Genomic DNA, 42,661 nt, shown 5'->3' with positions numbered 1-42,661 from the left:
AGAGCCCCCCGACCTAAGGTCGGGGGGCTCTCTTGCGTCCACACTCGGTCACCCCGGTGAAGAGACCGGGGTACCCGTCCCACGACAACGGACGTCGAACGTGCCTCGCTGGCACCTTCCTCCGACGCCGGCGGACCCGTCCCCGCCACGACGTCGCCGTGCGCGTTCCCGCGTGTACACCCTCACCGTGGTAGCCGGAGTCCCCCGCGGGGGGGCAGTGAACGAGGGTGCCCGCGTCCCATAGGTCACTGCGGCTCGTGGGCCTCGTCGACGAGGTGGCGCCGGACGCGGCCAAGGGACGCCCCGGATGAAGAGGCCCGGGACCATCCGGCGTTAGGCCGTCGTGCGTACAGGGCTGAGGAGCCCTCATGTCCGTCGGGCCGTTTCTCGTGCTCCGTCATCGGCCGCTGCCAGCCGCTGGGGCACGTCCCCCACCTGGTGCATGGACGGAGCGCCGCACGGCGGACACGGGGCGCGTCCGCGACGGCACCGAGACCTGGTGTGCGTGCTACCTGGGGACCCGTCATCAAGGCTGCGGTGCACGGACATCGTCGCGCCGAAACACCCGTGGCAGGACGGCGCCCGTGGGTGGCCGGCGTGCCTCTCTGTAGGCTGAGGCCGACATGGGTCCGCCGTCGGAACGGGCGGGCCCGACAACATGACAGAGGAGGTCCCTGGAGTGAGTGACGAGAGCGGATCCCGGTGGTCCAGACCACGCCGATCCCAGGAACCGGAGGCCTCGACGTCCGCCCCCCGCGACCGCGAGGAAGGACCACCCTCCCGCGCGTCCTCGGACGGTCCTCGTGGGGCGTCCCCCGGTCGGGACGCCGGCAACGCGCGTAGGGGCGACAGGCGGAGCGACGCTCCCCGGACGGACCGGAATCGCCGCGACAGCGGCGACCGTGGCGAGAGGCGCCGCCGCGACGGTGATGGGGGACATGCCGCGTCGGACCACCGAGGCACCGGTGAAGGTCGGCGGAACGACGAGGGTGACAGGCGCCCCGGATACGGCAGCGACCGCGCCCCCCGTGGCTCGGGCACTGGCGACGACCGCTCCTTCTCCCGCGACGACCGCTCGTCCTACCGCGGACGTGACGATTTCCGCCGGCCGGCGTCGGACGGCGGCCAGGGTCGCGGCGGTGAACGCCGCCAGTGGAACTCCGACCGGGGGCGTGACGACCGCTCCGGTGGGCCGCACCGTGACGCCGGCGATCGGCGCCAGGGGGCATCCCGGGGTGACCGCTCCGAGGGACGGCGCTGGGAGGGCCGGGACGACCGCGGTCGACCCGATGGTCGTGATCGCGGCACCGACAGGCGCGGGTACGACGACAGGGGCGGCCGATCGCCCCGGGATGAGCGAGGGGCGCAGGCGTACCCCCGCCGCGACGACCGCGGACCGGGTTCCTCCGGGCACCGCGACGATCGCGCGCCGCGGTCCTACGGTCGCTCCGACGACCGGCGTGACGACCGTGCACCGCGGTCCTACGATTCCCGTGACGACCGTGGCCGGGGCACGTACGACCGCCGCGAGAGCGGCGGCCACGGTTCCCACGGCCGGCGCGACGAACGCGGCCCGGGCGCATACGACCGTCGCGACGACGGTGGCTCGGGTTCCTTCGGCCGTCGGGACGACCGCGGCCAGAGCGGGTACGACCGCCGGGACGACCGTCGGAACGACCGTGGACCGAGGTCCTACGGTCAACGCGACGACCGGCGGGACGACCGTGGGTCGCGGTCCTACGGTCAGCGGGACGACCGGCGTGACGACCGGCGCGGTGGCCGTCGCGAGGACTCCCACCGCGGGGTGCGTGACGACCGTCGCGGATACGGTGACCGGCCCGAGGGTCGGGGGCCGGGACCGCGTCGCATCGACCGTCGGAACGAGGCTCCTCGCGTCGAACTGGAGATCCCCGAGGACATCACCGGCCTCGAGGTCGACCGTGCCGTCAAGGCCGAGCTCCGCACGCTGAGCAAGGACAACGCCAAGGGCGTCGGACAGCACCTCATCATGGTCGCCCGGCTCCTCGACGAGGACATCGACCTCGCCCGGGCGCATGCCGACGCCGCGGTCCGCCGCGCCGGACGCGTCCCCTCGGTCCGCGAGGCACGCGGCATGGTCGCCTACCACGAGGGCGACTGGCACCTCGCGCTCCAGGAGTTCCGCACGGCGCGGCGACTCTCCGGGTCCCAGCACCTGCTGCCCTACATGATCGACTGCGAGCGGGCCCTCGGTCGCACCGAGAAGGCCCTCGAACTCGCCACATCCGAGGAGGTCGAGACCCTCCCCGCGGCAGAGCGGATCGAGGTCGCCATCGTCACCTCGGGCATCCGCCGCGATCTCGGACAGCTCGAGGCCGCCGTCGCCGGTCTCGAGAGACGCCACCTCGTCCCCGGTCGCCCCGAGCCCTGGGCACCGCGTCTGTACTACGCCTACGCCGAAGCGCTCCTCGAACTCGGACGCACCGAGGAGGCCCGCCGCTGGTTCCAGGCCGCGGCCGAGGCCGACGTCGACCTCCAGACCGACGCCTGGGAACGCCTCGACGAACTCGACGGCACCGTCCTCGTCGATCTCATGGACGACCCCGAGGACGACGAGACGGCGAGCCACCCCGACGACGCCGTCGGCGACGAGCGGGATGCTGCCCCGCACGCCCACGGCGTCGCTCGCGGTGACGAGGACGGCCCTCGCGGCGACGTTCCTCGCGGTGAGGCCGACTCCACCCGCACGGAGAACGACGCTCCGGCGGACGAGGCCGACACCGTTCGTGCGGGGGAGGGCGCTTCCCCCGTCGAGGCCGGCACCGCCCACGCCGAGGCGCCGTCCGACGACGGACGCACCGAGGGCGAGGCGGGAACCCTCCGCACGACATCGGTCGACGAGGCCGCCGCGTCGGAGGACGCGGACCGCACGTCCGGCGTCGCCGACTCGGAGGTCGCCGGCAGCCGCGAAACCGCGGGCACTGCAGGTTCGGTCGACACCGACGCTCCGGCCACGGACGCTCCGGCCACGGACGCTCCGGCCATCGGCGAGCCTGCCGAGGCCGGTGCGGAGGCCGGTGCGGAGGCCGATGAGGACGGGCCCCGCACGGAGGAGGACGGTCGATGACCTCGCTCGTCGAGCGGTACCGCGGGATCGTGTGCGACCTCGACGGGGTCGTCTACAGCGGGCACGACGCGTTGCCGCACGCCGTGGATGCGCTCAACGCGGCACGCGCCGGAGGGCGGGGGCTCGTCTTCGCGACGAACAACGCCTCCCGCCCCCCGGAGGAGGTTCACCGCCACCTCTCCGAGCTCGGCGTCGACCTGCGGGCCGAGGACGTCGTCACGAGTTCGATGGCCGGTGCGCAGCGTCTCGCCGAGGTGCTCGACGAGGGAGCGGTGGTGCTCGCCGTCGGTGGGCCGGGCGTCCCACTCTCCCTCGAACGTGCCGGGCTCCGGCCCGTCACCAGCGCCGACCTGGCGGCGGGAGAGTCGCCGGCCCCGGCCGCCGTCCTCCAGGGCTACGGCCGTGACGTCGCCTGGACCGACCTCGCCGAGGCCGCCCATGCGGTCGCCGGCGGAGCCCGGTGGGTCGCGACGAACACCGACCTCACCATCCCGACGGCGCGAGGCATCGCGCCCGGCAACGGCACGCTCGTCGGGGCGGTCGGGCACGCGGTGGGTGTCGACCCCGAGGTCGTCGGCAAGCCCCACCCGCCGCTCTACCTCCTCTGTGCCGAGCTCCTCGGCTGCGAGGCGGGGGAGACCCTCGCCATCGGCGACCGACTCGACACCGACATCAAGGGCGCCACCGCGACGGGGATGGACAGCCTGTTCGTCCTCACCGGCGTGCACGGCGCCCACGACGTCGTCCTCGCCCCCGCCGACGCGCGCCCCACGCACGTCGCCCGGGACCTCCGGGACCTCCACGAGGACCCCACCCCCGCCCACGTGACCCACGACGACGCGGCCGGTGAGACCGTCGCGACCTGCGGGGATGCGCGCGTGCGGATCGGGACGTCGATCGACCTCGACGGCGCCGGGTCCGCCACCGAGCGACTCCGCGCCGTCGCCGCCGCCGGCCACGCCCACCTCGATGCCGGACGCGAGCTCCCCGCCTGGCCCGACGTCGACGCCTGGATCCACGAGGGGGAGACATGAGCGACCCGACACCCCGCCCCGCACCGGCCCCTGGGCCGCGCCCCGCGGCGCCGGTGCCTGCACCGCCCGGCACCGCAGGTGGGCGCGAGTTGCAGGACTCCCTCGGGCGTCTCACCGGGACCGACCCCGGTGACCTCGACGCGGTCGTCGCCGCCGCGGAGGAGACCCATCAGCACCTCCGCAACCGGCTCGGCCACGCGGGTGGCCGGTGAACATGCGTCTCGACGTCCACCTCGTCGAGGCGGGCCTCGCCCGGTCCCGCGGGCAGGCCCGTGATCTCGTCGCGAGCGGCGCGGTGACCGTCGACGGTCGGGTGGCACGGCGCCCGGCGGCGCCCGTCACCGCCGACAGCGTCGTCGAGGTCGCCTCCGACGACGCCCGACGTTGGGTCGGTCGCGCGGCGCTCAAGCTCGTCGGCGCGCTCGAGGCGTTCCCCGAGTTCGCGGCGACCATCCCCGGGGCGCGCTGCGTCGACGTCGGTGCCTCCACCGGCGGCTTCACCCAGGTGCTCCTCGAGAACGGGGCGTCGCACGTCGTGGCCATCGACGTCGGGCACCATCAGCTCGCCGCGCCCGTGCGCGACGACCCGCGCGTCGAGGACCGTTCCGGGCTCAACGTCCGCGAGGTGACGACCGACGACGTCGCGCCGTGCGACGTCCTCGTCGCCGATCTCAGCTTCATCTCCCTCACCCTCGTCGCCGACGTCCTCCGGGCACTCCTCACCGGGCGTGGGCAGGCCGTCCTCCTCGTCAAACCCCAGTTCGAGGTCGGTCGGCACAGGCTCGGCAAGGCGGGGGTCGTCCGGTCGGCCTCCGACCGCCGCGAGGCCCTCGTCCACGTCGTCGAGACGCTCCGCGCCGCGGGGTTGGCGCCCTCGGGTCTCGCCCCGAGTCCCACTCCCGGTACGACGGGCAACCGTGAGTACCTACTCTGGATCGGTGGGCGCACCACGCTCGACCCCCGCGAGGTCCTCACCCGCGCGGACGTACTCATCGACGAGGAGGTCTAGGTGACCAGGCGCATCCTCCTGTTCGCCCGTCCCGGCCGGTCCGACCTGCTCCACACCGTCGGGCTCGTCGCCGACAGGCTTCGTGAGGCCGACATCCGACCCGTCCTCATGCCCACCGATCCCACGATCACCGAGTGGACCACCGGACAGGACGCTTCGGCGCCCGACCCGGCCGACGTGAGCATCCCCGACGAGCTCGTCGGACGGGTCGACCTCGCCGACCCCGCGGACCCCTCGGCCGGATGCGAACTCGTCTGCGTCCTCGGCGGCGACGGCACGATCCTCCGCGCCGCGGAGGCCGCTCGTGCCGGTGACATCCCGCTCCTCGGCGTGAACTTCGGCCACGTGGGGTTCCTCGCCGAGGCCGAGCAGAAGGATCTCTCCGCCACCGTCGACCGCATCGCCGCCCGCGACTACCACGTCGAGGACCGCATGACCCTCGACGTGAGCGTCTACTCCGGCAGCGAACGCCTCGCGACGAGCTGGGCCCTCAACGAGGTCACCGTCGAGAAGGCCGAACGCGAACGCATGCTCGAACTCACGCTCGAGGTCGACGGCCGACCCATCTCGACGTGGGGGTGCGACGGCGTCATCGTCTCCACCCCGAGCGGGTCGACAGCGTACGCGTTCTCCGCGGGCGGCCCCATCGTGTGGCCCGACGTGCAGGCGATGCTCCTCGTTCCGATCTCCGCGCACGCGTTGTTCGCGCGGCCGCTCGTCGTCGGTCCGCAGACGAAGGTCGCCGTCGAGCTCGTCCCCGCGAACATGGGCCGCGGCGTCATGTGGTGCGACGGCGCCCGACCTCTCGACCTGCCAGACGGGGCCCGCATCGAGGTCTCCCACGGCACCCGCCCGGTGCGCCTCGCCCGCTTCGGCGACGAACCGTTCGCCGACCGTCTCGTGCACAAGTTCCACCTCCCCGTCGACGGGTGGCGTGGCGAGGGACGCAAGCAGGCGGGCGACGCGAACTGACGCGCGAGCGCCGGGGAACCGGCGGGGTGCGCCCGTCTCGCCTTCCGGTGACGTGCCGGCGTGACGGCGCGGTCGAGGGACGTCGCGGCCGACCCGCCCCTCGATCCGTGGGACGTGGCAGCCTGAGGGGGTGAGCACCGAGTCCGCCGCCCGTCTGCGCCGCATCCGCACCCTCGCCGGAGCCGCGCCCGATCTCGACCTCGACGCGCTGCCCGAGCGGCCCGAGGACCTCTTCGGCGCCTGGCTCGCTGAGGCCCTGGCCGCCGAGGTCCCCGAACCGATCGCGGTGACGCTCGCGACCGTCGACGCCGACGGCGTCCCCGACGCACGCACCCTGCTCCTCAAGGACGTCGACGCCCGCGGGTGGGCGTTCTCGAGCACCGCATCCTCCCGCAAGGCCGAGCAGCTCGAGGCGTACCCGGCGGCGGCGATGAACGTCTACTGGATCCCCGTGGCCCGGGCGATCCGCGTCCGTGGCCCCGTCGAGGCCGCGAGCGAGGAGGAGTGCGAGGCCGATCTCGCCGGCCGCAGCCCCGCCGCCCGTGCGCTCGTCGCGCCCGGGGACTGGCGGGTCTGGCGGATCGTGCCCGACCGCGTCGAGTTCTGGCAGGGATCCGAGGACCGCGACCACCTCCGCCTCGTCTACACGCGTGTCGGCGGGGGTATCGAGGACGCACGGTGGTCGATCGACGTCTCCCGCGCGGCGGGTTGAGGACCCCGCGTCCGCCCGAGGCCGCGCGCGAGCACACCCGCGATCACGCCCGTCATCACATCTGCACCCATGCCTGTGTCACCGCTCGCGATCACGCCCACGCTCACCGACGCCGCGTGCCCGCATCCGTGAAGGTGCTCTGGGGACGGCGGACACGCGTTGTCGGCGCAGGCTCGTAGGCTGCGGACATGCTCACTCGACTGCGTCTTCGGCGTCTCGGCGTCATCGACGACGCCGTGCTCGACCTCACGCCCGGCCTCAACGTCCTCACCGGCGAGACCGGCGCGGGAAAGACGATGGTCGTCTCCGGGCTCGGGCTTCTCCTCGGCTCGCGGGCCGACGCCTCGCTCGTGCGTTCCGGGGCCAAGGACGCCGTCGTCGAGGGAGCGCTCGAACTCCCGCCGGGGCACCCCGCGCTCGTGCGCGCCGCCGACGCGGGAGCCGAGGACGACGACGGAGAGCTCGTCCTCGTCCGCACCGTCGCCGCGCAGGGGCGGTCCCGCGCCCACGTCGGGGGACGCACCGCGCCCGTCGGGGTCCTCGGCGAACTCGGGGAGATGCTCGTCGTCGTCCACGGTCAGTCGGACCAGTGGCGGCTGCGCAGTCCCGAGGAGCATCGCGTCATGCTCGACGACTCCGACCCGGCCATCGCGCCCCTCAAACAGGCCTACGCCGAGGCGTACGCCGCCTACCACGACGCCCGCGCCGAGCTCGTCCGCCTCCGAGAGCTCGACGACCGCCGCACGAGCGAGGCCGATGCGCTCCGGGCGGGACTCGCCGACCTCGAACGCCTCGACCCTCAGCCGGGGGAGGACGTCGCGCTCGCCGCCGAGTCCCAGCGCCTCTCGCACGTCGACGGCCTCCGCACCGCCGCGGGTGTCGCGCAGACGGCCCTCGTCGGGGACGAGACGTCGCCCGACCTCGTCGGCTCCGTCACCGACCTCCTCGCGCAGGCACGCTCCGCCCTCACCGGCGTCGGCGCCCACGACGAGGAGCTCTCCTCCCTCGGCGACCGGATCGGCGAGATCGCCACGCTCACCTCCGAGTGCGCGAGCGACCTCGGCGCCTATCTCGCCGGCCTCGACGTCGACCCCGGACGCCTCGAGGAGGTCGAGAACCGCCGCGCCGAGCTCACCCGCCTCACCCGCGCCTACGGCGACTCCGTCGACGCCGCCCTCGCGTGGGGGCAGCGCGCCGCGGCCCGACTCGACGAACTCGAGAGCGCCCACGAACGCGCCGACGGCCTCGAGGACGAGGTCCGCGACCGTCTCGACGCGCTGCGCGCCGCGGCCGCCGCGCTCACCGAGGTCCGCACCGCCGCGGCGGGGCGCCTCGCCGAGGCCGTCACCGGCGAGCTCGCCCACCTCGCCATGGGCAAGGCCATCGTCGAGTGCGTCGTCGAACCCCGCACGACCGGAACGGTCCCGGGCGACGACACCCACTCGCCGCTCGGCACGACCGGCGCCGACGACGTCGACATCCGCATGGCCTCCGGCCCCGGCCTGCCGTTGCGCACTGTCGCGAAGGCCGCCTCCGGCGGTGAGCTCTCCCGCGTCATGCTCGCCCTCGAGGTCGTCATCTCCGGCGCGGGCGGATCAGCCGTGCCGACGTTCGTCTTCGACGAGGTCGACGCCGGCATCGGCGGCCGCGCCGCGATCGCGGTCGGCGCCCGTCTCGCGGCCCTCGCCCGGCACGCACAGGTCATCGTCGTCACCCACCTCGCCCAGGTCGCCGCGCACGCCGACAACCACCTCGTCGTCCGCAAGACCGACGACGGCCACGTCACCGAGAGCGACGTCGTCGCCGTCACCGGCGAGGACCGGGAGCGCGAGATCGCCCGGATGATGGCGGGCGTCGACGACACCGAGGCCGCCCTCGACCACGCCCGGGAACTGCTGGCGCAGGCACGTCCCGACGCGGGGTAGCATCGAAGCCCGTGGCCGATACGAAACACATCTTCGTGACCGGAGGCGTCGCCTCCTCCCTCGGTAAGGGCCTGACGGCCTCCAGCCTCGGATTCCTGCTCCGCGCACGTGGTCTGCGCGTGACGATGCAGAAGCTCGACCCCTATCTCAACGTCGATCCCGGCACCATGAACCCGTTCCAGCACGGGGAGGTCTTCGTCACCGACGACGGCGCCGAGACCGACCTCGACATCGGGCACTACGAACGGTTCCTCGACGTGCCGCTCTCCGCCCAGGCAAACGTCACCACCGGGCAGATCTACAGCCGCGTCATCGCCAAGGAGCGCCGCGGCGAGTACCTCGGCGACACGGTGCAGGTCATCCCGCACATCACGAACGAGATCAAGGAGCGGATGCGGGAGCAGGCCGCCGGGGACGACTCCGGTACCGCGCCCGACGTCATCATCACCGAGATCGGCGGCACCGTCGGCGACATCGAGTCGCTCCCGTTCCTCGAGGCGGCGCGCCAGGTGCGTCACGACCTCGGCCGGGACGCCGTCTTCTTCCTCCACGTCTCGCTCGTGCCCTACCTCGCCCCGAGCGGCGAACTCAAGACCAAGCCGACCCAGCACTCCGTCGCCGCCCTCCGGCAGGTCGGCATCCAGCCCGACGCGATCGTCCTGCGGGCCGACCGCGAGATCCCCGAGCCCCTCAAGCGCAAGATCGCGCTCGCGTGCGACGTCGACCTCGAGGGGACGATCGCGTGCGTCGACGCGCCGAGCATCTACGACATCCCCAAGGTCGTTCACGGTGAGGGTCTCGACGCGTACGTCGTGCGTCGCCTCGGGCTGTCGTTCCGCGACGTCGACTGGAGCGGATGGGACGAGCTCCTTCAGCGGGTCCACGCCCCCGCCCACGAGGTCGAGATCGCCCTCGTCGGCAAGTACGTCGACCTGCCCGACGCCTACCTGTCCGTCACCGAGGCGCTCCGCGCGGGCGGGTTCGCGGAGGACGCCCGGGTGCGTCTGCGGTGGGTCGCCTCCGACGAGTGCCGCACGCCGGAGGGGGCGGAGAAGGCCCTCGGTGGCGTCGACGGCGTCCTCGTGCCCGGCGGGTTCGGCGTCCGCGGCATCGAGGGCAAGCTCGGCGCCCTCACGTGGGCGCGCACGAATCGTGTTCCCACCCTGGGCATCTGCCTCGGCCTGCAGTGCATCGTCATCGAGTACGCCCGCGAGGTCGCGGGCATCGAGGGCGCGTCCTCCTCGGAGTTCGACCCCGACACCCCCGCGCCCGTCATCGCGACGATGGCCGAGCAGCGGTCGTTCGTCGAGGGCGCGGGCGACCTCGGCGGCACGATGCGCCTCGGCGCCTACCCGGCACACCTCACCGCGGGCTCCGTCGTCGCCGACACCTACGGCGCGACCGAGGTGAGCGAACGCCACCGCCACCGCTACGAGGTCAACAACGACTACCGCGCCCGCCTCGAGGAGGCCGGCCTGCGGTTCAGCGGCACCTCGCCCGACGGCACCCTCGTGGAGTTCGTCGAGCTGCCCGCCGAGGTGCACCCGTTCTACGTCGCGACCCAGGCGCACCCGGAGTTCCGCTCCCGCCCCCACCGGGCGCACCCGCTCTTCGCCGGGCTCGTCCGCGCCGCCCTCGAGCGCCGCGCCGGAACCCCCGCCGAGGGCACGACGCCCTCGTCGGCGGGTAGCGTCGGCGCTCCGACCGGCGACGCGACGTCGCCGGCGGGCACCGACCGCACGACCCCCGACATCCCGGAGGTGGAGGCATGAGCCTCGACGCACCGATCATGCGAGGCGTGGACCTCGACGACGACCGCACGGCCAAGCCGGTCACCGCCACCGAGACGGTGTACGAGGGGATGATCTGGGACGTCCGCCGCGACACCGTCGACCTCGGGTCCGAGACGGTGCAGCGGGAGTTCATCGAGCACACCGGAGCCGTCTCCGTCGTCGCGCTGCAGGAGTCCCCGGGCACGCCGCGCGCGATGCAGGTCGCCCTCATCCGTCAGTACCGGCACCCCATCGGTGCGACCGAGTGGGAGATCCCGGCCGGGCTGCTCGACAAGGAGGGCGAACCGCCGCTGGAGGCCGCGCAGCGGGAGCTCGCCGAGGAGGTCGACCTCACCGCCCGCACATGGCACGTGCTCGCCGACTTCCACCCCTCGCCGGGGGCGATGTCGGAGGCGATCCGCGTCTACCTCGCCCGCGACCTCGAGGACGTCCCCGCGGAGGACCGGTTCGAGCGTGAGGCCGAGGAGGCCGGGATGAGCACCGCCTGGGTCGACCTCGACGAGGCGTTCGCCGCCGTGCTCGCCGGACGGGTCGGCAACGCGAGCGCCGTCATCGGGATCCTCGCCGCCCACGGCGCCAAGGAGGCCGACTGGGTCACCCTCCGCTCCGCGGACGCACCCTGGCCCGCGCACCCCGCCCACCGCTGAGACCGACCGGCATGACCCCGGCGTGAGGACCCTGCGTCACCAGCAGCGTCCGCCCCACTGCCGAGGCACGGCGCGGGAACCCCGTCCAGCACGGGCGATCTCGCGCCGCCCCCGAACAGCCCCGTCCGGTTCCGTTCCCACACCACGGCCCGGTGACGTCGACGACGTCACCGGGCCGTGGTGTGGGAACGGGTCAGTGGGCGCGGACGACTGCGCCGATGCGCTCGACGATCTCGGTGAGGACGGGCAGAGGCGTCGCGAAGTTGAGTCGCACGCACCCCTCACCGCCCCGGCCGAGGGCAGTCCCGGGCGTGAGGACGAGGCCGGCCTCCTCGCGGAGCATCGCCGCCGGGTCCTGCCCGAGCTGGGGGAGATGCAGCAGCGTGAGGTAGGTGCCCTCCGGCGGGACGTATCCCGCCTCCGGCAGGTGCTCGGCCGTGAGTTCGGTGAGCGCGTGCCGGTTGCGGTCGAGGTAGGCGAGGATCTCGTCGAGCCACGGCTCGCCCTCGTCGTAGGCCGCGATCGCGCCCGTGTACCCCAGGCGGGACGCGCCCTCCTCGACGGGCCAGCACCGCTCCGCCCACCGCTCGCGGTGCTCGGGGGAGGTGACGACGGCCTGCGCGCACTTGAGGCCCGGCAGGTTGAACCCCTTCGACGCCGACGTCGCGGTGATCGAGTGGGCCGCGGTGCGGTGGTCGAGCGTCGCGTACGGCGTGTGGCGGAACTCGCGGTAGACGACGGGGGCGTGGATCTCGTCGGAGAAGACGATCGCGCCCGCGTCCTCGACGACGTCGGCAACCTCGAGCATCTCGGTGGCGGTGAGCACCTGACCGAGCGGGTTGACCGGGTTGCACAGGACGAGCACGGCACCGCCGTCGGCGAACGCCGCGGCGAGACCGTCGAGGTCGAACCGCCACCGGGGGTGCTCGGCGTCCTCGTCGCGGAGCATGGGCACCTGGACGATCTCGCGGTCGTGGAACGCCGGCAACGTGAGGAACGGCATGTACGCGGGCGTGGGGAGGACGACCTTGTCGCCGGGGGAGGTGAACTCGTCGAGCACCGCCCCGAAGACCGAAAGGACGTCGGGCGCCGGACGCACCCACTCGGGGTCGACGTCCCAGCCGTAGCGGCGGCGGGCGAACTGGCTGTAGGCGCGAGCGAGCTCGGACCGGTCGCGCGGTGTCGTGTAACCGAACTGGCCGGAGGCGACGTGCGCGGTGAGGGCCTCGGTGACGGGCGGCGCGATGCCGAAGTCCATCTCCGCGATCCACGCGCCGAGCGTCTCGGGGTGGCGGCTCCACTTCGCGCCGCCGCCGGCGCGGAGCTGCTCGACGGTGATCGCGTCCAGACGTGCGGTGAAGTCGGTGACATCCATACCCGGCATCCTCCCGCACCCCTCACTGGTCGTCTCCGCCGGCCCGGTGATGCGGCGCGGGGCCGCGAGCACCCGGCGACGCGGGGTCCCGTCCACGGTCCGCTCGCGATCCACCGCCAGGTCCGTCGCCGCTCCACGACGCCGACGCCGTAGTCCGCCACCGTCTCGTGCCCGTCGGTTACGGTGGCGGAACGGTCGACGGTGATCCAGAGCCATGGAGGAACGATGTCCCACCAGTTCGTGCCCGGCGCCCACCTGCGTGGTCTCGAGGCGGACCCGCATCGCGGTGAGGAGATCGAGAAGAAGTCGCCGGGGGAGCGGGCACCGGCCGTGGAACACCGCACGCACCGGCTCCAACTCACCGGGCTCGCGGCCGGGCTCCTCGCCGCGGCGCTCGTGTACGTCCTCATGCCGGGCGACGTGCCCGCCGACGCCCGCCTCACCGCGGCGACCGCCGTGCTCATGGGGCTGTGGTGGATGACGGAGGCCGTCCCGATCCCCGCGACGGCGTTGCTGCCGCTCGTCGTGTTCCCGCTGTTCGCCTCCGACGTCTCCGTCAACGACGTCGGCGCCTCCTACGGCAACAACATCATCTTCCTCTTCATGGGCGGGTTCTTCCTCGCGCTCGCGATGCAGCGGTGGAACCTCCATCGGCGCATCGCCCTCGTCACCGTGCGCCTCATGGGGACGTCGTCCTCCCTCGTCATCGCGGGGTTCATGATCGCCACCGGGTTCCTCTCGATGTGGGTGTCGAACACCGCGACCGCCGTGATGATGCTGCCCATCGGCGTCTCCGTGCTCATGCTCGTCGCCGGGCTCGACGCCGACGCGGCGGACCCCGACCACGAGGCCGACGCCGCCTCGGCCCCCGACGCCGACGCCGACCCCGCGACCGACGCCGGCGCCGACCCCGCCACGGACGCGGCCGTCGAGGAGGCCACCCGCACCAACTTCGGCACCGCCCTCATGCTCGGCATCGCCTACTCCGCGTCCCTCGGCTCCCTCGGCACGCTCATCGGCACCCCGCCGAACACGCTCCTCGCCGGGTTCATGGATCAGACGTACGGCGTCCGCATCGACTTCTTCCGCTGGATGATGGTCGGCGTCCCGCTCGCCGTCGTCTTCCTCGTCGTCTGCTGGTTCCTCCTCACCCACGTCCTCTTCCGCCCCGAGACGGCCCGGATCGCCGGTGGGCGTGAGCTCTTCGACACCGAGCTGGAGAAGCTCGGCCCGACGTCGTCGGGCGAGCGGCGGGTCCTCGCGATCTTCGTCCTCGCCGCGACGGCCTGGGTGGCGCTCCCGCTCGTCTCCGAGTTCGTCCTCGGGCTCAAGAGCTCCCTCGTCTCCGACGCGGGCATCGCGATCATCGTCGGGCTGCTCCTCTTCCTCCTCCCGTCGGGCTCGGCCCGTGGGGTGCGCCTCCTCGACTGGGACACCGCCGTGTCGCTGCCGTGGGGAGTGCTGCTCCTCTTCGGTGGCGGCCTCGCGCTCTCGGAGCAGTTCACGTCCTCCGGCCTCACGAAGTGGATCGGCGGCCAGGTGAGCGCGCTCGGCGCCCTCCCCGTCGTCGCCCTCATGGCGATCATCGCCGCGGGCGTGCTGTTCCTCACCGAGCTCACGAGCAACACGGCGACGGCGGCGACGTTCCTGCCCGTCGCCGGCGGCGTCGCCACCGGCCTCGGCATCGACCCGATGCTCCTCGCCGTCCCCGTCGCCCTCAGCGCGACATGCGCCTTCATGCTCCCCGTCGCGACCCCGCCGAACGCGATCGCGTACGGCTCGGGCTACGTGTCCGTCGGCCAGATGGTCAAGGGCGGGCTGCTCCTCAACCTCATCGGCATCGTGCTCGTCACCCTCACCGCGTCGACCCTGCTCGTGTGGGCCTTCGGAATCACCTTGTGACGCCTCGGGGGAGGCCCCCCGCAGGCCGCCGAACGGGGCCCGCGATGATGGGGGCATGCAGCTCGAGAACATCGTGATGGACGCCCGCGACCCTCAGGTGGCGGGAACCTTCTGGCGGGAGGCCCTCGAGGCGCTGACCCTCACGTGGACCGACGACCTCGTCGAGCTTCGGCTCGACCTCCCGGCGGGGCCGACGATCGACCTGTGCCTGCCGCGGGTGGCCGACGTCGACACCTCCGCTCCGCGGGCCCACCTCGACCTCGTCGGTGGCCCGCAGAAGGACGCGCTCGTCGCGCGCCTGTGCGAGCTCGGGGCCGCCCCGCTCGACATCGGGCAGGGCGACGTGCCGTGGACCGTGCTCGCCGACCCCGAGGGCCACCCGTTCTGCGTCCTCGAGGATCGCTCCGAGTACGCCGCCGCGGGCCCGATCGGCGGCGTGCCGTTCGACTCCGCCGACCCCGAGAAGGACGCCCGGTTCTGGGCCGCCCTCACCGGGTGGGAGGACTGCGACGGTGTCGTGCCGAGCCTCCGCCACCCGAGTGGACGCGGCCCGCGCCTCGAGTTCTGCCCCGAGCTCGAGCCGAAGACCGGCAAGAACCACCTCCACCTCGACGTGCGCACCCCCGACGGCATGACGATGGGCGAGGCCGTCTCCCACGCTCTCCAGCTCGGCGCGTGGGAGGTCGACCACGAGTGGGACGTGCCGTGGACGATCCTCGAGGACCCCTCCGGCAACGAGTTCTGCATCCTGCCGCCCAAGGTCTGAGCCCGACGGTTCCTCCCACCCGACCACCACGACCCGGCCGGGTGCCGCACCCCATCGGGGTCGGTGGCAGAGTTGGCGGGTGAACGCCGCCGCACCGAACCCCTCCGACGATCGACCCACCGACGCTCCCCGGGGCGAGGATCGCGGTCGGCCCCGCCGCATCATGGCCGTCCTCATGACGCCCCTGTTCATGGCGCTCGTGGCGGTGTCGGTCATCAACGTCGCCCTCCCCTCGATCCAGCACAGCCTCCACGCCACGAGCACGGCGCTGCAGTGGGTGCTCTCGGGGTATGCGCTCGCGTTCGGGGTGCTGCTCATCCCCGCGGGTCGGGCCGGCGACGCGACGAGCCGCCGCACCCTGTTCATCGTCGGGGTGTCGCTGTTCACCCTCGGCTCGGCCCTCGCGGCGTTCGCGCCGACGATCCTCCTGCTCAACCTCGCCCGCGTGCTCCAGGGCGTCGGGTCGGGCGTGCTCAACCCGCAGACCGTCGGGATCATCCAACGCACGTTCACCGGTCAGGACCGCGCGCGGGCGTTCGCGCTGCTCGGCACGACCGTCGGGGTGTCTACGGCGATCGGACCCGTGGTCGGTGGTCTGCTCATCGGCGCCCTCGGCGAGGGGGTCGGGTGGCGGTGGATCTTCGGGATGAACGTGCCGATCGGGATCCTCGCCGTCGTGGGGGCCGTCGTCTGGCTGCCGCGGGGGGAGTCGTGGCGGGGGAGCCGACCCGACCTCGACCCCGTCGGCGCCGGGCTCCTCGCCCTCACCGTCCTCGGGCTCATGCTGCCGTTCGTCGAACGGACCGTGTCGCCCTTCGTGTGGCTCGCGCTGCCCGTCGCCATCGGCGTGGGAGTCGCCTGGGTCATGTGGGAGGACCGGTATGCGCGCCGCGGGGGAGAACCCATGGTGCGGCTCGGCATCTTCTCCGAACGCGGGTTCACCGCCGGCATCACCCTCATCACCGTCTACTTCATGGGCATCACGTCGGTGTGGGTCGTCGTCGCGTTGTTCGTCCAGACCGCGCTCGGCGGCTCCGCCCTCGAGGCCGGCCTCGTGGGACTCCCCGCCTCGATCTTCTCCGCGATCTCCTCGCAGGTCGCCGGCCGGTACGTGCTGCGGTTCCGTCGCAGGCTCGTCGTGTGGGGGTTCCTCGTCTCGCTCCTCGGCCTCGTGAGCACGGTTCTCCTCGCGCCGGGCGTCGGATCGGGCGCGCTGCCGCTGTGGGCGATGTCGGCGAGCCTCAGCCTCGTCGGCGCCGCACAGGGCATGGTCGTGAGCCCCAACCAGACCCTCACCCTCGACGGTGTCGGCCCGGAGTACGGTGGCGTCGCGGGCGGCATCCTCCAGACGGGACAACGACTCGGCGCCGCGGTCGGCACCGCCCTCATCCCCGGCATCGTGTTCGCGCTCCTCGAGGCCGGCCTCGCGTGGGGGGAGGTCGTCGTCGTCGCGATGTCGCTCATCGCCGCCGTCACCACGGTGGCTCTCGTCATCGCCCTCGTCGACCTCCGCCACGAACGCAGCACGCGCCGGGGCTGAGACCGCCCTACGCGCCACCGTGCCCCGCGAGCGTCGCTCCCGGGCCGTCGTCCTCGACCGCCGAGAGGACGTCGGGGCCGCGGCGGCCCGACACCGGTCTTCGACGCCGGCGGCGTGGCACGCGGACGATCGGCCGGAGCGAAACGCGGTCGTCGGCCCGGGGGCCGACTCCGTACGATGGTGGGGCGCCCGCGCATCGGCGGCGTGACCCCACCGGCCTCCCGCACCGTCTATGCGGGGGCGAGAAAGGAATACCTCGTGCTGCGTACCCACACCGCCGGAACCCTCCGGGCGACCGACACCGGAACGACCGTGACCCTCACCGGCTGGGTGGCGCGGCGGCGTGATCACGGAGGCGTGGCGTTCATCGACCTGCGGGATGCCTCGGGCACCGTCCAGGTCGTCGCCCGCGACGAGGTCCTCACCGGCGCCGCCCACGACCTGCGCAACGAGTACTGCGTCAAGGTCCTCGGCGAGGTCACGCCCCGCCACCCCAAGGACGTCAACCCGAACATCCCCACCGGCGAGATCGACGTCGTCGCCACCGAGATCGAGGTCCTCTCGGAGGCCGCGCCGCTGCCGTTCCAGATCGACGAGCGCGTCACCGTCGGCGAGGAGGCCCGCCTCAAGCACCGCTACCTCGACCTGCGCCGCCCCGGCGCGCACAACGCCGGCCACGCGATCCGCCTGCGTTCCAAGGTGAGCTCCGCGGCCCGCAGCGTGCTCGAGTCGCGCGACTTCGTCGAGATCGAGACCCCGACCCTCACCCGCTCCACCCCCGAGGGCGCCCGCGACTTCCTCGTGCCCGCACGCCTCTCGCCCGGCTCCTGGTACGCCCTGCCGCAGTCCCCGCAGCTGTTCAAGCAGCTCCTCATGGTCGCCGGCATGGAGCGCTACTACCAGATCGCGCGCTGCTACCGCGACGAGGACTTCCGCGCCGACCGGCAGCCGGAGTTCACCCAGCTCGACATCGAGATGAGCTTCGTCACCCAGGACGACGTCATGGAGCTCGGCGAGGCCGTGGTCCGCGAGATCTGGAAGCTCATCGACGTCGACCTGTCGACCCCGTTCGAGCGGATGACGTACGCCGACGCGATGCGCCGCTTCGGCTCCGACAAGCCCGACCTGCGGTTCGGCTGCGAGCTCGTCGAGCTCACCGACCTGTTCTCGGACACGAAGTTCCGCGTGTTCCAGGCCCCCTACGTCGGCGCGGTCGTCATGCCCGGCGGCGGCGGCCAGCCGCGTCGACAGTTCGACGCGTGGCAGGAGTGGGCCAAGCAGCGCGGTGCCAAGGGCCTCGCCTACATCACGGTCGCGGAGGACGGCACGCTCGGCGGCCCGGTCGCCAAGAACCTGTCCGAGGCCGAGCTCGCCGCGCTGCCCGAGCGCACCGGCGCGAAGCCCGGCGACTGCATCTTCTTCGCCGCCGGCACCGCCAAGGCCTCCCGGGCACTGCTCGGCGCCGCCCGCCTGGAGATCGGCAAGCGCTGCGGCCTCATCGACGAGAACGCCTGGAGCTTCCTCTGGGTCGTCGACGCGCCGCTGTTCGAGCCCGCCGACGACGCCACCGCCGCCGGTGACGTCGCCGTCGGCTCCGGCGCCTGGACTGCGGTGCACCACGCGTTCACCTCGCCCAAGCCGGAGTTCCTCGACACGTTCGACCAGAACCCGGGCGAGGCGCTCGCCTACGCCTACGACATGGTCTGCAACGGCAACGAGATCGGCGGCGGCTCCATCCGTATCCACCGTCGCGACGTGCAGGAGCGCGTTTTCGCCGTCATGGGCCTGACCGAGGAGGAGGCGCAGAGCAAGTTCGGGTTCCTTCTCGACGCGTTCAAGTTCGGCGCGCCGCCGCACGGCGGCGTCGCGTTCGGCTGGGACCGCATCGTCATGCTGCTCGGCGGCTACGAGTCGATCCGCGACGTCATCGCGTTCCCGAAGTCCGGTGGCGGCTACGACCCGCTCACCGACGCGCCCGCGCCGATCACGCTCCAGCAGCGTCGTGAGGCCGGCGTCGACGCCAAGCCGAAGAAGAAGGACGCCGACGGCGACGCGGCGGCGACGGCGGACACGCAGGACACCTCCGCCGTCGCCCCCCCGGAGAGCTGACCCGGCCACTGCCACGTACGCGAGAGGGCACCTCGGACCGACGTCCGGGGTGCCCTCCCGCATGTGCGGCCACGGCGCGACCCCCGGACCACCGACCGTATGGATCCCGCGGCTCCGGTTGGCGCGGAGCAGCCCCGTACGGTTGGCTTGAGCCATGCGTCTCAACGACATCGTCCGCCGTGGCCAGGACTTCCTCCGCACCGAACAGGGCCGCGCCGTCGCCCGCAAGGCCGCCGATGGGGCCTCCGGAGTGGCCCGCAAGGTCGCGCCGAAGCGGGTGTCGGCCATCGACCAGGCCCAGCGCGCCGCGCACGACTACCTCGACCGCCAGGGCGGCGGAACCCCCGGGACGCCGCCCGACGCCCCCGGCACGCCGGGCCGGTAGCCAGACCCGGCCGACCGGGTCGCGGCACCCGGTCGGGAGCCGGCCTGCCTCAGAGGCGGGCCTCGACGACGGGGGTGTCGGCCTCCACCCGGCACGGAGCGGCGTCCTCGTCCGGTGCGCCGGCGGGAGTTGCCTCCGCGCTCACCGGCACGGTGTCGCCCATGTGACCGACGCGTCGCCCGTCCGCCGTCCGTACCGTGACCCACCCCTCCTCGAGGACGGCCCTCGTGCCCGCCGGCCAGACGACGACATGCGTCGTCGAGCCGGTCCGCGCGACGACGCACCCGTGTTCGAGGGCGAGCGTGCCGGTCGTCGTGGCGTCGGTCGAGGGCTCATCACCCGTTCGAGTGGGGAGCGCCGCGGGTGTCTCGAACCGTTCGCGGACGGGGGAGAGGTCGGCGATCGGGGGCAGCGCCTCGCCCGCGCCCGGCGACGCGTACGCCACATCACCCGACCGGGCATCCGTGCCGGGCAAGGCCGCGGCGGCCGTCCCCGCCCCGATCGCCAGCGCCGGCACGGCCGCGAGAAGCCACCGACGTCGGCGACGAGCGGCGCCGCCCCTCCGCCCCGACACCGACATCGCTCCGTGAGCGCCGTCGGGCCTCGCGCCCGCCGTGCCCGCGGCCATGTCGTCCGCGCGACGTCCGTCCTCGTCCGTGCCCACCCGGTGCTGCGTCATCGACGACCCCCTCGATCGTGTCCCCGACCGTGACGTCGGTCCTGCCCGTGAGACGTGTGAGGAGAGGGGATGGTTCCGCGGGTGGTCGACGCCCTGCCGTCGGGTCGAGGACGAGTGTTCGCGGCCGCCCGGGTACGGTGCGACGAGACGACGACGACGCCCCGGGACGGACGGCATGGATCTCTCCGGCGTCGCCGGTTCCCCGGACGGCAAGGAGTTCCCATGAACGAGACGCACCCCGCGCAGCCGGTGCACACCGTCCTCCTCGACGCCGACGGCGTGCTGCAGTGGCCGACGCCGGGCTGGCTCGACGTGTGGCGCCCGTACGCGGGTGACGACCTCGACGACTTCGTCGTCGGCATGTTCGAGGCCGAGAAGCCCGCCCTCCGCGGTGAGGTCGGCCTCCACGAGAGCCTCGCCGGGTACCTCCGCCGACGGTGGGGGAGGGAGCCCGACCCCGCGGTCGGCGACGACCTCGCCTCGGGCTGGGCGCTCATCGAGATCTTCGAGGAGGCGTTCGCCCTCGTCGACGCGATCCGGGCGAGCGGGCTGCGGTGCCACCTCGCCTCCAACCAGCAGGTGTACCGGCGCGACATCATGCTCGGTCTCGGGTACCCCGAGCACTTCGACCGTCTCTTCTTCAGCTGCGACCTCGGCGTCGCCAAGCCCGACCCCGACTACTTCCGCGCGATCCTCGCCGAGCTCGGGTGCGGGCCGGAGGGGATCGTGTTCGTCGACGACCGCGAGGACAACGTCGAGGCGGCCCGATCGGTCGGGCTGACCGCCTTCGTCCACGACACCCACGCCTCGGCGAACGATCGTGGTCTCGACGACCTGGCGCGGATCCTTCGTGAGGCGGGAGTGCCGGGCGTCTGAGATCAGACGGCGGACCCTCAGGACGCCGGTGACATCTCGTCCTCGACGACCCACTTGTGGTTCTTCATCATCATGCCGTCGGCGTCGACATCGACCATGTACACGGGCTGGGCCGTGACCTCGACGACGGTCGCTTCCGCACCCTTCATGCCCGGCATGTGTTCGGCCGACATCGTCGCCCGATCGCCCTTCTTCAGTGGGGTGTCGCCGACACCGACGAGCTCCTGCTGAACGACCCACTTGTGGTCCTCGACCGGCGCGCCGCCGTTCGTCGGGGTGTAATCCACGGCGTAGGTCGTCGTGTCGAACGCGCCGACGACGGTCGCCTCTGCACCCTTCATGCCGGGCATGTGGTCGGCGCTGAGGACGACCTTGCTGCCCACGGGGAACTTCGGTGATGCCGCGGGCTCGATCCCGGTCGGCGCGGGACCGCCGTCCTGCTCGTGCCCCTCGTGCCCGCCTCCGGCCGATGCCGAGCTGGTGGGCGCGGAACTCGTCGGCGAAGTCGCCGGAGAGGAGGATGCGGACGCCGAAGCAGACGCCGAGCTCGTCGGGCTCTGCGCCGAGTCGTCGGTCGGGGGAGAGGAGCACCCGGCCATCGCGAGGACGCCGGTGGCGGTGAGAATCGTCGAACGGACGAGAGTGCGGCTGAACATGATTCGCTCCTTACGCGCTGAGGTCGTCATGTCCTGAAGATACCCCCAGGGGGTAAGCGTGTCGCGTTGAGGGAAGTAGCGGCGGTCAGCCCGCCGCCGGCGGCGGCACGGACTCGAACGTCTCGGGCACACCCAACCAGTCCAGGTGCGAGACCGGCCACATGACGGCGACGGCCCGGCCCACGACGTCGTCGATCGGCACCGACCCCGCGGATCCGTTCTCGCCCGGGTGGTCGTGCTCGCGGGAGTCGGCCGAGTCGCTGCGGTGGTCGCCCATGACCCAGACGTGACCCTCGGGAACGCGGATGTCGAACGCCGTGTCGCTCGGCGCCGCCCCGGGGTAGAGGTAGGGCTCGGTGAGAGGAACGCCGTTCACCGTGACCGGCGACCCGTCCCCCTGGCAGGCCACGCGGTCGCCGGGGAGTCCGATGACGCGCTTGATGAGGTGGTTACCGGCGTCCTCGGGCAGGATGCCGACCCACGACAGACCTTGCTCGACGGCCGCCGGCAGCCCGGTGGCGGGGGCCTCGGCGGGCGGCTGGGCCCCGAGCCAGCCACCCGGATCGGAGAAGACGACGACGTCACCGCGGTCGAGATCGGCGAACCGCGGCGTGAACAGCGACACCGCGACCCGGTCGTCGACGCGGAGGGTGTTCTCCATCGAGCCCGACGGGATCCAGAAGCTCTGCACGACCCACGTCTTGAGGACGAGGGACAGGGCGAGCGCGAGGCCGACGACGATGAGGACCTCACGGACGAACGACCACACCGTGTGAAGGAGCGACCCACCATGGTCGCCGGTGGTGTTCTCGTCCTCAGCAGGCTCGGCAGGCTCGGCAGGCTCGGCCGCCGGTCGTTCCGCGGTGGATCCCATCGATGCCCCGTCCTCGTCGTCCACCTCACGCGGCGCGGGGGCACGCGGGAGGCGCCCGCCGGACGCGGGCCTGCTAGGCAGTATGCGCTCCGAACATCGGTGGAGACCGACCCCGGTCATGCTCGGAGCGTCGCCCCTCCGCTGCCCGTCAGGACCGCGGAGGTGTTCGCCCGGAGGGCCGTTCGACCCGGGCGCGGGTCATCTGAGCGAGACCGAGCGGCTCGCCCAGGCCTTGTCGACGACGTACCCGAGCGCGTCGTACACCGATCTCGCGGCGTCGTTGTCGGCGTACATCCCGAGCGTGCAGACCCCGTCCGCAGCGACGGCGCGCGCGGTGAGGGCGGCGGTGACGGTCGTGCCGAGCCCCTGCCGCCGGTGGCCGGAGGCCGTGAGGATCCCCCCGAGGTGCGCGACGCCGCTCGGGAGCCGTTGGATCGCGCCGCACGCGACGAGACGGCCTGCGTCGTCGCGGACGCCGATCCACTGCTCGCTCGCGCCCGTTCCCGGAAAGCCCTCGAACCGTGGGTTCTCCGCGGCGAGGGCGGTGATCTCGTCGGCGTCCCGGGTGTCGTCGAGGTCGACGAGCGGAATCCCGGCGATGGGGGCGGGGAGACGGGTCGTCCACATCCAGTCCCAGTCGCCGCCCCCGACGACGGTGAAACGCTCGGTGATCCGGCGCTCCTGCGCGCGCGGCACGGAGACGCCGACGACGCCGAGCGCGGACAGGTGCGGTGCGAGCACGTCGAGCAGCGGGCCGACGTCCTCGCCCCACGCGAACACGGACGTGGGACGACCCCCGGAGGTGCGGAGGACGGCGACGGCACCGGGGGAGACCCACCCGACGAGCGCGGCGGGCGGATCCAGACGGGCGAACGCGTCGTCGGCTCCGGTCGCGGCGACGAGCTCGGCGCGCGTCGTCACGGGGACGACGTCACCGGGGATCGGGAGGGAAGCCGGGAGGGTGAGGGGACGCGGCGCGCGGTCGGGGCCGTCGGCGCCCGCGTCTCGGATCGTGCTGTCGTGCGGGACCACCCGGTCAGCATGACCGACGCCCACGGGCTTCGCGACCGGGGTGGGCCGGCGCCCGGAGGGATCGCCGCCGGACTCGGGGCGGGCCATCAGTGGGCGGGCCATGAGTGGGCGGGGCGTTCGTGGCCGGGCGCAGGTGAGGCGGGAACGTCCTTGCGGACGAGGCGGCGCGGCCGGCGAGGTCACCCCTGCCCGGTGGCCGCGTGATCGGGACGCGCCCGTGGTTGCACGCCCTCGTCGGGGCTCCCCAGGAGCCACCAGGCCGCCGCGGCCGTCTCGCCGAAAAGGAGCCACCAGATCGGCGTCGTGAGGACGGTGGCCGACGCGCACCCGAGCCCGAGGTAGGGCACGACGAACCCGAGGGCCTCGACGCGCACGAGGCGCGACCGCCGCCCGCGGCGTGGTGGCCGCACGAGCGCGGCCACGACGAGGAGGAGAAGGGCGGCGAGCGCGAGGGCGGCGGGTGCCCCGTACTGGAGCAGCAGCTCGAGGAACGTGTCGTGCAGCCACGTGCGCGAGGCGACGCCGGGCGCCGGGTCGCGCGCGAGGAGCACCTCGAAGGACGCGGCGCCCGTCCCGAGCCCGTCGGAGTCGCGGAGGTAGCGCAGGGCGGCGCGGAGCAGGTCGAGGCGGAGCCGGTCCGAGCGCGCGGTGCCGGGCTCGGCGGCGGACGTCGCGAGGTGGAGCACGGGGTTGCGGGCGGCGAGGGCGGGGACGAGGAACGCGGCCGCGAGCACGGCGCATGCCGCGACCGTGAGGCCGACGCCGATCGCCCGGGGGTGCCGCCTCCGGGCGGGGTCGGGGTGCGGAGGACCCCCGGAACGGCCCCCGACCCGTGCCCGACGACGGTGCAGGCCGACCGCGGCGTGCACCGTGAGGACGAGCACGCAGGCGAGGAGCCCCGACCTGCTCTCGGTGAGGGCCACGACGACGACCCCCGCCACGACGAGGGCGTGCAGCGCCGCTCGGAGGGGCCGGGATCGGTGCCTCGGGAGTGTCGCGGCATGCGAGAGGGTGCCGGAGATCATCGCCGTGACCGCGAGCGCGAAGTCGTTGGGATTGCGGAACGCGCCCGCGACGATCGTCCGGGACGTCTCCGCCCACGAGAGTCCGGAGGGGATCCAGAGGTGACGGCCGGTGAGGAGTTCGACCGCGGCGACGAGCACGGCGAGGAACAACGCGAGCGGCCATCCCCGACGCAGGGCCGTGAGACCACGCCAGGAACCGCGGGACAGCGCGACGGTCGTCACCGCGATCGCGACGCCCGCGAGGAGACCCTGGACCTCCGTGCGACCCTCGACGGGATCCGGGGCCCGGCGCAGGGCCAGGGCGGCCGAACAGGCCACGGTCGCGGCGAACAGGAGCATCGCGGCCGGGACCGCCGCCCCCCGCAGACCCGCTCGGGGCGGCCACCGGAAGGCAGCCCACCACACGGCCACGACGGCCACCCCCACCGGCAGCACGGTCGCCAGGCGGAGGTGGATGAGCGGGTACAGCGTGAGGTCTCCCGCCGCGACCGCGAGGACGAACAGGGTCGTCAGCACCTCGGCCCGCATCGCGTGCGGGCGCTCCCCCCAGAGTCCGAGCACGCCCGCAGTCTAGGGTGGACGACCCTCCCCACACGGGCTCGTGTGGGGTCATCGTCGCTGGTCAGAGCCACTTGTGATGTCGCGCAGAAGGATTGGTCGACCCGGCGGTGTCCTGCGCCCCGGCGTGGCGGAGGCACCGTGCCGTCGGCGGCGTGGACGACCTGTCGGCGGGGCCGACTAGCGTGGGTGGGGTGAGTGACGATCTGTTCGCCGTGGGCCGCGGCGAGGACGACGCGCGGCCGTCCGACGAGGTGCACCCCCCGCTCGCCGTCCGCATGCGTCCCCGGACCCTCGATGAGGTCCGAGGACAACGCGACGTGCTGCGGCCCGGCAGCCCGCTCCGCCGACTCGTCGAGGGCGGTCACGGCACGGGCCAGGTGGGGCCGATGTCGGCGATCCTCTGGGGCCCGCCCGGCACCGGCAAGACGACCCTCGCCCACCTCGTCGCCCAGGCGGAGGGACGCACGTTCGTCGAGCTCTCCGCCGTCACCGCCGGCGTCAAGGACGTCCGCACCGTCATGGAGAAGGCCGCCCGCGACCGCGACCTCTACGGCCGCTCCACCGTGCTCTTCCTCGACGAGATCCACCGGTTCAGCAAGGCCCAGCAGGACGCGCTCCTCCCCGGGGTCGAGAACCGGCAGGTCATCCTCGTCGCCGCGACGACGGAGAACCCGACGTTCTCGATCATCGCGCCGCTGCTCTCCCGCTCGGTGCTCGTCGCGCTCACCTCGCTCACCGACGCTGAGATCGGTGAGGTCGTCGACGCCGCGCTCGCGGACGAGCGGGGACTCGCGGGCGCGTTCACCCTCGCCCCCGACGCCCGCGACCACCTCGTGCGGCTCGCCGGTGGCGACGCGCGCCGGTCGCTCACCGAGCTCGAGGCTGCGGCCGGGGTCGCGCTCGACGACCTCCCCGGTGGGCGCGGCTACCCCGACGCCTCCAACCCGGCCCCCATCACCCTCGCCCACGTCGAGCAGGCGCTCGCCCACGCGGCGGTGCGGTACGACCGGGCGGGTGACGAGCACTACGACGTCGCGAGCGCGTTCATCAAGTCGATGCGCGGCTCCGACGTCGACGCCGCCCTCCACTACCTCGCCCGGATGCTCGAGGCGGGGGAGGACCCTCGGTTCATCGCCCGGCGCATCGTCATCTCGGCGAGCGAGGAGATCGCGATGGCCGACCCCACCGCGCTCCAGACCGCCGTCGCCGCGATGCACGCCGTCGCGCAGATCGGCATGCCGGAGGCGCGGCTCATCCTCGCCCAGGCCGTCGTGCACAACTGCCTCGCGCCCAAGTCGAACGCGACGTACACGGCGATCAACGCCGCGATCGCCGACGTGCGCGCGGGCAAGGCCGGGCCGGTGCCCGTGCACCTGCGCGGCTCGGGACACGCACGCGCCGCACGGGCGGCGGGGCAGGCCCACGGCGGGTACGTCTACGCCCACGACGAACCCGACTCGGTCGCGACGCAGCAGTACCTGCCCGACGCCCTCATCGGCGCCGACTACTACCACCCCAAGCCGAGGGGCTTCGAGGCCCGCATGGTCGACCGCTGGGCCTGGCTCCGCTCCCGACTGCGCGGCTGAGCAGCCCTAACGCGCCCGGCACCACCGGCACCACCGGCACCACCCCCGCCCCTCGAGAACGGATGACGTCATCGCAGCGTGGGAAGGGATTGCCGGGGGTCTGTGCGCAGGGATCGGTGGTGGTCGACGAACGTGCCGGCCGGGCCTCCTCGCAGCTCCGTGGTCGTCGTGGAGGTCAGGCTCCATGCGTCCGGCGCGGCTCGGGGAACGGCGGCGGGGTGGACGCCGGGGTCTCCTCGAGGCGGCCGAGAAGTTCCTCGATCGCGCGGTCGAGCTGGGGATCGGCGGTGAGCTCGTCCTCGCCGTCGGCGGGGGAGAACACGACCTCGATGTCGGGGTCGACGCCGTGGTTCTCCACGCCCCACCCGAACTTCTCGAACCACAGTGCGTAACGCGGCTGGGTGACGTCGGTGCCGTCGACGAGGTCGAAACGTCCGTCGATGCCGATGACGCCGCCCCACGTGCGCTCACCGATGACCGGGCCGATGCCGTGGATGCGGGCGACGGCGTTGACGATGTCGCCGTCCGAACCCGACCACCGGTTCGCGAGGAACGCGACCGGGCCGCGGGGCGCCTGCACGGGGTAGGTCGTTCGCTGACCATGCCGCATCGAGCCCCATCCGACGACGCGGCGCATGAGTCGCTCGATGACGAGTTCGGAGGTGTGGCCGCCGCGGTTATACCGCATGTCGGCGACGAGCCCCTCCTTGGACGTCGCCTCGTCGAGGCCGCGATGGAACTGGGCCCATCCCCGGCTCACCATGTCGGGCACGTGGACGTACCCGAGCCGCCCGCCGGACTTCTCCGCGACGTACGCGCGGCGGCTCGCGACCCATGCCTGGTAGCGCAGAGCCTCCTCGTCGGCGATCGGCACGACCGCGACCCGGCGGCGGCGCCCCGCGCGTTCGAGGGTGAGCTCGGTGGGCGTGCCCGCACGGCCCGTGAGCAGAGCACCGAGAGCGGTGCCCGCGGTGGGGCGTCCGTCGACCGCGAGGATGCGGTCGCCCTCCCGTGCGTCGACGCCCGCGGCCCGTAGCGGGGAGCGGGCGGTCGGGTCGGAGGCCTCGCCGGGCAGGATGTGGCGCACGACGACGACACCGTCTTCGTCGCGGTCGACGTCGACGCCGAGGTGGGCGACGGCGTCCTCCGCCTCACCCCGCGGCGGGGTGACGTAGGCGTGGGAGGTGTCGAGCTCGCCCACGACCTCCCAGAGCACGTCGACGAGGTCGTCGTGGGAGCCGAGCCGGTCGAGGGTCTCGCGGTAGCGCTCGAGGACGGCATCCCAGTCGACACCGTTCATGTCCTCGCGCCAGTAGTGCTCGCGCATGAGGCGGCCGTTGTCCTCGAACATCGCCCGCCACGAGGTGCGCAGGTCGACGTCCCGACGCAGCCGCTTCGTGTCCACGGTGACGAGTCGGTCGCTGTCGTCGTCGACCTTCTCGGTGGCGGGGCCGACGACGGCCTGCTCCTCGTCGCGCACGACGATCGCGGTCCCGTCGCCGCTCACCTCGAACGAGACGACGTCGCAGAGCGTCGTGAGACTGCGGGTGCGCAGGTCGTAGCGTTCGAGCCGGTCGCGCGGAGTGTCCTCGACGCCGTCGCGGGAAGCGCCGAGCTCTCCGCGGTTCGCGTGCCGGATCCACAGGACGCCGTCCTTCGCCGCCGCGAGGCCCGACAGGGTGCCCGAGGCCACGGGGAACGCGACGATGCGGTCCTCGAAGGAGTCCACGTCGATGTCGGGGCACCGCACCGCGGGCGTCTCCTCGCCGCTGTCCTTCGCGCCCTCGCCCGTGTCCGCCTTGTCCTCGGACTTCGTGGCGTCGTCGAGCGGCCGACCGTCCGCGGTGGGCCCGAACGGGGCGGAGGTGTCCGCGGCGAGCGGCACGAGCCACGGACGGGTCGCGTCGGCGAACGCGAGGTCGAACCCGAACGCGGAGTAGTGCGGGTCGAGCGTGCGGGCCGAGAGGAACACGAGGTGCGTGCCGTCGTGGGTGAACACGGGGGAGTGGTCGTCGAACCGGCCCGAGGTGAGCACCCGGGCACTCGGGGACTCCGCCGTCGTGTCGACGAGGACGAGCCGCCGCTGCCCCTCGGTGTGTTCCGGCTGCGCCCACACGAGGTAACGACCGTCGGGGGAGAAGGTGAGACCCTCCACCTCGCCGTGTTCGGAGTGCCCCACCTCCCGCACCGACCCCTGCTCGAGGTCGACGAGGCGGACGTGCCCGTCGTGGGAGGCGACGGCCGCGGTGGCGGCATCGGGCGTGAGGGCGAGGTGAAGCACCCGTCCGAGCTGCCCGGCGGCGAGGCGGCGGGGCTCCGCGCCGTCCTCCCCGAACTCGCCCGCGACACCGGTGAGGACGAGTGCGTCCTCACCGCCGGCGTCCGTCGCCGCGACGACCCGACCGCCCGCGACGTGGGCCGCGCGCACCCGCGTCGCGTCGTCGCCGAGGAGGTGCCGGGCGGGGCCGCCGCGGTGGGTGAGCCACCACGCCTGCCCGTACCACTCCGCGACCGAGCCGGTGGCCGACTCGTCGGGCCGCAGCGCGTGGAGGCGGTCTGCGGCGGTGATCGTGCGGCGCGGACGCGGCAGCGGGCCGAGGTCGACCTCCACGCGTCGGGGCTGCGCGTCGAGGGAGTCCATGACGTAGAGGTGCCCGCGTGCGTGGTAGGCGAGGCGCGTGCCGTCGGTCGTCGTGTCGCGGACGTACCCCTGCGCGACGGTGTGCCGCGTGTGCTGCCGCAGGTCGTCGCCCGAGCGGTCGACCGACCACACCTGAGCCTGCTCGTCGGCGTGGTCGGGGAACGACGCCCCGAGGTCGCTCGTGAACACGAGGCGGTCACCGACGAACACCGGCGACCACAGACCGGCCTCCTCGTCGGGGAGCACGCGCGCCCACTCCGCGTCGGGGGAGGGCCGCAGCCACATCATGGGCGCGGTGCCGCCGCGGTAGCGCTTCCACATCGCCGCGTCGCGGTTGTTGGGGGAGGTGACCGCCTCGCTGCCGTCGTCGGCGACGGCGAGTGACATCGCGTGGCCGTACGGCAGCCGCGTCACGCTCCCGTCGAGGCCGACGGAGAACAACCGCCGACGCTGGGAGAACGGCTCCTCGTGGTCGGAGGCGACGAGCACGTGCGTCTCGTCGACCCAGCCACGCACCCGGGTGCCGGGACGTCCCCACCACGTGAGGCGCTCCACCGTGCCCGCCCCCCGGTCGAGGACGAACACCTCCCAGTCGCCGTCGCGGAGGCTCGCGTACGCGATGCGCGTGCCGTCCGGGGAGAAGAACGGATGCGCGCACGGCTGCCGGTCCGCCGTGAGGCGCGATGCCCGGCCACCGGCGACCGGGACGAGCCACAGATCGTCGTCGGCGACCGCCACGAGGTCGTCACCGTGCAGATGCGGATAGCGCAGATAACCCTGGGTCATGAGTCCTGTGTACAGGAGCACGCCCCACCCGGCCCGGGTTTTTCCCACTCCGCCGGGGAAGGCGTCTCCCGGGCCGCCGCCGGGCTCGGACGCGACGAGGCCGTCGCGACGGGGCGTGACCACGACGAAGGCCGGACACGACGACGGGCGGGCACGCCCACCGGAGAGGTTCCGGTTCTACGCCGTGCGCAGGGGGACGTGTCCGCCCGACGAGGTGCGGACGACCTCGGGAGGACGGCCTCACCCCGGGTGCGCCCTTCCGACGAGGGCGCCCCGGGGCGAGGTAGGGGGGTCAGCGACCCGTGGGGTCGGTGCGGTCGAGACCGGGCTCGGGGAGGTGGAACGCCTCCTGCGCCTCGGGCGCGCGCGGGTCGGGGCCGTCCGAGGAACCGGTGACCCGGTCCTTGAGGTCGGCGGCCGCGTCGCGCACCGTCTCGACGACCGAGGCCGCCGCGGCGCCAATGCCCCCGTCGACGGATCCCGTCGCGGTGGAGCCGGGCCCACCCGCGTCAGGCGTGTCGTCCGCGACCGGGACGACCTGGCGCACCTCGGCATAGTGGCACGCGCTGCGGTGGCCGCCGGCGCCGTCCGGGCGGTCGACGAGCTGCGGCTCGTCCACCGTGCACTTCTCCTGCGCCTTCCAGCACCGGGTGTGGAACCGGCAGCCCGACGGCGGGTCGGCGGGGGAGGGCACGTCGCCGGTGAGGACGATCTGCTGCCGCTTGCCGCGCAACGTCGGGTCGGGCACCGGCACCGCCGAGAGCAACGCCTGCGTGTACGGGTTCGTCGTGCGCTCGTAGATCTCGTCCTCGGTACCGAGTTCGACCATCTTGCCGAGGTACATGACGCCGACGCGGTCTGAGATGTGCCGGACGACCGAGAGGTCGTGCGCGATGAAGATGTAACTCAGGCCGAGCTCGTCCTGCAGCTTCTCCATGAGGTTGACGACCTGCGCCTGCACCGAGACGTCGAGTGCCGACACCGGCTCGTCGCACACGAGGACCTTGGGCCGGAGGGCGATACCGCGGGCGATGCCGATTCGCTGCCGCTGGCCACCGGAGAACTGGTGGGGGTAGCGGTTGATGTGCTCGGGGTTGAGACCGACGAGTTCGAGGAGCTCCTGCACCGCCGCGCGACGCCCGTTCTTGGGGACGACGTCGGGATGGATGTCGAACGGCTCCCCGATGATGTCGCCGACCGTCTTGCGCGGGTTGAGCGAGGTGTACGGGTCCTGGAACACGATCTGGATGTCGCGACGCAGCTTGCGCATCGCCGAGCCTGACTTCGCGTACATGTCGGTGCCCTGGAACTCCACGGTGCCCGAGGTCGGCTCCTCGAGCCGCATGAGGAGGCGGCCGAGGGTCGACTTGCCACAGCCGGACTCGCCGACGATGCCGAGCGTCTCGCCCTTGTGGAGTTCGAAGCTCACCCCGTCGACGGCCTTGACGTGACCCGTCGTACGACGGAGCACACCGGTCTTGATGGGGTAGTGCTTGACGAGGTCACTGGCCTCGAGGATGACCTCCGCCGTGGTGGGGTCGTTCCGTCTCGTCATGGTCTCAGGCACCGTAGACCTCCTCGGCGAAGTGGCAGGCGGACAGGCGGCCGGGTGCGACCTGCCGCAGCGCGGGGCGTTCCTGCAGGCAGCGGTCCTGCCGGAACCGGCAGCGCGGGTTGAACTCGCACCCTGACGGGATCGAGAGGAGGTTCGGCGGCAGGCCACCGATGGCGGCGAGCTCCTGGCCCTTCTGATCGAGACGGGGGATCGATTCGAGCAGCCCCAACGTGTACGGATGCGCCGGGCGGGCGTACAGCGGTTCGACGTCGGCCCGCTCCATGATGCGGCCGCAGTACATCACCGCGATGCGGTCGGCCACGTCCGCAACGACACCGAGGTCGTGCGTGATCAGGATGAGCCCCATCTTGCGCTCCTCCTGCAGGTCGGCGAGGAGCTGCATGATCTGCGCCTGGACGGTGACGTCGAGGGCCGTCGTCGGCTCGTCGGCGATGAGGACCGCCGGGTCGAGCGCGATCGCCATCGCGATCATGATGCGCTGACGCATACCGCCGGAGAACTGGTGCGGAAACGCCTTGACGCGCTCCCTGGCGGCCGGGATCTTGACCCGCTCCATGAGTCGCACGGCCTGGTCGAGGCTGTCCGACTTGTTCATGCCGCGGTGCTTGCGGAACATCTCCGCGATCTGCCACCCCACGGGGAAGACGGGGTTGAGGGAGCTCAGGGCGTCCTGGAAGATCATGGAGATCTCCGGACCGCGCACCTTGCGTCGCTCGTTCTCGTTCATCGTGAGGAGCTCGGTGCCGCAGTACCGGATGCTGCCCTCGGGGATCTTTGCCGGCGGCACGTCGAGGATGCCCATGATCGCCTGCGCGGTCACCGACTTGCCCGAGCCGGACTCGCCGAGGATCGCGAGGGTCTCGCCCTGGTCGAGGGTGAAGCTCGCGCCGTTGATGGCGCGGGCGACACCGTCGCGGGTGTGGAACTCGACGTGGAGGTTCTCGACGTCGAGGAGTCGACCGTTCGTCGGGGTGAACCGCGAACCGGTGGGAGAGGGGGCGGTGGTGGTCATGGTGTCTCCTCTCACCGCTGCTTCGGGTCGAACGCGTCCCGGATGACGTCACCCATGAGGATGAACGCGAGCACGGTGAGCGACAGGAACAGGCTGGGGAAGAACAGGATGTGGGGCAGGGTGCGGATCGCCTTCGTCGCATCGGAGATGGCGACGCCCCACGAGATGGCCGGCGGGACCAGGCCGATGCCGAGGAAGCTCAGCGTCGCCTCGGCGGCGATGTAGACGCCGAGGTTGATCGTCGCCACGACGAGCACGGGCGCCATCGCGTTGGGGAGGATGTGCGACACGATGATCCGCCACGGGCTCGCACCGAGGGCGCGGGCCGCCTGGACGTACTCCTGCGGCTTGACCTGGAGGACGGCGGACCGCATGAGACGCGCGATCGGCGGCCAGCCGAAGATCGTGAGCACGAGGACGACCTTGAGGACGACGGCGAAGAACGAGGTCTCCGAGGTGTTCGGGAACACCGACGTCATGAGGATGATGCCGCCGAGGAGCATCGGCAGGGCGAAGAACATGTCGGTGACGCGGGACAGCAGGGCGTCGAACCATCCGCCGTAGAACCCGGCGGCGATGCCGATGATGCCGCCGAGCAGCGTCGTGCCGATGGTCGTGAGGATGCCGACCATGATCGACGCGCGTGCACCGTAGATCGTGCGGGCGTAGATGTCGTAGCCCTGGATGTCTCGGCCGAAGACCGCACCGTTCTCGCCGGGCTTGCTACGCGCCTCGCGGAGGATCGCCTCGTGCGGGTCGATCGACGTGAACAGGCCGGGAGCGACCGCCATGACGATGAAGAGCACGATGAGCGCGAGTGCGAACCAGAACATGGGCCGCCGGCGCATCTCCCGCCACGCGTCGGAGGCGAGGGAGCGGGGCTTGTCGACGGCGCCGCCGTCGAGCCGGAGCATCTCGGGGGTGCGGGCCTCGCGCGTGGCGAGCTCCTCACCCGCCTCGGACTGCCGGCGCCGCGCCTCCGCGGCCGCGTACTGCCGGGCTTCGCCGGCGGAGGTGTTGTCAGTCATGGCTGATCCTCGGGTCGAGCAGGCCGTAGAGGAGGTCGACGAGCAGGTTCACCATGAGGAACACGAGGACGAGCATGGTGACCGCCGCGACGACCGCGATGCCGTCGTGGTTGTTGATACCGGTGAAGATGTAGTTGCCGACGCCCTTGATGTTGAAGACCCGCTCGGTGACGATCGCACCACCGAGAAGGGCACCGAAGTCGGCGCCGATGAAGGTGACCACCGGGATGAGCGAGTTGCGCAGGACGTGGACGCCGATGACCCGACGGTTCGACAGGCCCTTCGCGCGGGCGGTGCGGGCGTAGTCGGCGCGGAGGTTCTCGACGATGTTCGTCCGGGTGAGGCGGGCGACGTAGGCGAGGGAGAGCGCGCCGAGGACGAAACCGGGGAGGATGAGGTCGTAGAACGACTCGTTCTGCGGGACCGTCACGGGGAACAGCTTGAGCTTGATGCCGAGCCACCACTGAAGCATCGGGGCGATGACGATGATCGGGATCGACACGACGACGAGGGTGCTCACCATGACGAGGCTGTCGATGAACTTCCCTTTTCGGATACCGGCGAGCACACCGGCCGTGACGCCGATGAGGATCTCGAAGGCGATGGCGAGCATGGCGAGCTTCCCGGTCGTGGTGTACCGCTGCTGCAGCTCCTCGGCGACGTCGTTGCCGAAGTAGTTGACGCCGAGGTCGCCCTTCGACAGCTTGCCGAGGTACTTGCCGTACTGGACGACGAGGGGGTCGTCGAGGTTGTGCTCGGCGCGGTACTGGGCGACGAACGCGGGGGAACAGGGACGCTCACCGCACTTGCCGGCGGTGGGATCACCCGGTAGGGCGAACACCATGGCGAAGATGATGAACGTCGCGCCGAGCACGACGGGCACCATCTGCAGGATCCGCCGGATGACGTAGGTAGTCACGACACCTCCAGGAGGGCATGGATGGGAGGTCGGGTCGGGGTCGCGGGTCGCGCGGGTCCACCGGCCGAGGGGGTGGGGTCGCCGCGGGGGCCGCGCTCCGGTTCCGGTGCGCGGCCCCCGCGGAGGTGGGTCAGGCCTTCTTGGAGATCTGCGTGAGGTCGATGCGACCGAACGGGTCGATCTTCACGTCGGTGACGTTCTCGGACCAGCCGACGATGCGGTGGCCGTACCAGAGCGGAACCGCCGGCATCTGCTCGGTGAGCATGGCCTCGGCCTCCTGGTAGAGGGTGTTCGCCTGGTTCGCGTCGGTGGCCGCCGCGGCCTCCTTGAGCTTGGCGTCGAACTTCGGGTTGCTGTAGTCCCCGTCGTTGCTGCTCCCGCCCGTGGCGAAGACCGGCGTGAGGAAGTTCTCGATGGACGGGTAGTCCATCTGCCAGCCGGTGCGGAACATGCCCTTCATCTCGCGGCTCGTGACCTGCGTGCGGAAGGTCTTGAAGTCGACGACCGGGGTGGCGACGCAGTCGACGCCCAGGGCCTGCTTGATCGAGTTGCACGTGGCCTCGGTCCACGCCTTGTGCGAGGCGTCACCGTTGTAGCTCAGCGTGATGCGGGACGGCTTGACCTTGGCCTGGTCGAAGGTCTGCTTGGCCTTGGCCGGGTCGTACGTGCAGAACTCGCCGCACTGGTCGGCCTTGTAGCCGTCGACGACGGGGGAGACCCAGCCGGTGGCGGGCTTGCGGGAGCCGTCGAAGATCTGCTGGATGATCGTGTCGCGGTCGATCGCCATCGAGACGGCCTGGCGGACCTTGGGGTCGGCCATCGTCGGGTCGACCTTGACCGGCGCGAACGTGGCCGTCTGGATGAGGCCCTCGTCCTTCTCGGCGGTGCGCTCGGGCAGGTCGGACTGGTACTGCTTGCCGATCATCGCGGACTCGGGGATCTCGTCGGTGGCGTCGAGCTTGTTCGCCATGACGTCCTTGTAGGCCGCCTCGCTGTCCTGGTAGATGCGGTAGACGATCTCGTCGGCCTTGCCCGGGCGGGCGCCGGTGTAGTCGGCGAACTTCTTGAGGACGATCTGCTGGTTCTTGTCCCACTTCTCGACCGTGTAGGGGCCGGCGCCGACGGGCTTCTCGCCGTAGGCCTTGGGGTCCTTGAAGAACGACTCGGGCAGCGGCGCGAAGGCCGTGTAGCCGAGGCGGAGCGGGAGGTTGGAGACCTTCTCCGTCGTCTTGATCGTGAACGTGTGGTCGTCGACGACCTTGAGGCCGGTGAGCTTGTCGGCCTTGGGCTTGGCGGAGGCGTCGGCGCCCTCGGCCGGCTGGAGGTCGGTGTAGCCCTCGATGGGCTCCATGAAGTACGCCGCGGACTGCGCGTTGGGCGCGTAGGCGGCGTAGTTCCAGGCGTCGACGAAGTTGTTCGCCTTGATCTCGGTGCCGTCGTGGAACTTGTAGCCCGGCTTGATCTTGACGGTGAAGTTCTGGTTGTCCTTCGTCTCGATCGACTCGGCGATGTCGTTCTCGGGAGCCGCCGTGTCGGGGTTGTACGCGACGAGCTTCGCGGTGACGACGTCGAGGACGTTGCCGCCACAGGTCTCCGTCGTGTTGGCCGGGACGAGCGGGTTCTGCGGGTTGCACCCGCGGACGCTGATCGATCCACCGGCCTGGCCGGAGGCCTGGGTCTGGGAGTCGCCGGAGCCGTTCGACCCACCGCCGCCTCCGCCGCAGGCGGCGAGGAGCGTGGTGGCCGAGAGGCCGGCGACGAGGGCGGCACGGGTCTTGGTCTGCATGTGGGGGGACCTCCTGATCCGGCAGAGCTGCATCGGTCGGCCGGGTCGTTCGTGACTGGGGTGGTTCCACCCGGGGAGCCGGGTCGAAGCAAACGCCGGTGGCGTCGCCTCAAGGTAGAGGCAACACCTGTCACGGGGGGGCTTGGAGGGAGAGTCGCCCGCGTCGTGACCCAATCGTGACCTTTCGGGTACGCGTCGTCGCGCCCGTCGTCGCCCGGCGTGCACTGCGGACCCCGTTCGCCGGGGCGCCCGTTCGGGCGTCGGCGGGCACTCTCGTGCCGTCGGCCGGGGCCCCGCGACCAGGCGCGTCGTGCGCTCGTCGGCGGGCCGTCCGTGAGGCCGGCGAGGCGACCAGGAGTGCACGGCAGGCGATGCGGGGGTCGTGTCGTGGGTGCGTCGAGTGGCTGCGGCCGGGTGTCGCCACCGGGCGGTCGGGAGGTTCGTTCGTCGGCACGACCGTACCGCCGGAGAAGATCCCCTGTCCTCGAAAGGGGAGAATCCACCCCTCATGTGGTAGGCGCGCCGCGACCGAGGTCGGGGCGCGCCCGACGTGCCGCCCGCGGGCAGCGCCGGATCCACACCCCCGTCCGGGACTTCGCGAGGCGCTCCGCCGCTCCGGTCGTCGCGGGCCTCGCGGTGCCCACGTCTTACCCTTGGGACGACAGGACGCGACGCACGGACGCGCCCGACGCACCGACGAGAAGGACGACACATGGAAACCGCCGAGATCAGGCGCCGCTGGCTCCGCTTCTTCGAGAGCAAGGGACACACCGTCGTCCCCAGCGCCCCCCTGCTCTACGACGACCCCAACCTGTTGTTCGTCAACGCGGGCATGGTGCCGTTCAAGCCGTACTTCCTCGGGCAGGAGACCCCGCCCTACCACCGCGCCACGAGCGTGCAGAAGTGCGTGCGCACCGGTGACATCGAAGAGGTCGGCAAGACCACCCGGCACGGCACGTTCTTCCAGATGAACGGCAACTTCAGCTTCGGCGACTACTTCAAGAAGGACGCGATCGCGTTCGCGTGGGAGTTCGTCACGGGGCGTCAGCAGGACGGGTTCCTCGGGTTCGACCCCGAGAAGGTGTGGGTGACGATCCTCGGCCCTGGCCACCACCCGGACTACCCGAACGGTGACGAGGAGGCCCTGCAGTACTGGCTCGACGCCGGCATCCCGCGCGAGCGCATCCAGGGCCGCAGCCTCAAGGACAACTACTGGCACATGGGCGTCGAGGGTCCCGGCGGCCCCTGCTCGGAGATCTACATCGACCGCGGCCGCGAGTACGGCGCCGACGGCGGCCCCGAGGCCGACGAGGACCGGTTCCTCGAGATCTGGAACCTCGTGTTCCAGACGGAGGAGATCACCGACGTCAAGGCGAAGGACGACTTCAAGGTCGTCGGCCCCCTGCCGAGCCAGAACATCGACACCGGCATGGGCCTGGAGCGCGTCGCGTACCTGCTGCAGGGCGTCGACAACCTCTACGAGATCGACGAGGTCTACCCCGTCATCGAGCGGGCGGAGGAGATCACGGGCCGCCGGTACGGCGCGAACGTCTCCGACGACGTGCGCTTCCGGGTCGTCGCCGACCACGTGCGGTCCTCCCTCATGCTCATCGGCGACGGCGTCACCCCCGGCAACGAGGGTCGCGGCTACGTCCTGCGTCGCCTCCTGCGCCGCGCGGTCCGCTCGATGCGTCTCCTCGGCGTGCAGGACGCATGCCTGCCCGAGCTCCTCCCGGTCTCCAAGGACCGGATGAAGAAGTCCTACCCCGAGCTCCAGCGCGACTGGGAGCGCATCAGCGCCATCGCCTACGCCGAGGAGGAGGCGTTCGCGCGCACCCTGTCGGCCGGTACGACGATCCTCGACACCGCCGTCTCGCGCACGAGGGCGAAGGGCGGTAGTCGCCTCGCGGGCGAGGAGGCGTTCCGTCTCCACGACACGTACGGGTTCCCCATCGACCTCACCCTCGAGATGGCGGCCGAGCAGGGCCTCGCCGTCGACGAGGAGGGGTTCCGTCGGCTCATGACCGAGCAGCGCACCCGCGCGAAGGCCGACGCCAAGGCGAAGAAGACGGGCCACGTCGACACCCACCTCTACCGCGAGATCGCCGACTCCCTCGGCACGCCCGTCGACTTCCTCGGGTACGAGGGTGTCGCCGGTGAGGGCCGCGTCGCCGGTCTCCTCGTCGGGGGTGCGTCGGGCACGCGGGCCAAGGCCGGCGACGAGATCGAACTCGTCCTCGACCAGACGCCGTTCTACGCCGAGAGCGGTGGCCAGCTCGCCGACCAGGGCGTCATCGAGCTCGACGGTGCGCTCATGCGCGTCATCGACGTGCAGAAGCCCATCACCGGCCTCATCGTCCACCGCGGCGTCGTCGAGAGCGGCGAGCTCGGCGTCGGCGACCGTGCGACGAGCCGGGTCGACGCCGACCGTCGTCGCTCGGTCTCCCGCTCCCACACGGCGACGCACATCCTCCACCAGTCGCTCCGCGACGCCCTCTCGAGCACGGCCACGCAGGCCGGGTCGGAGAACGCGCCCGGGCGTCTGCGCTTCGACTTCAGCTGGGGCCAGCCCGTCTCGCCCGCGCTGTTCTCGGAGATCGAGGGCCGCATCAACGAGGTCGTCCTCACCGACCAGCCCGTGAGTGCGCAGGTCATGAACAAGAAGACCGCGCTCGAGTCGGGCGCGATGGCGATGTTCGGCGAGAAGTACGGCGATGAGGTGCGCGTCGTCTCCATCGGTGACGGTTCATGGAGCAAGGAGCTCTGCGGCGGCACCCACGCGATGACCGTCGGTCAGCTCGGCGTCGTCAAGCTCCTCGGCGAGTCCTCGATCGGTTCCGGCGTGCGCCGCGTCGAGGCCCTCGTCGGCGCCGACGCCTACACCCACCTCGCCCGCGAGAGCGCCGTGCTCTCCCAGCTCACCGACATCGTCAAGGCCCGCCCCGAGGAGCTCGCCGACCGCATCTCCGCGATGCTCACGCGCCTCAAGGAGGCCGAGCGGGAGATCGACGCGATGCGTCGTCAGCAGGTCCTCGACCAGGCGGCGACGCTCGCCGCCGGGGCGCAGGACGTCGGCGGGATCCGTCTCCTCGTGCACGAGACTCCCACGTCCGTCTCCGGCGACGACCTGCGCACCCTCGCGCTCGACCTCCGCTCGCGCCTCGGCGAGGAGCGGCCGGCCGTCGTCGCGCTCGCGTCCGCCGCGAAGGAGCGTCCGGTCGTCGTCGTCGCGACCAACGCCGCGGCCCGCGAGAAGGGCATCAAGGCCGGTGCGCTCGTCAAGACGGCCGCCGGCGTCCTCGGCGGCGGTGGTGGCGGAAAGGACGATCTCGCCCAGGGCGGCGGCTCCGACGCGACGCGAATCGGCGACGCGCTGAACGAGATCCGAAGCTCCGTGGCTGGCGTCGGGGCATGATGCCGAGGTGAGAACCGGAGTGCGCATCGGCGTGGACGTCGGCGCCGTCCGGGTCGGCGTCGCGAGATCCGACCCGAGCGGCGTCCTCGCCACCCCGGTCGCGACCCTCGCCCGCGGCGGCCCCGACGTCCTCGACGGCGACGACATGACGGCGCTCGCCGGCATCGTCCGCGAGAGCCAGGCCGTCGAGGTCGTCGTCGGGCTGCCACGCTCCCTCTCGGGGGAGGAGGGCGCGGCCGCCGGACACGCGCGCAGTTACGCGGCGGCCCTCGCCCGGGCCGTCACGCCGGTGCCCGTCCGTCTCGTCGACGAGCGCCTCACGACGGTTGCAGCGCACCGCAACCTCCACGACAGCGGCAGGCCCGGGCGGCGACATCGGGAGGTCGTCGATCAGGCGGCCGCCGTGCTCATCCTCCAGACCGCACTCGACCAGGAACGCGCAGGTGGTGTCGCCCCCGGTGACGTCGTCCCCACCCGCAAGCCCCGACACAAAGGACCCCAGGGATGACCGACCGACACGGCGACGACCCGCACGACGTGCCGCACGAGCACCCCGAGGACGACGTCCCCGTCTCCCGCTACGACGCGCTCCTCTCGGGCCACGGCGGTGAGGAGGACCTCGAATCCGACGCCCACGTCGAGGACGACGAGCACGAGGACGACGAGCACGGGCACGACCAGCACGGGGACGACGAGCACGAGGACGACCTGTTCGACGGCCACGGCGCGACCTCGGTCGGACGGAACCGCCGCGGTCGCGGGCGCCGCCTCGCCGTGCTCGGCGTCGCGCTCGCGCTCGTCCTCGGCGGCCTCGTCCTCGCCGTGCAGCTGTTCGCGCCGCTGGTCGGCGGGTTCTTCGAGAAGAAGGACTACGACGGCCCCGGCACCGGACGGGCGACCGTCGTCGTCCACCAGGGCGACACAGGCCGGGCGATCGGCGGGACGCTCCAGAAGGCCGACGTCGTCAAGACCGTCGAGGCGTTCGAGAAGGCCCTCGCCGAGAACCCCGGCGACGAGATCCAGCCGGGCACGTACGCGCTGCCGACGCAGATGAAGGCCGTCGACGCGCTCAGCCGGCTTCGCAGCGGCGAGGCCCGCGACGAGCGCAGCGTGACCCTCCGTGAGGGTCTGCGTGCGAGCGAGATCTTCGCCGAGCTCTCCAAGGCCACCGGCGTGCCCGTCAAGGAGTACGTCGCCGCGTCGAAGAAGTCCGCCGCGCTCGGCCTCCCCAAGGCCGCGAACGGCAGCGTCGAGGGGTACCTCTTCCCCGCGACGTACACGTTCGGCCCCAAGGCCACCGCCACCGAGCAGCTCTCCGAGCTCGTCGGCCAGGCCACGGCCCGGTACTCGGCGCTCGGCGTCGAGGAGGCCGACATGCACGAGATCATCACGATCGCGAGCATCGTCGAGTCCGAGGCGCGGATGCCGGAGGACCGCCCCAAGGTCGCCGCCGTCATCGAGAACCGCCTGCGCATCCGGATGCCGTTGCAGCTCGACTCGACGGTCTCCTACGGCGTGGGCAAGCGCACGATCACGACGACGGACGCGGACCGCAAGAACGACAACCCGTACAACACCTACCTCCACCCCGGTCTGCCCAAGGGCCCGATCGACAACCCGGGCACCGCCTCCGTCCGGGCGGCGCTCCACCCGGCGAAGGGCAAGTGGCTCTACTTCGTCACGATCAACCCGCAGACGGGGGAGACGGCCTTCGCCGAGACCCACGACCAGCACAACGCCAACGTCCGCAAGTTCCAGGCGTGGTGCCAGGCCCACCCGGGCACGTGCTGACGCACCGCGCCGGCGTCGTCGGCTCCCCGGTCGAGCACTCCCTGTCACCGGTGCTCCACCGGGCGGCCTATGACGCCCTCGGGCTCACGGGCTGGTCCTACGACCGGTTCCGCATCGGCGGGGAGGGCGAACTCGACCTGCCGACGTTCGTCGAAGGGCTCGGCCGCGACTGGGTCGGCCTCTCGGTGACGATGCCGGACAAGGAGGACGCCCTCGCGCTCGCCGTGGCCGTCACCGAGCAGGCGCGACGCATCGGCGCCGCGAACACGCTCGTGCGCCGCGAGGACGGCTGGGTCGCGGCGAACACCGACCCCGACGGGGTCCGTGACGCGCTCCTCGAGGCCGGGGTCGGCGACGTACGGCGCGCGCTCGTCCTCGGCTCGGGTGCGACGGCCCGTTCGGCCCTCGACGCCCTCGCCCGACTCGGGTGCCGCCACGTGGGATTCGCGGTGCGGAGCCGGGTTCGCCCCGAGACCCTCGACCTCGCCGAGGAGCTCGGGGTGCGGGCGACGGCTCAGGTCGAGGGGTGGGAGGGTGACGTCCTCCTCGACGACCCCGCCGCGGTCTCCCGCGCCTGCGCCGCGGCCGACGTCGTCGTCTCGACGCTTCCCGCCGGGGCGCCGCTCGGGGAGGAGGCCGGGTTCGACCCGAGCGCCGATCTGTCGCGCACCGTGCTCCTCGACGCCGTCTATGCCGACTGGCCCACCCCCCTCGCCCGCTGGGCGGAGGCGTGCGGGGCCACCGTCGTCCCCGGCTCCGCGATGCTCCTCCACCAGGCCGCCGGGCAGGTCGAGCTCATGACGGGCCACACCGCCCCCCTGGATGCGATGCGCCGCGCCCTCGACGACGCGCTGCGCAACCGCGAACGCTGCTCCTGACGTTCCCGACGCGCGGCACGGGACGTCCACCGGCCGGGCGGTGCGGCGGGTCGACGGCAGGGCGTGGAACCATACGCCCATGCGTTGGTTGACCGCCGGAGAATCACACGGGCCGGCACTCGTCGCCGTCCTCGAGGGCCTGCCCTCGGGGGTGGAGGTCACGAGTGCCGACATCCAGGAGGCGCTCGCGCGCCGTCGCCTCGGCCACGGGCGGGGGGCGCGGCAGAAGTTCGAGCAGGACGAGCTCGAGATCATCGGCGGTCTG

At 72.4% G+C, this 42,661-nt stretch carries 34 protein-coding genes (1 of these 34 only partly in view); 22 read left to right on the top strand and 12 right to left on the bottom strand.

Annotation, left to right across the window (positions count from 1 at the left end):
- Positions 1–1,804 precede the first annotated feature (1,804 nt).
- The 9 genes from MOPEL_RS17970 to MOPEL_RS13665 all read left to right on the top strand — a co-directional run bounded on the left by MOPEL_RS17970 (position 1,805) and on the right by MOPEL_RS13665 (position 11,198).
- Complete coding sequence (locus MOPEL_RS17970) at positions 1,805–3,106, top strand: tetratricopeptide repeat protein (protein ID WP_174270601.1); 1,302 nt, start codon at positions 1,805–1,807, stop codon at positions 3,104–3,106.
- The gene (locus MOPEL_RS13695; protein ID WP_009483474.1) at positions 3,103–4,140 is read left to right on the top strand and encodes an HAD-IIA family hydrolase; all 1,038 of its coding nucleotides are present in this window, start codon (positions 3,103–3,105) and stop codon (positions 4,138–4,140) included. Before MOPEL_RS17970 ends, MOPEL_RS13695 begins: the two co-directional genes overlap by 4 nt.
- Positions 4,137–4,352 (top strand): hypothetical protein, encoded by a 216-nt coding sequence (locus tag MOPEL_RS17385; protein WP_009483473.1) that lies wholly within the window; start codon positions 4,137–4,139, stop codon positions 4,350–4,352. Before MOPEL_RS13695 ends, MOPEL_RS17385 begins: the two co-directional genes overlap by 4 nt.
- A 2-nt stretch (positions 4,353–4,354) precedes the next feature.
- Positions 4,355–5,149 (top strand): TlyA family RNA methyltransferase, encoded by a 795-nt coding sequence (locus tag MOPEL_RS13690; RefSeq protein ID WP_040634573.1) that lies wholly within the window; start codon positions 4,355–4,357, stop codon positions 5,147–5,149.
- Positions 5,150–6,121: an NAD kinase gene (locus tag MOPEL_RS13685; RefSeq protein WP_009483471.1), complete on the top strand. Its 972-nt coding sequence runs from the start codon at positions 5,150–5,152 to the stop codon at positions 6,119–6,121.
- Between the two features lie 130 nt (positions 6,122–6,251).
- A complete protein-coding gene (locus MOPEL_RS13680; protein WP_009483470.1) occupies positions 6,252–6,833 on the top strand; it encodes a pyridoxamine 5'-phosphate oxidase family protein in 582 nt (193 codons plus the stop codon).
- 188 nt (positions 6,834–7,021) lie between these two features.
- Positions 7,022–8,758: a DNA repair protein RecN gene (gene recN, locus MOPEL_RS13675; RefSeq protein ID WP_009483469.1), complete on the top strand. Its 1,737-nt coding sequence runs from the start codon at positions 7,022–7,024 to the stop codon at positions 8,756–8,758.
- A gap of 11 nt (positions 8,759–8,769) precedes the next feature.
- A complete protein-coding gene (gene pyrG / locus MOPEL_RS13670) occupies positions 8,770–10,530 on the top strand; it encodes a CTP synthase (protein ID WP_009483468.1) in 1,761 nt (586 codons plus the stop codon).
- Positions 10,527–11,198 (top strand): NUDIX domain-containing protein, encoded by a 672-nt coding sequence (locus MOPEL_RS13665; protein WP_009483467.1) that lies wholly within the window; start codon positions 10,527–10,529, stop codon positions 11,196–11,198. Before pyrG ends, MOPEL_RS13665 begins: the two co-directional genes overlap by 4 nt.
- Before the next feature lie 193 nt (positions 11,199–11,391).
- Here the strand turns inward: MOPEL_RS13665 and MOPEL_RS13660 are convergent, their stop codons facing one another.
- Positions 11,392–12,573 carry a MalY/PatB family protein gene (locus MOPEL_RS13660; protein WP_009483466.1) on the bottom strand — a complete coding sequence of 394 codons (1,182 nt, stop codon included), beginning with the start codon at positions 12,571–12,573 and terminating at the stop codon, positions 11,392–11,394.
- 225 nt (positions 12,574–12,798) lie between these two features.
- Here MOPEL_RS13660 and MOPEL_RS13655 point away from each other — a divergent pair, with 225 nt between their 5' ends.
- From MOPEL_RS13655 to MOPEL_RS13635, 5 genes are all read left to right on the top strand, one after another.
- Positions 12,799–14,475, top strand: coding sequence for an SLC13 family permease (locus MOPEL_RS13655; RefSeq protein WP_009483465.1), 1,677 nt, complete (start codon positions 12,799–12,801; stop codon positions 14,473–14,475).
- Between the two features lie 55 nt (positions 14,476–14,530).
- The gene (locus tag MOPEL_RS13650) at positions 14,531–15,241 is read left to right on the top strand and encodes a VOC family protein (protein ID WP_009483464.1); all 711 of its coding nucleotides are present in this window, start codon (positions 14,531–14,533) and stop codon (positions 15,239–15,241) included.
- Between the two features lie 79 nt (positions 15,242–15,320).
- Positions 15,321–16,781, top strand: coding sequence for an MFS transporter (locus tag MOPEL_RS13645; protein ID WP_245544789.1), 1,461 nt, complete (start codon positions 15,321–15,323; stop codon positions 16,779–16,781).
- A 258-nt stretch (positions 16,782–17,039) separates the two neighbouring features.
- Entirely contained in the window at positions 17,040–18,890 is a 1,851-nt protein-coding gene (gene aspS / locus MOPEL_RS13640) for an aspartate--tRNA ligase (RefSeq protein WP_040634570.1), read from the top strand.
- A gap of 154 nt (positions 18,891–19,044) precedes the next feature.
- The gene (locus MOPEL_RS13635) at positions 19,045–19,275 is read left to right on the top strand and encodes a hypothetical protein (RefSeq protein ID WP_009483461.1); all 231 of its coding nucleotides are present in this window, start codon (positions 19,045–19,047) and stop codon (positions 19,273–19,275) included.
- A 49-nt stretch (positions 19,276–19,324) separates the two neighbouring features.
- Here the strand turns inward: MOPEL_RS13635 and MOPEL_RS13630 are convergent, their stop codons facing one another.
- Positions 19,325–19,954, bottom strand: a complete 630-nt coding sequence (locus MOPEL_RS13630) for a hypothetical protein (RefSeq protein WP_009483460.1) — start codon at positions 19,952–19,954, stop codon at positions 19,325–19,327.
- A gap of 222 nt (positions 19,955–20,176) precedes the next feature.
- Here MOPEL_RS13630 and MOPEL_RS13620 point away from each other — a divergent pair, with 222 nt between their 5' ends.
- Positions 20,177–20,830 carry an HAD family hydrolase gene (locus tag MOPEL_RS13620; protein ID WP_009483459.1) on the top strand — a complete coding sequence of 218 codons (654 nt, stop codon included), beginning with the start codon at positions 20,177–20,179 and terminating at the stop codon, positions 20,828–20,830.
- A gap of 17 nt (positions 20,831–20,847) precedes the next feature.
- On the opposite strand, the gene MOPEL_RS18870 is transcribed toward MOPEL_RS13620, so the two are convergent.
- Complete coding sequence (locus MOPEL_RS18870; RefSeq protein ID WP_009483458.1) at positions 20,848–21,213, bottom strand: YdhK family protein; 366 nt, start codon at positions 21,211–21,213, stop codon at positions 20,848–20,850.
- A 97-nt stretch (positions 21,214–21,310) separates the two neighbouring features.
- Between MOPEL_RS18870 and MOPEL_RS18865 the strand changes: the two genes are divergently transcribed.
- Entirely contained in the window at positions 21,311–21,523 is a 213-nt protein-coding gene (locus tag MOPEL_RS18865; protein ID WP_306305776.1) for a hypothetical protein, read from the top strand.
- A 48-nt stretch (positions 21,524–21,571) separates the two neighbouring features.
- On the opposite strand, the gene lepB is transcribed toward MOPEL_RS18865, so the two are convergent.
- The 3 genes from lepB to MOPEL_RS13600 all read right to left on the bottom strand — a co-directional run bounded on the left by lepB (position 21,572) and on the right by MOPEL_RS13600 (position 24,978).
- A complete protein-coding gene (gene lepB / locus MOPEL_RS13610; protein WP_009483456.1) occupies positions 21,572–22,360 on the bottom strand; it encodes a signal peptidase I in 789 nt (262 codons plus the stop codon).
- Positions 22,361–22,558: 198 nt separating this feature from the next.
- Positions 22,559–23,392, bottom strand: coding sequence for a GNAT family N-acetyltransferase (locus MOPEL_RS16850; RefSeq protein ID WP_141631354.1), 834 nt, complete (start codon positions 23,390–23,392; stop codon positions 22,559–22,561).
- 179 nt (positions 23,393–23,571) lie between these two features.
- Complete coding sequence (locus MOPEL_RS13600; RefSeq protein ID WP_009483454.1) at positions 23,572–24,978, bottom strand: O-antigen ligase family protein; 1,407 nt, start codon at positions 24,976–24,978, stop codon at positions 23,572–23,574.
- A 191-nt stretch (positions 24,979–25,169) separates the two neighbouring features.
- On the opposite strand from MOPEL_RS13600, the gene MOPEL_RS13595 reads away from it, so the two are divergent.
- Entirely contained in the window at positions 25,170–26,564 is a 1,395-nt protein-coding gene (locus MOPEL_RS13595; protein WP_040634560.1) for a replication-associated recombination protein A, read from the top strand.
- A gap of 175 nt (positions 26,565–26,739) precedes the next feature.
- On the opposite strand, the gene MOPEL_RS13590 is transcribed toward MOPEL_RS13595, so the two are convergent.
- The 6 genes from MOPEL_RS13590 to MOPEL_RS13565 all read right to left on the bottom strand — a co-directional run bounded on the left by MOPEL_RS13590 (position 26,740) and on the right by MOPEL_RS13565 (position 36,312).
- Complete coding sequence (locus MOPEL_RS13590) at positions 26,740–29,991, bottom strand: S41 family peptidase (RefSeq protein ID WP_040634555.1); 3,252 nt, start codon at positions 29,989–29,991, stop codon at positions 26,740–26,742.
- A 292-nt stretch (positions 29,992–30,283) separates the two neighbouring features.
- The gene (locus MOPEL_RS13585) at positions 30,284–31,546 is read right to left on the bottom strand and encodes an ABC transporter ATP-binding protein (RefSeq protein WP_040634747.1); all 1,263 of its coding nucleotides are present in this window, start codon (positions 31,544–31,546) and stop codon (positions 30,284–30,286) included.
- 4 nt (positions 31,547–31,550) lie between these two features.
- The gene (locus tag MOPEL_RS13580; RefSeq protein WP_009483450.1) at positions 31,551–32,579 is read right to left on the bottom strand and encodes an ABC transporter ATP-binding protein; all 1,029 of its coding nucleotides are present in this window, start codon (positions 32,577–32,579) and stop codon (positions 31,551–31,553) included.
- Between the two features lie 11 nt (positions 32,580–32,590).
- Positions 32,591–33,607 (bottom strand): ABC transporter permease, encoded by a 1,017-nt coding sequence (locus tag MOPEL_RS13575; RefSeq protein WP_009483449.1) that lies wholly within the window; start codon positions 33,605–33,607, stop codon positions 32,591–32,593.
- Complete coding sequence (locus MOPEL_RS13570) at positions 33,600–34,526, bottom strand: ABC transporter permease (protein ID WP_009483448.1); 927 nt, start codon at positions 34,524–34,526, stop codon at positions 33,600–33,602. The genes MOPEL_RS13575 and MOPEL_RS13570 overlap by 8 nt, the downstream gene beginning before the upstream one ends.
- Before the next feature lie 130 nt (positions 34,527–34,656).
- Positions 34,657–36,312 carry a peptide ABC transporter substrate-binding protein gene (locus MOPEL_RS13565; RefSeq protein ID WP_009483447.1) on the bottom strand — a complete coding sequence of 552 codons (1,656 nt, stop codon included), beginning with the start codon at positions 36,310–36,312 and terminating at the stop codon, positions 34,657–34,659.
- 712 nt (positions 36,313–37,024) lie between these two features.
- Here MOPEL_RS13565 and alaS point away from each other — a divergent pair.
- The 5 genes from alaS to aroC form a co-directional block, all read left to right on the top strand.
- Complete coding sequence (gene alaS, locus MOPEL_RS13560; RefSeq protein WP_009483446.1) at positions 37,025–39,727, top strand: alanine--tRNA ligase; 2,703 nt, start codon at positions 37,025–37,027, stop codon at positions 39,725–39,727.
- Positions 39,728–39,734: 7 nt separating this feature from the next.
- Complete coding sequence (ruvX, locus tag MOPEL_RS13555; RefSeq protein WP_083841864.1) at positions 39,735–40,235, top strand: Holliday junction resolvase RuvX; 501 nt, start codon at positions 39,735–39,737, stop codon at positions 40,233–40,235.
- Positions 40,232–41,518, top strand: coding sequence for an endolytic transglycosylase MltG (mltG, locus tag MOPEL_RS13550; RefSeq protein WP_009483444.1), 1,287 nt, complete (start codon positions 40,232–40,234; stop codon positions 41,516–41,518). Before ruvX ends, mltG begins: the two co-directional genes overlap by 4 nt.
- A complete protein-coding gene (locus MOPEL_RS13545; RefSeq protein ID WP_009483443.1) occupies positions 41,512–42,396 on the top strand; it encodes a shikimate dehydrogenase in 885 nt (294 codons plus the stop codon). The genes mltG and MOPEL_RS13545 overlap by 7 nt, the downstream gene beginning before the upstream one ends.
- A 79-nt stretch (positions 42,397–42,475) precedes the next feature.
- Positions 42,476–42,661, top strand: the 5' end (the start) of a protein-coding gene (gene aroC / locus MOPEL_RS13540; protein ID WP_009483442.1) for a chorismate synthase. The gene runs 1,029 nt beyond the window's last position; 186 of the gene's 1,215 nt are visible here — the first part of the coding sequence; it begins with the start codon at positions 42,476–42,478; the stop codon falls past the right edge of the window.

Origin of the sequence: Mobilicoccus pelagius NBRC 104925, from assembly GCF_000247995.1 — a bacterium.
Classification (GTDB): domain Bacteria; phylum Actinomycetota; class Actinomycetes; order Actinomycetales; family Dermatophilaceae; genus Mobilicoccus; species Mobilicoccus pelagius.
This window is presented reverse-complemented; position numbering and strand designations above follow the sequence as displayed.

Excerpts from the sequence above, each read along its gene's own strand:
- MOPEL_RS13620 (WP_009483459.1), top strand. The coding sequence starts at position 20,177 with ATGAACGAGACGCACCCCGCGCAGCCGGTGCACACCGTCCTCCTCGAC.
- MOPEL_RS13630 (WP_009483460.1), bottom strand. The coding sequence starts at position 19,954 with ATGACGCAGCACCGGGTGGGCACGGACGAGGACGGACGTCGCGCGGAC.
- MOPEL_RS13650 (WP_009483464.1), top strand. The coding sequence starts at position 14,531 with ATGCAGCTCGAGAACATCGTGATGGACGCCCGCGACCCTCAGGTGGCG.
- lepB (WP_009483456.1), bottom strand. The coding sequence starts at position 22,360 with ATGGGATCCACCGCGGAACGACCGGCGGCCGAGCCTGCCGAGCCTGCC.
- MOPEL_RS13565 (WP_009483447.1), bottom strand. The coding sequence starts at position 36,312 with ATGCAGACCAAGACCCGTGCCGCCCTCGTCGCCGGCCTCTCGGCCACC.
- mltG (WP_009483444.1), top strand. The coding sequence starts at position 40,232 with ATGACCGACCGACACGGCGACGACCCGCACGACGTGCCGCACGAGCAC.
- MOPEL_RS13635 (WP_009483461.1), top strand. The coding sequence starts at position 19,045 with ATGCGTCTCAACGACATCGTCCGCCGTGGCCAGGACTTCCTCCGCACC.
- recN (WP_009483469.1), top strand. The coding sequence starts at position 7,022 with ATGCTCACTCGACTGCGTCTTCGGCGTCTCGGCGTCATCGACGACGCC.
- MOPEL_RS13660 (WP_009483466.1), bottom strand. The coding sequence starts at position 12,573 with ATGGATGTCACCGACTTCACCGCACGTCTGGACGCGATCACCGTCGAG.
- MOPEL_RS13655 (WP_009483465.1), top strand. The coding sequence starts at position 12,799 with ATGTCCCACCAGTTCGTGCCCGGCGCCCACCTGCGTGGTCTCGAGGCG.
- MOPEL_RS13690 (WP_040634573.1), top strand. The coding sequence starts at position 4,355 with ATGCGTCTCGACGTCCACCTCGTCGAGGCGGGCCTCGCCCGGTCCCGC.
- MOPEL_RS17385 (WP_009483473.1), top strand. The coding sequence starts at position 4,137 with ATGAGCGACCCGACACCCCGCCCCGCACCGGCCCCTGGGCCGCGCCCC.
- alaS (WP_009483446.1), top strand. The coding sequence starts at position 37,025 with ATGGAAACCGCCGAGATCAGGCGCCGCTGGCTCCGCTTCTTCGAGAGC.
- MOPEL_RS13580 (WP_009483450.1), bottom strand. The coding sequence starts at position 32,579 with ATGACCACCACCGCCCCCTCTCCCACCGGTTCGCGGTTCACCCCGACG.
- MOPEL_RS13585 (WP_040634747.1), bottom strand. The coding sequence starts at position 31,546 with ATGACGAGACGGAACGACCCCACCACGGCGGAGGTCATCCTCGAGGCC.
- MOPEL_RS13695 (WP_009483474.1), top strand. The coding sequence starts at position 3,103 with ATGACCTCGCTCGTCGAGCGGTACCGCGGGATCGTGTGCGACCTCGAC.
- MOPEL_RS13590 (WP_040634555.1), bottom strand. The coding sequence starts at position 29,991 with ATGACCCAGGGTTATCTGCGCTATCCGCATCTGCACGGTGACGACCTC.
- MOPEL_RS13575 (WP_009483449.1), bottom strand. The coding sequence starts at position 33,607 with ATGACTGACAACACCTCCGCCGGCGAAGCCCGGCAGTACGCGGCCGCG.
- MOPEL_RS13665 (WP_009483467.1), top strand. The coding sequence starts at position 10,527 with ATGAGCCTCGACGCACCGATCATGCGAGGCGTGGACCTCGACGACGAC.